At 73.5% G+C, this 57671-nt stretch carries 50 protein-coding genes and 1 rRNA gene (1 of these 51 running past the window's edge); 42 read left to right on the forward strand and 9 right to left on the reverse strand.

Going from position 1 to position 57671, the window contains the following annotated elements; all coding sequences use genetic code 11:
* Positions 1 to 117: 117 nt before the first annotated feature.
* The 5 genes from rrf (at position 118) to IEW03_RS04260 (ending at position 4273) form a co-directional block, all read left to right on the forward strand.
* Positions 118 to 234, forward strand: a 5S ribosomal RNA gene (rrf, locus tag IEW03_RS04240).
* A 340-nt stretch (positions 235 to 574) separates the two neighbouring features.
* On the forward strand, positions 575 to 1162 hold the full coding sequence (gene uraD / locus IEW03_RS04245) for a 2-oxo-4-hydroxy-4-carboxy-5-ureidoimidazoline decarboxylase (RefSeq protein WP_229737440.1): 588 nt from the start codon (positions 575 to 577) through the stop codon (positions 1160 to 1162).
* Complete coding sequence (gene uraH, locus IEW03_RS04250) at positions 1159 to 1497, forward strand: hydroxyisourate hydrolase (RefSeq protein ID WP_188522430.1); 339 nt, start codon at positions 1159 to 1161, stop codon at positions 1495 to 1497. The genes uraD and uraH overlap by 4 nt, the downstream gene beginning before the upstream one ends.
* A gap of 120 nt (positions 1498 to 1617) precedes the next feature.
* Positions 1618 to 2562, forward strand: coding sequence for a factor-independent urate hydroxylase (gene pucL, locus IEW03_RS04255; protein WP_188522431.1), 945 nt, complete (start codon positions 1618 to 1620; stop codon positions 2560 to 2562).
* A gap of 34 nt (positions 2563 to 2596) precedes the next feature.
* Positions 2597 to 4273, forward strand: coding sequence for a nucleobase:cation symporter-2 family protein (locus IEW03_RS04260; protein WP_188522432.1), 1677 nt, complete (start codon positions 2597 to 2599; stop codon positions 4271 to 4273).
* 59 nt (positions 4274 to 4332) lie between these two features.
* Here IEW03_RS04260 and IEW03_RS04265 read toward each other — a convergent pair whose 3' ends face one another.
* Complete coding sequence (locus IEW03_RS04265) at positions 4333 to 5091, reverse strand: IclR family transcriptional regulator (protein WP_188522433.1); 759 nt, start codon at positions 5089 to 5091, stop codon at positions 4333 to 4335.
* Between the two features lie 158 nt (positions 5092 to 5249).
* On the opposite strand from IEW03_RS04265, the gene IEW03_RS04270 reads away from it, so the two are divergent.
* The 15 genes from IEW03_RS04270 to IEW03_RS04340 all read left to right on the forward strand — a co-directional run bounded on the left by IEW03_RS04270 (position 5250) and on the right by IEW03_RS04340 (position 23447).
* A complete protein-coding gene (locus tag IEW03_RS04270; protein ID WP_188522434.1) occupies positions 5250 to 6743 on the forward strand; it encodes an NAD-dependent malic enzyme in 1494 nt (497 codons plus the stop codon).
* The gene (locus IEW03_RS04275) at positions 6740 to 8029 is read left to right on the forward strand and encodes a DUF6986 family protein (protein ID WP_188522435.1); all 1290 of its coding nucleotides are present in this window, start codon (positions 6740 to 6742) and stop codon (positions 8027 to 8029) included. Before IEW03_RS04270 ends, IEW03_RS04275 begins: the two co-directional genes overlap by 4 nt.
* Positions 8030 to 8215: 186 nt before the next feature.
* On the forward strand, positions 8216 to 9016 hold the full coding sequence (locus tag IEW03_RS04280; RefSeq protein WP_229737609.1) for a hydroxypyruvate isomerase family protein: 801 nt from the start codon (positions 8216 to 8218) through the stop codon (positions 9014 to 9016).
* 135 nt (positions 9017 to 9151) lie between these two features.
* Positions 9152 to 10030, forward strand: a complete 879-nt coding sequence (locus tag IEW03_RS04285) for a 2-hydroxy-3-oxopropionate reductase (protein ID WP_188522437.1) — start codon at positions 9152 to 9154, stop codon at positions 10028 to 10030.
* 46 nt (positions 10031 to 10076) lie between these two features.
* Positions 10077 to 11864 (forward strand): glyoxylate carboligase, encoded by a 1788-nt coding sequence (gcl, locus tag IEW03_RS04290; RefSeq protein ID WP_188522438.1) that lies wholly within the window; start codon positions 10077 to 10079, stop codon positions 11862 to 11864.
* 127 nt (positions 11865 to 11991) lie between these two features.
* Positions 11992 to 13188, forward strand: coding sequence for a glycerate kinase (locus IEW03_RS04295; RefSeq protein WP_188522439.1), 1197 nt, complete (start codon positions 11992 to 11994; stop codon positions 13186 to 13188).
* Positions 13185 to 14561 carry an allantoinase AllB gene (gene allB / locus IEW03_RS04300; RefSeq protein ID WP_188522440.1) on the forward strand — a complete coding sequence of 459 codons (1377 nt, stop codon included), beginning with the start codon at positions 13185 to 13187 and terminating at the stop codon, positions 14559 to 14561. The genes IEW03_RS04295 and allB overlap by 4 nt, the downstream gene beginning before the upstream one ends.
* Positions 14562 to 14637: 76 nt before the next feature.
* Positions 14638 to 15111 (forward strand): thioredoxin-dependent thiol peroxidase, encoded by a 474-nt coding sequence (gene bcp, locus IEW03_RS04305; RefSeq protein WP_188522441.1) that lies wholly within the window; start codon positions 14638 to 14640, stop codon positions 15109 to 15111.
* Positions 15112 to 15196: 85 nt separating this feature from the next.
* Positions 15197 to 16783, forward strand: a complete 1587-nt coding sequence (gene aceB / locus IEW03_RS04310) for a malate synthase A (protein ID WP_188522442.1) — start codon at positions 15197 to 15199, stop codon at positions 16781 to 16783.
* Between the two features lie 171 nt (positions 16784 to 16954).
* Entirely contained in the window at positions 16955 to 17251 is a 297-nt protein-coding gene (gene gatC / locus IEW03_RS04315; RefSeq protein ID WP_188522443.1) for an Asp-tRNA(Asn)/Glu-tRNA(Gln) amidotransferase subunit GatC, read from the forward strand.
* A gap of 1 nt (position 17252) precedes the next feature.
* On the forward strand, positions 17253 to 18758 hold the full coding sequence (gene gatA / locus IEW03_RS04320) for an Asp-tRNA(Asn)/Glu-tRNA(Gln) amidotransferase subunit GatA (RefSeq protein WP_188522444.1): 1506 nt from the start codon (positions 17253 to 17255) through the stop codon (positions 18756 to 18758).
* Positions 18759 to 18782: 24 nt separating this feature from the next.
* Complete coding sequence (gatB, locus tag IEW03_RS04325; protein ID WP_188522445.1) at positions 18783 to 20291, forward strand: Asp-tRNA(Asn)/Glu-tRNA(Gln) amidotransferase subunit GatB; 1509 nt, start codon at positions 18783 to 18785, stop codon at positions 20289 to 20291.
* Positions 20288 to 20869, forward strand: coding sequence for a GNAT family N-acetyltransferase (locus IEW03_RS04330; protein WP_188522446.1), 582 nt, complete (start codon positions 20288 to 20290; stop codon positions 20867 to 20869). Before gatB ends, IEW03_RS04330 begins: the two co-directional genes overlap by 4 nt.
* 177 nt (positions 20870 to 21046) lie before the next feature.
* A complete protein-coding gene (locus IEW03_RS04335) occupies positions 21047 to 21883 on the forward strand; it encodes a bifunctional allantoicase/(S)-ureidoglycine aminohydrolase (protein ID WP_188522447.1) in 837 nt (278 codons plus the stop codon).
* Positions 21884 to 21926: 43 nt separating this feature from the next.
* Complete coding sequence (locus IEW03_RS04340) at positions 21927 to 23447, forward strand: peptide MFS transporter (RefSeq protein WP_188522448.1); 1521 nt, start codon at positions 21927 to 21929, stop codon at positions 23445 to 23447.
* 58 nt (positions 23448 to 23505) lie between these two features.
* Here IEW03_RS04340 and IEW03_RS04345 read toward each other — a convergent pair whose 3' ends face one another.
* On the reverse strand, positions 23506 to 24084 hold the full coding sequence (locus IEW03_RS04345) for a DoxX family protein (RefSeq protein ID WP_188522449.1): 579 nt from the start codon (positions 24082 to 24084) through the stop codon (positions 23506 to 23508).
* A 252-nt stretch (positions 24085 to 24336) separates the two neighbouring features.
* Here IEW03_RS04345 and ilvD (IEW03_RS04350) point away from each other — a divergent pair, with 252 nt between their 5' ends.
* From ilvD (IEW03_RS04350) to IEW03_RS04390, 9 genes are all read left to right on the forward strand, one after another.
* Positions 24337 to 26199, forward strand: coding sequence for a dihydroxy-acid dehydratase (gene ilvD / locus IEW03_RS04350; RefSeq protein ID WP_188522450.1), 1863 nt, complete (start codon positions 24337 to 24339; stop codon positions 26197 to 26199).
* 64 nt (positions 26200 to 26263) lie between these two features.
* A complete protein-coding gene (ilvD, locus tag IEW03_RS04355; RefSeq protein ID WP_188522451.1) occupies positions 26264 to 27976 on the forward strand; it encodes a dihydroxy-acid dehydratase in 1713 nt (570 codons plus the stop codon).
* Between the two features lie 138 nt (positions 27977 to 28114).
* Positions 28115 to 29452, forward strand: coding sequence for a 4a-hydroxytetrahydrobiopterin dehydratase (locus IEW03_RS04360; protein ID WP_188522452.1), 1338 nt, complete (start codon positions 28115 to 28117; stop codon positions 29450 to 29452).
* Between the two features lie 142 nt (positions 29453 to 29594).
* On the forward strand, positions 29595 to 30635 hold the full coding sequence (locus IEW03_RS04365; protein ID WP_188522453.1) for an ABC transporter ATP-binding protein: 1041 nt from the start codon (positions 29595 to 29597) through the stop codon (positions 30633 to 30635).
* Complete coding sequence (locus IEW03_RS04370; protein WP_188522454.1) at positions 30632 to 31720, forward strand: ABC transporter permease subunit; 1089 nt, start codon at positions 30632 to 30634, stop codon at positions 31718 to 31720. The genes IEW03_RS04365 and IEW03_RS04370 overlap by 4 nt, the downstream gene beginning before the upstream one ends.
* A gap of 281 nt (positions 31721 to 32001) precedes the next feature.
* Entirely contained in the window at positions 32002 to 33828 is a 1827-nt protein-coding gene (locus tag IEW03_RS04375) for an acetolactate synthase large subunit (protein WP_188522455.1), read from the forward strand.
* Between the two features lie 29 nt (positions 33829 to 33857).
* Positions 33858 to 34379 carry an acetolactate synthase small subunit gene (gene ilvN, locus IEW03_RS04380; protein WP_188522456.1) on the forward strand — a complete coding sequence of 174 codons (522 nt, stop codon included), beginning with the start codon at positions 33858 to 33860 and terminating at the stop codon, positions 34377 to 34379.
* A gap of 74 nt (positions 34380 to 34453) precedes the next feature.
* Positions 34454 to 35482: a ketol-acid reductoisomerase gene (gene ilvC / locus IEW03_RS04385; protein WP_188522457.1), complete on the forward strand. Its 1029-nt coding sequence runs from the start codon at positions 34454 to 34456 to the stop codon at positions 35480 to 35482.
* Between the two features lie 94 nt (positions 35483 to 35576).
* Entirely contained in the window at positions 35577 to 36131 is a 555-nt protein-coding gene (locus IEW03_RS04390; RefSeq protein WP_188522458.1) for an ASCH domain-containing protein, read from the forward strand.
* Between the two features lie 33 nt (positions 36132 to 36164).
* Here the strand turns inward: IEW03_RS04390 and IEW03_RS04395 are convergent, their stop codons facing one another.
* On the reverse strand, positions 36165 to 36881 hold the full coding sequence (locus IEW03_RS04395) for an SAM-dependent methyltransferase (protein ID WP_188522459.1): 717 nt from the start codon (positions 36879 to 36881) through the stop codon (positions 36165 to 36167).
* Positions 36882 to 36994: 113 nt separating this feature from the next.
* Between IEW03_RS04395 and IEW03_RS04400 the strand changes: the two genes are divergently transcribed.
* The 3 genes from IEW03_RS04400 to IEW03_RS04410 all read left to right on the forward strand — a co-directional run bounded on the left by IEW03_RS04400 (position 36995) and on the right by IEW03_RS04410 (position 40612).
* Positions 36995 to 38053: a 3-isopropylmalate dehydrogenase gene (locus IEW03_RS04400; RefSeq protein WP_188522460.1), complete on the forward strand. Its 1059-nt coding sequence runs from the start codon at positions 36995 to 36997 to the stop codon at positions 38051 to 38053.
* 184 nt (positions 38054 to 38237) lie between these two features.
* Positions 38238 to 39371, forward strand: a complete 1134-nt coding sequence (locus tag IEW03_RS04405) for a branched-chain amino acid aminotransferase (RefSeq protein ID WP_188522461.1) — start codon at positions 38238 to 38240, stop codon at positions 39369 to 39371.
* Between the two features lie 59 nt (positions 39372 to 39430).
* Positions 39431 to 40612, forward strand: a complete 1182-nt coding sequence (locus tag IEW03_RS04410; RefSeq protein WP_188522462.1) for a winged helix DNA-binding domain-containing protein — start codon at positions 39431 to 39433, stop codon at positions 40610 to 40612.
* Here the strand turns inward: IEW03_RS04410 and IEW03_RS04415 are convergent.
* Positions 40557 to 41150, reverse strand: coding sequence for a hypothetical protein (locus IEW03_RS04415; protein ID WP_188522463.1), 594 nt, complete (start codon positions 41148 to 41150; stop codon positions 40557 to 40559). The genes IEW03_RS04410 and IEW03_RS04415 overlap by 56 nt on opposite strands.
* A gap of 308 nt (positions 41151 to 41458) precedes the next feature.
* On the opposite strand from IEW03_RS04415, the gene cimA reads away from it, so the two are divergent.
* Positions 41459 to 43105, forward strand: coding sequence for a citramalate synthase (gene cimA, locus IEW03_RS04420; RefSeq protein WP_188522464.1), 1647 nt, complete (start codon positions 41459 to 41461; stop codon positions 43103 to 43105).
* Between the two features lie 83 nt (positions 43106 to 43188).
* Here cimA and IEW03_RS04425 read toward each other — a convergent pair whose 3' ends face one another.
* Positions 43189 to 44067, reverse strand: a complete 879-nt coding sequence (locus tag IEW03_RS04425) for a MurR/RpiR family transcriptional regulator (RefSeq protein ID WP_188522465.1) — start codon at positions 44065 to 44067, stop codon at positions 43189 to 43191.
* A gap of 194 nt (positions 44068 to 44261) precedes the next feature.
* On the opposite strand from IEW03_RS04425, the gene lplB reads away from it, so the two are divergent.
* From lplB to IEW03_RS04460, 7 genes are all read left to right on the forward strand, one after another.
* Positions 44262 to 45338: a lipoate-protein ligase small subunit gene (gene lplB, locus IEW03_RS04430; RefSeq protein ID WP_188522466.1), complete on the forward strand. Its 1077-nt coding sequence runs from the start codon at positions 44262 to 44264 to the stop codon at positions 45336 to 45338.
* A gap of 297 nt (positions 45339 to 45635) precedes the next feature.
* Positions 45636 to 46928: a sugar ABC transporter substrate-binding protein gene (locus IEW03_RS04435; protein WP_188522467.1), complete on the forward strand. Its 1293-nt coding sequence runs from the start codon at positions 45636 to 45638 to the stop codon at positions 46926 to 46928.
* Positions 46929 to 46931: 3 nt separating this feature from the next.
* Entirely contained in the window at positions 46932 to 47903 is a 972-nt protein-coding gene (locus IEW03_RS04440) for a carbohydrate ABC transporter permease (RefSeq protein WP_188522468.1), read from the forward strand.
* An 86-nt stretch (positions 47904 to 47989) separates the two neighbouring features.
* Positions 47990 to 48796, forward strand: a complete 807-nt coding sequence (locus tag IEW03_RS04445; protein WP_229737626.1) for a carbohydrate ABC transporter permease — start codon at positions 47990 to 47992, stop codon at positions 48794 to 48796.
* Position 48797: 1 nt separating this feature from the next.
* A complete protein-coding gene (locus IEW03_RS04450) occupies positions 48798 to 50381 on the forward strand; it encodes a glycoside hydrolase family 3 N-terminal domain-containing protein (RefSeq protein ID WP_188522470.1) in 1584 nt (527 codons plus the stop codon).
* Positions 50378 to 51451 carry an anhydro-N-acetylmuramic acid kinase gene (locus tag IEW03_RS04455; protein ID WP_188522471.1) on the forward strand — a complete coding sequence of 358 codons (1074 nt, stop codon included), beginning with the start codon at positions 50378 to 50380 and terminating at the stop codon, positions 51449 to 51451. Before IEW03_RS04450 ends, IEW03_RS04455 begins: the two co-directional genes overlap by 4 nt.
* Positions 51448 to 52488: an N-acetylmuramic acid 6-phosphate etherase gene (locus IEW03_RS04460; RefSeq protein WP_188522472.1), complete on the forward strand. Its 1041-nt coding sequence runs from the start codon at positions 51448 to 51450 to the stop codon at positions 52486 to 52488. The genes IEW03_RS04455 and IEW03_RS04460 overlap by 4 nt, the downstream gene beginning before the upstream one ends.
* Positions 52489 to 52522: 34 nt before the next feature.
* On the opposite strand, the gene IEW03_RS04465 is transcribed toward IEW03_RS04460, so the two are convergent.
* Positions 52523 to 53284: a YggS family pyridoxal phosphate-dependent enzyme gene (locus tag IEW03_RS04465; RefSeq protein ID WP_188522473.1), complete on the reverse strand. Its 762-nt coding sequence runs from the start codon at positions 53282 to 53284 to the stop codon at positions 52523 to 52525.
* A 106-nt stretch (positions 53285 to 53390) separates the two neighbouring features.
* Between IEW03_RS04465 and IEW03_RS04470 the strand changes: the two genes are divergently transcribed.
* Positions 53391 to 53792 (forward strand): YccF domain-containing protein, encoded by a 402-nt coding sequence (locus IEW03_RS04470; protein ID WP_188522474.1) that lies wholly within the window; start codon positions 53391 to 53393, stop codon positions 53790 to 53792.
* A gap of 9 nt (positions 53793 to 53801) precedes the next feature.
* On the opposite strand, the gene ybaK is transcribed toward IEW03_RS04470, so the two are convergent.
* Entirely contained in the window at positions 53802 to 54305 is a 504-nt protein-coding gene (gene ybaK / locus IEW03_RS04475; protein WP_188522475.1) for a Cys-tRNA(Pro) deacylase, read from the reverse strand.
* Between the two features lie 74 nt (positions 54306 to 54379).
* Here ybaK and IEW03_RS04480 point away from each other — a divergent pair, with 74 nt between their 5' ends.
* Positions 54380 to 55135: a sulfite exporter TauE/SafE family protein gene (locus tag IEW03_RS04480; protein WP_188522476.1), complete on the forward strand. Its 756-nt coding sequence runs from the start codon at positions 54380 to 54382 to the stop codon at positions 55133 to 55135.
* Between the two features lie 12 nt (positions 55136 to 55147).
* Here the strand turns inward: IEW03_RS04480 and IEW03_RS04485 are convergent, their stop codons facing one another.
* Complete coding sequence (locus tag IEW03_RS04485) at positions 55148 to 55624, reverse strand: hypothetical protein (RefSeq protein WP_188522477.1); 477 nt, start codon at positions 55622 to 55624, stop codon at positions 55148 to 55150.
* 97 nt (positions 55625 to 55721) lie between these two features.
* Positions 55722 to 57671: the 3' portion of a DEAD/DEAH box helicase gene (locus IEW03_RS04490; RefSeq protein ID WP_188522478.1), read on the reverse strand. Its footprint extends 819 nt past the window's final position; the window shows 1950 of its 2769 coding nt (coding positions 820-2769); its start codon lies beyond the right edge, outside the window; the stop codon is at positions 55722 to 55724.

Consider the following 57671-nt stretch of genomic DNA (forward strand, 5'->3'; position numbering starts at 1 on the left):
CAACGGGTTGTGCGAATAGCATGCACGCGTCCACTGTGCGGTTCCCGAGAAACGGGCACCACCCCTCACCACACCCCCACGGGTGTGCCAAGGGGTGCCTGGATAACTCGATAAAGTTACGGCGGTCATAGCGAAGGGGAAACGCCCGGTCCCATCCCGAACCCGGAAGCTCAGCCCTTCAGCGCCGATGGTACTGCCCTCGAGAGGGGGTGGGAGAGTAGGACGCCGCCGAACACCCATTCACGAAAGGCCCACCCCTGACCCCGGGGGTGGGCCTTTCGCATACCCGCACCCTTTCGCATACCGAGGACCCGCGCAGCTCCTCGCCCGCCACGTCGCCACACGTCCGCACCGTCGAAGAAGCGGTGCCGACACAGGCATGCGATCCCGCCAAGCCACCCCGCAGCACGGCGGCGTCGAGCACGGTGGGAGCACCCGGTCGCGGTTCGCCTCCCGTCGAGGATCACGGGGCATTCTGGTGTCGTCGCGCGACCTGTGAGCCTGGTTCGTGTCCGTGCGGGCGGGAGCGCGTGTGAGGGCCTCGTGAGGGTGCCCGCGAGGCGCCGACCGGCACTTGACAGAGGTCCCGGGACCGGACGAGACTGTCACGGAACGGAAACGCAGTTCCAGTAGGTGGAAGATGTGGGAGGATCGCTCGATGACGAGTGGCGGGCTCGAGGCGTTCAACGCCGCGGATCGGTCGACTGCCCAGGCGACGGTGATGTCGTGCGCCGCCGTCCGGCGGTGGGCGGACGACATCGTGGCCGGGCGCCCCTATGCGGACGTCGGTGCGGCGCTGGCCGCGGCAGAGAGTGCCGCGGACCCCTGGACCGATGCCGAGATCGACGAGGCGCTCGCGCGGCATCCTCGCATCGGCGAGCAGCCGGTGGGCGACGACGCGGACTCCGACCACTCCCGAAAGGAGCAGGCCGGGGTGGACACGTCGGACGCGTCGGTGGCGGGCCGGCTGCAGGTCGGCAACCGTAGGTACGAGGACCGGTTCGGCCACGTGTTCCTGATCAGGGCCGCCGGGCGGAGCGCAGAGGAGATCCTCCGCGTGCTCGAGGAGCGACTCCAGAACGACGCCGCCACCGAACGGCGGATCGCCGCCCAGCAGCTCCGCGAGATCGCGGTCCTCCGACTCGAGGGAGAGCTCTCATGACGTCCCACGTCACCACCCACGTCCTCGATGCCGTCTCGGGGCGCCCGGCGGAGGGCATCGACGTCGCCCTGTGGCGGGTGTCGGAGGAGTCGGCCGAGCGGCTGGCCGCCGCCAGGACGGACACCGACGGCCGGGTGCGCGACCTCGGGCCCGAGGAGCTGGCGCCGGGCACCTACCGCGTCACCTTCGCGACCGGTGCCTACTTCGCAGCTCGCGGCGTCGAGACCTTCTACCCGTCGGTCACCATCGACTTCTTCGTCGAGGCCGGCCGCGACCACTATCACGTGCCGTGCCTGCTCAGTCCGTTCGCGTACTCGACCTACCGGGGAAGCTGACGCCGCACCCGACCTCGCGCGCCGCGGCACCGCTGCCGCGGCCGGCGCCCACCACGTACCGAGGCCGTCGTCGTCGACGACCCCAGGCACGGCGCACGATCTATCAAAGGAGCTAGCAGGATGACCGCCACCGCCACGGACGCACAGGCCACCACGGGCACGATCGTGCTGGGAGACAACCAGTACGGCAAGGCCGAGGTCCGCGTCATGAAGGTCGACCGCGACCAGCCGCGCCACCGGATCACCGAGCTCTCGGTGACGTCGCAGCTGCGGGGGGACTTCTCCGCCGCGCACATCGAGGGTGACCAGGGCAAGGTCGTCGCGACCGACACGCAGAAGAACACGATCTTCGGGCTCGCCAAGGACGGCATCCCCTCGCCCGAGGAGTTCGCGATCCGGCTCTCCGAGCACTTCACGTCGAGCTTCGACTGGGTGGCCGGCGGTCGCTGGGAGGTCAAGGAGTACACCTGGGAGCACATCCCGTCCTCGCGGACCACCCACGTCACGGACGGCGAGCACGACCACTCGTTCGTCAAGGGCGGCACCGAGACGCGTAACACCATCGTGCAGCGCGAGGGGGACGAGGTCTTCGTGGTGTCCGGGCTGGAGGACCTCAAGGTCCTCAAGTCGACGGGGTCGGAGTTCCACGGGTTCCCCCGGGACCGCTTCACCACCCTGCAGGAGACGACGGACCGCATCCTCGCGACGTCGGTGACCGCGCGGTGGCGCTACACGTCCCTGGACATCGACTTCAACGCCGTCTACGACGACGTGCGCCGGATCCTCCTGGAGACCTTCGCGGACGTGCACTCGCTCGCTCTGCAGCAGACGCTGTACCAGATGGGCAAGCGGGTGCTCGAGGAGCACCCCGAGATCGGTGAGATCAAGTTCTCGATGCCGAACCTGCACCACTTCCTCGTGGACTTCGAGCCGTTCGGGATGGAGAACCCCAACGAGGTCTTCTACGTCGCCGACCGGCCGTACGGGAAGATCGAGGGGGAGGTGAAGCGCGAGGGCGCCGCGTCGGAGCCGCGCGCCTGGGCGACCGTGACCGGATTCTGCTGAGCCCCGCCCGCCGTCGGTCCGAAGGAGCATCGACATGACGACCACCACGACGCAGGCGAGCCCGGCGACCGCGACGGCCGAACGTCCCGAGGACGAGCGGTACCCGGTCGGCAAGACCTTCCTCTACGGCCTGCAGCACATCATGACGATGTACGGAGGCGTCATCGCGCCCCCGATCATCGTCGGCCAGGCCGCCGGCCTGAACGGGACGGAGATCGGCATCCTGGTGTCGGCCGCGCTGCTCGTCAGCGGTGTGGCGACGGCGCTGCAGACGCTGGGCCTGCCGTTCTTCGGCTCGCGCTTGCCGCTCGTCCAGGGCATCTCCTTCGCCACGGTCTCGACCATGGTGGCGGTCGCGAGCGGGGACGGCGGCCTGCCCGCGGTCTTCGGCTCCATCCTCGTCGCCGGGGCGATCGGCCTGGCGATCACGCCGTTCTTCGCCCGGATCGTGCGCTACTTCCCGCCGGTGGTGACCGGCACGATCATCACCGTCATCGGGATCTCGCTGCTGCCCACGGCGGCCGGTTGGATGATGGGCGGGGACGAGGAGGCCGCCGACTGGGGCTCGGTGCCCAACGTCATGCTCGCGCTCGGCACGCTCGTGGTGGTGCTGCTGCTCAGCAGGTTCCTGCAGGGCACCATCTCGCGGCTGTCGATCCTGTTCGGACTGGTCATCGGCACCGTCGTCGCGCTGCCGCTGGGGATGGCGGACTTCTCGGAGGTCGGGTCCGGCGCGAGCTTCGCGCTGCCGCAGCTGTTCGCGTTCGGGCCGCCCGTCTTCCAGGTCGGTGCCATCATCTCGATGACCATCGTGATCCTCGTCATCATGACGGAGACCACGGCGGACCTGGTGGCGATCGGCGAGGTGCTCGACACCGAGGTGGACGAGCGCCGGGTCGCGGACGGGCTCCGCGCCGACATGGCGGCGACGGTCCTGGCGCCCCTGGTGAACTCGTTCCCGGCGTCCGCGTTCGCCCAGAACGTGGGCCTGGTCGCGATCACGGGGATCAAGTCGCGGTTCGCCGTCGCGGCGGGCGGCTCGGTCCTCTTCGTGCTGGGGCTGTTCCCGGTGCTCGGCCGGGTCGTCGCCGCGATCCCCGAGCCGGTGCTCGGCGGCGCCGGCATCGTGCTGTTCGGATCGGTCGCGGTCTCGGGCATCCGCACGCTGTCGCGCGTCGAGTACGAGGGCAACCTGAACCTCACCCTCGTCGCCGTCGCGATCGGCTTCGGGATCATCCCGATCGCCGTGCCCGACTTCTACGACCAGTTCCCGGTGTGGGTGGGGATGATCTTCCACTCGGGGATCGCTGCGGCGGCGGTCGTCGCCGTGCTCCTCAACCTGGTGTTCAACGAGCTCCGGTGGGGCCGCAGGCGCGACCCCTCGGTGTTCACGGCGGGCTCGTCGGCCCGGCTCGTCGTCACCGAGGAGCAGGAGCAGCGGCGGCACGAGTACTTCGAGCGCCTGGACCTCGAGCGGCAGGCGGAGCGCCGGGCGCGCCTCAACGCGGACGTCCGCGCCCGGGTGCGCCACGGCCACGGACGGCGTTCGGGCTGCGTGTCGGCGATCGACCTGGACGCCGACGGGGTGCCTGACGTGCTGCAGGTCCGGGACGGTGCGCGTGCTGCCGTCGGTGCGCCGCGCAGGGACGCCACGGCGTCCGAGGAGCACCCGGTGCTCCTTGGTGCGGGTGCCGGAGCGAAGGACGCGTGACCAGGGGGACCTGTGCCGGGGGCCGGGGCGGCGGGAGGACCGCCGCCCCGGCCCGGGCGTCAGCCCGCGGAGAGCAGCTCGGTCGAGATCGCCCGCGCCGCGTCCTGCAGGAGCGGGAGCGCGCGCTCACCGAACTCGTAGGTGACGCGGGCGGCCGGCCCGGAGACGGACAGGGCGGTCGGCGTCGGTGCCCCCTCGACCGGGACGGCGAAGCAGCGCACCCCGATCTCCTGCTCGCCGTCGTCCACCGCGTGGCCCTGCTCGCGGATCTTGGCCATCTCCGCCAGGAGGTCGTCGACGTTCGTGATGGACAGGTCGGTGGCGGGCGGCATCCCGACGCGGCCCACGATCTCGCGGACCGTGGTGTCGGGGAGCTCGGAGAGCACCATCTTGCCGACGCCGGTGCAGTGGCAGTACACGCGGCGCCCGACCTCGGTGAACATCCGCATCGAGTGGGACGACGCCGCCTGCGCGACGTAGACGACCATGTCGCGGTCGATCATCGCGAGGTTGGCGGTCTCGCCGAGCTCGCGCGCCAGCCGCTCGAGGTGCGGGCGGGCGCTCGCGCCGAGCTGGCGCCCGGCGCTCTCGCCGAGACGGATGAGGCGGGGCCCGAGCGTGTACCGGCGGGAGGGCAGCTGGCGCGCGTACCCGCGCACGACCAGCGTCCGCATGAGCCGGTGGATCGTCGGCAGCGGCAGCTCCGCAGCCGCGGCGAGCTCGCTCAGGCCGGCGTCACCGCCGAGGTCCGTCATGATCTCGAGCAGGTCGATCGCCCGGTCCACGGACTGGACGCTCGGGCCGTTCGCCATGGTCATGCCCCCTTCAGCGCGTGCCGGCCGCGACGCCGGCCACCCACAGGTCGATGTCCGTGATCAGCGGTACCGATCAGCGGGGGAGCCGCGACCGGCTCCCAGAAGCATCTTTCCACATCTCGAAACTGACTGTCAGCAGATCCCCGAAAGGACACCCGGACATGGCGATGCCCAGCCCGAGCTACACGATCACCCTGCGCGTCGAGGCGCCGGCGACCCAGCGTGCGACGAGCGAGATCGTCCACGAGGTCGCGACCGCCGGAGCGTCGGTCATGGGCGTCGACATCGCCCAGTCGCACGCCGACGTGATCGTCGTCGACGTCACGTGCGACACCGTCGACGCGGAGCACGGCGAGCGCATCGTCGAGGCGCTCGACGCCCTCGACGGGGTGCGCGTGCTGAAGATGTCGGACTCGACCTTCCTCATGCACCTCGGCGGGAAGATCTCGGTCACGCCCAAGGTGCCGCTCAAGACCCGCCGCGACCTCTCCCGGGCCTACACGCCGGGTGTCGCGCGGGTCTGCACGGCGATCGCGAACCGCAAGGAGGACGCCCGGCGCCTGACGATCAAGCGCAACACGGTCGCGGTCGTCACCGACGGCACGGCCGTGCTCGGACTCGGCGACATCGGCCCCGAAGCCGCCATGCCGGTGATGGAGGGCAAGGCGGCGCTGTTCAAGCAGTTCGCCGACGTCGACGCCTGGCCGCTCGCGCTGGACACCACCGACACCGAGGAGATCATCCGCACGGTCAAGGCGATCGCCCCGGGCTTCGGGGGCGTGAACCTCGAGGACATCTCCGCACCGCGGTGCTTCGAGATCGAGCGACGCCTGCGCGAGGAGCTGGACATCCCCGTCTTCCACGACGACCAGCACGGCACGGCGATCGTCGTGCTGGCCGCGCTGATCAACGCCCTCAAGGTCACGGGCAAGAAGATCGGGGACGTGCGGATCGTCGTGTCGGGCGTCGGCGCGGCCGGCTCGGCGATCATCCGCCTGCTGCTCGCCCAGGGCGCGCGGGACATCATCGGCTGCGACCGCCACGGGGCGCTCACGACGTCGTCGGCGGCCGGCGACGCCAGCCGCACGTGGATCGTCGAGAACACCAACCCGTCCGAGGCCGCCGGCTCGCTCCAGGAGGTGCTCGTGGGCGCCGACGTCTTCGTCGGGGTCTCGGCCGGCAACATCCTCACGGGTGCCGACGTGGCCAGGATGAACGACGGGGCGATCGTCTTCGCGCTGGCGAACCCCACGCCGGAGGTCGACCCGATCGCGGCGGGGGAGACGGCGGCCGTCGTGGCGACGGGCCGCAGCGACTACCCCAACCAGATCAACAACGTGCTGGCGTTCCCGGGCCTGTTCCGCGGGCTGCTCGACGCGGGCGCCACCCAGATCACCGACGAGATGCTGCGTGTCGCGGCCGTGGCGATCGCGTCGGTCGTCGGGGACGAGGAGCTGAACCCCGCGTTCATCATCCCGGGCGTCTTCGACCACCGGGTGGCCGAGGCCGTCGCCGAGGCGGTGCGCGTCGAGGGGATCAAGGAGACGCCCGCGTCCACGGCACGCGCCGAGGACGCCGAGCACCTGGCCGAGCACCTCGGGCGCGCCCTGCAGACCGGGTCCGCCTCGGGCGCCGCGACGGGGACCGCGCGATGAGCGACTCTCTCGACACGTCCCTCGACGCTTCCCTCGACACGTCCCTCGACCAGGCGACCCTCGACGACGTCGAACGACGACTCGCGGCGCACGACCGGCACCTGGAGGAGGCGTACCCCGGCGACGACGGCACGCGCCAGCCGGTGCACACCGTCTACGTCCCCGCGCACCGCTACACGGCCGGCCTCGCCGAGGAGTGGGGCGCCCAGGCGCGCAAGGCGCTCGCGGCACAGGGCGTCGGCGCGCTGCTGGACGCTGCAGCGGTCCGGGCCGACCTGCGCGACGACGTCGCGGCGCGGGTGGAGGCGAAGCTGGCTGCGGAGCCGATCGAGGACCTGCGCATCGACCTGGAGGACGGGTACGGCGACCATCCGGACGCCGACGAGGACGCCGTCACCGTCGCGGCGGCGCGGGCCCTGCGCACCGAGCTCGACGACGGTCGCGCGACCCCGTTCGTCGGGATCCGGTTCAAGTGCTTCGAGAAGCCCACCCGGGCCCGCGGGCTGCGCACGCTCGACCTGTTCCTGAGCACGCTGGCGCGATCGGGCGACCTCCCGGAGGGTCTCGTCGTCACGCTGCCCAAGGTCACTGCCGTGGCCCAGGTCGAGGCGATGGTCGCGGTCTGCGAGCGGATCGAGCGGGCGACGGGCCTGCCCGGCCGGCGGCTGCGCTTCGAGGTCCAGGTCGAGACGCCGCAGTCGATCCTGGACGCCGCGGGGACGGCGACGGTGGCACGGATGATCCATGCCGGCGACGGCCGGGTGAGCGGCCTCCACTACGGCACCTACGACTACTCGGCGTCGCTCGGCATCGCGGCCGCCTACCAGTCGATGGAGCACCCCGCGGCCGACCTCGCCAAGGAGGTCATGCAGCTCGCGGCCGCCGGGACGGGCGTGCGCCTGTCCGACGGCTCGACGAACGTGCTTCCGGTGGGTGACGACGCGCAGGTGCGCGCGGCGTGGCGCAACCACGGCCGGCTGGTGCGCCGGTCGCTCGAGCGCGGTTTCTACCAGGGATGGGACCTGCACCCCGCGCAGCTGCCGAGCCGCTTCGCGGCGACGTACGCGTTCTACCGGGACGGGTTCGAGCCGGCCGCGCGGCGCCTGCACGACTACGTGAACCAGGTCTCGGGCGCCGTCCTCGACGAGCCGGCCACCGCCCGGGCCCTCGCGTGGTACCTCAAGCGCGGGCTCGACTGCGGCGCCCTGGGGGCCGACGAGCTCACCGGTGCGACGGGGCTGACGCCCGCCGAGCTCACCGCGATGGTGGTGCCGTCCGCGGACTGAGCTCCGCGGCGGGGACATCCGTGCTGATGGCAGGCCCACGACGGCCCGGCAGGAGGACACCTCCTGCCGGGCCGTCGTCGTGTCGGCGCCCGGAGGGGTTGACCGTGCGGACCGAGCCGCGTAGCGTTTCCACCACAAGGAACAGAACTTCCAGATTGCGAAAGCGAGTCAGCGATGGCGGACCAGATCCCCTACACCGTGAACTGCTCGATCCTGCTGACCGACCTGCCGCTCCTCGAGCGCCCGGCGGCGGCCAAGGCCGCCGGTTTCGACGGCGTCGAGTTCTGGTGGCCGTTCGCGTCGTCGACGCCGGCCGCCGACGAGATCGACGCGTTCGTCGGCGCGATCGCGGACGCCGGCGTCCAGCTCACCGGGCTCAACTTCAACGCCGGCGACATGCCCGGCGGCGACCGCGGCCTGATCTCCTGGCCCGCCCGGTCCGCCGAGCTGCGGGACAACCTCGACGTCGTCGCGCGCATCGGCGAGCGCACCGGCTGCCGCGCGTTCAACGCGCTGTACGGCAACCGGCAGCCCGGCGAGGACGCCGCCGCGCAGGACGCGCTCGGGGCCGAGAGCCTGGCCCTCGCGGCGAAGGCCGTCGAGCGCATCGGCGGCACCGTCCTGCTCGAGCCCGTCTCGGGTGCCGACGCCTACCCGCTCAAGACCTCGGACGACGCCGTCGCCGTCCTCGACCGGGTGCGCGACGAGCACGACGCGACCAACCTCGGCCTGCTGTTCGACGTCTACCACCTCGCGGTGAACGGGGCAGACGTCGACGTCGACCTGAAGAACCACGCCGAGCGCATCGCGCACGTGCAGGTCGCCGACGCCCCCGGGCGCGGTGCCCCGGGCAGCGGCGACCTGCCGATCCAGCGCTGGATCGGTGACCTGCGCGACGCCGGCTACGCCGGACCGGTCGGGCTCGAGTACAAGACCGCCGACGTCCACCCGTTCGCCTGGCTGCCGCGCGAGGAGCGCTCCGCCTGAGGCGGAGACGCAGTGCAGGGTGAGGGCCGAGGAACGAGGCACTCGCCCGTAACGAAGTCGCAGACTCGGGCGGCAGAAGACACCGCTCGCTGACGAGAGCGACACCCCAACACCTCACCGGAAGGACACGACAGCATGAGCACCATCGCCTTCATCGGCCTCGGCATCATGGGCAGCCCGATGGCCGTCCACCTGCAGGACGCCGGTCACGCCGTCGTCGGCTACAACCGCACGGCCGCCAAGGCCCAGCCCCTCGTGGAGGCGGGTGGCACCGCCGCGTCGTCGGTCGCCGAGGCGGTCAAGGCCGCCGACGTGGTGGCCGTCATGGTCCCCGACTCGGCGGACGTCGAGGCCGTCCTCACGGGCGACGACGGCGTCCTCGTGAACGCGCAGCCGGGCACCCTGATCGTCGACTTCTCCTCGATCCGCCCGGACGTCACCATCGCGCTCGCCGAGCAGGCGCGTGCCGGCGGGTTCCGCTACCTCGACGCGCCGGTCTCCGGCGGCGAGGCGGGCGCCAAGAACGCCGCCCTGTCGATCATGGTCGGCGGCGAGGCCGAGGACTTCGCCGCGGCGCAGGACGTCTTCGACGCCGTGGGCAAGACGATCGTGCACGTCGGCCCGTCCGGCTCCGGCCAGACCGTCAAGGCCGCCAACCAGCTCATCGTCGCGGGCAACATCGCGCTGCTCGCCGAGGCCGTCGTCTTCCTCGAGGCCTACGGCGTCGACACCGAGGCGGCCGTGAAGGTCCTCGGCGGCGGGCTGGCCGGCTCCGCGGTGCTGAACCAGAAGGCCGAGAAGATCCTCGGCCGCGAGTTCGCCCCGGGCTTCCGGATCGACCTGCACCACAAGGACCTGGGGATCTTCACCTCGGCCGCCCGCGAGGAGGGCGTGGTGGCGCCGGTCGGCGCCGTCGTCGCCCAGCTCATGGCCGCGGCCCGCGCCGCGGGCGACGGCGACCTGGACCACTCCGGCCTGTTCCGCGCCGTCGCGCGCCTGTCCGGCCGCGACTGACGGTCGCGACAGACCCGACACCCCAGCAGACTCGAAGGAGAGCACCATGCCCCGCATGCGCGCGGTAGACGCCGCGGTCGCCATCCTGGCGAAGGAGGGCGCCACGGAGGCTTTCGGCCTCCCCGGCGCCGCCATCAACCCGTTCTACGACGCCATGCGCCAGCACGGCGGCATCCACCACGTGCTCGCGCGGCACGTCGAGGGCGCGTCGCACATGGCCGACGGCTACTCGCGTGCCGCGCGGGGCAACATCGGCGTCTGCATCGGTACGTCCGGCCCGGCGGGCACGGACATGATCACCGGCCTGTACGCCGCGTGGGCCGACTCGGTCCCGATGCTGTGCCTCACGGGCCAGGCCCCGGTGGCCAAGCTCGACAAGGAGGACTTCCAGGCCGTCGACATCGCGTCGATCGCCGCGCCCGTCACCAAGATGGCCAGGACGGTGCTCGAGGCCTCGCAGGTGCCGGGGGTGTTCGCCAAGGCGTTCCAGCTGATGCGCTCGGGCCGGCCGGGCCCGGTGCTGATCGACCTGCCGATCGACGTCCAGCAGACGGAGATCGACTTCGACCCCGAGACGTATGCGCCGCTGCCCGTCGAGCGCCCGGATGCCACGCGCGAGCAGGTCGCCACGGCCCTGGACATGCTGCTGGCGGCGGAGCGCCCGCTGATCGTCGCGGGCGGCGGCATCATCAACGCCGGCGCCGAGGCCGAGCTGGTGGAGCTGGCCGAGACCCTCGGGGTGCCCGTGGTGCCCACGCTCATGGGCTGGGGCGCCATCGGCGACGATCACCCGCTGGCCGCGGGCATGGTCGGCATCCAGACGTCGCACCGCTACGGCAACGCGACGTTCCTGGAGTCCGACTTCGTGCTCGGCGTCGGCAACCGGTGGGCCAACCGCCACACCGGCGGCCTGAAGACCTACACCGAGGGCCGCACCTTCGTGCACGTCGACATCGAGCCCACGCAGATCGGCCGCGTGTTCGCGCCGGACTACGGCGTGGTGTCCGACGCGGGCGCGTTCCTGCGCGCCGCGCTCGAGGTCGCCGCCGAGCGCAGGGCCGCCGGCCGGGTGCCGGACTACACGGCCTGGGCCGCCTCCGCGCAGGAGCGCAAGGGCACGCTGCAGCGCAAGACGCACTTCACCGAGGTGCCGATCAAGCCGCAGCGGGTGTACGAGGAGATGAACAAGGCCTTCGGCCGCGACACCGTCTACGTCACGACCATCGGGCTGTCGCAGATCGCCGGCGCCCAGCTGCTGCACACGTACCACCCGCGGCACTGGATCAACGCCGGCCAGGCGGGCCCCCTGGGCTGGACCGGACCCGCTGCCCTGGGCGTGTCCCGCGCGCTCCCGGGCGGGAACGTCGTCGCGCTCTCCGGGGACTACGACTTCCAGTTCATGCTGGAGGAGCTGGCCGTGGGCGCCCAGCACCACCTGCCGTACGTGCACGTCGTGGTGAACAACGCCTACCTGGGCCTCATCCGCCAGTCGCAGCGCGCGTTCGACATGGACTTCCACGTGTCCCTCGCGTTCGACAACATCAACATGGGCCGCAGCGAGGGCGAGCCCGAGGGCTACGGCGTCGACCACGTCAAGGTCGCCGAGGCGCTCGGCTGCAAGGCGATCCGGGTCTCCGACCCGGAGGACCTGGGCGCCGCGTTCGCGAAGGCTCAGGCCATGACGGCCGAGCTGCAGGTGCCGGTCGTGGTCGAGGTCATCCTCGAGCGCGTCACGAACATCGCGATGGGCGCCGAGCTCAACGGGGTCAACGAGTTCGAGGACCTGGCGATCTCCGCCGCGGACTCGCCGACCGCGATCGCGCTCCTCGACTGAGGCGGAGGTGCAGCGAAGGGTGGGGGCGAGGGACGAGGCACCCCGCCCGGAGCGGAACCGCAGACTCGGTCGACGACGGAATGGACTGAGGCGACGGCATGAGGCGACCGAGGAAAGGGGAGGGACGATGACGACGACGGACCGCGCGCCGCGCGTGCTGCTGGCCCCTGACAAGTTCAAGGGCTCGCTGTCCGCGGGCGAGGTGGCCGCCCACCTGGCGGCGGGCCTGCGCCGCGCGGTGCCGGACGTCGTCACGGACGAGCTCCCCGTCGCCGACGGCGGCGAGGGCACCCTCGAGGCCGCCCTCGCCGCCGGCTGCACGCCGGTCGACCTGGTGGCGACGGGTCCCCTCGGGGAGCCGGTCGCGACCCGGTACGCCCGGCGCGGGACGACGGCCGTCGTCGAGATGGCGGCCGTCAGCGGGCTCGCGATGGTCCGGCCCGGCCGGGCGACGGCGCTCGCGGCCACGTCGCGTGGCCTGGGGGAGCTCGTGGCCCACGCGCTCGACGCGGGGGCGCGGGAGATCGTCGTCGGTGTCGGCGGCTCGGCCAGCACCGACGGGGGCGCGGGGATGCTCGCCGCGCTGGGCGCCCGGCTCACCTCCGGGGCGGGCGACGTCGCCGACGGCGGCGGCCACCTGCACGAGATCACGGACGTCGACCTCGCCGGGCTGCACCCGGCCCTCGCGGAGACGGAGATCGTCCTCGCGAGCGACGTGGACAACCCGCTGCTCGGCGAGCACGGGGCGGCCGCGGTGTACGGACCTCAGAAGGGTGCCGACCCGGCGACGCTGGCCGAGCTCGAGCTGGGCCTCGCGACCTGGGTCGACGTCCTGGCGACCGTGGGCGTCACGGGCGCGCGCGACCACGCGGCCGCGGCCGGCGCGGGGGCCGCCGGCGGGGTGGGTTTCGCCTGCCTGCTGCTGGGCGCGGTGCGGCGGCCGGGCGTCGAGGAGGTGCTCGCGCTCACGGGCTTCGCGGACCGCCTCGTGGGCGTGGACCTCGTCGTGACCGGCGAGGGCAGCCTCGACGCCCAGTCCCTGCACGGCAAGACGCCGGTCGGGGTCGCGGCCGCCGCGGCCGCGGCCGGCGTCCCCGCCGTCGCGGTGTGCGGGCGCAGCGGCCTCACCGCCGCGCAGGCCGCCGCCGCCGGGCTCGGTGCGGTGCACGCGCTCACGGACGTCGAACCCGACGTCGGCCGCTGCATCGCCGAGGCCGGGCCCCTCCTGGAGTCGCTCGCCCCGCGGCTCGCCGACCATCTGCCGACGCCGGTCGCGCTCCACGCCGCCGGCGCCGAGACCTCTACCTCCTGGGAGCACGCATGACCACTGCCGCCACGACCGGCCCCGGCGACGACGCCACGCCGGACGGCCTCTTCGACCTCGTCCTCCGCGCCGCGCGCGCCGTGCTCCCCGAGGGGGAGCGGGCCGTCGAGGTCGGTGTCTCGGGCGGCCGCGTCGCCGCCGTCGCGCCGCTCGGCACGGGCCTGAGATGCGCCGAGGTGGTCGAGCTGGCCGACGACGAGGTGCTGCTGCCGGGCCTCGTCGACTCGCACGTGCACGTCAACGAGCCGGGCCGCACCGAGTGGGAGGGGTTCGCCTCCGCGACGCGCGCCGCCGCGGCGGGCGGCGTCACGACCATCGTCGACATGCCGCTCAACTCGCTGCCGCCCACCACGACCGTCGAGCACCTCGACGTCAAGCGCGAGCGCGCCGCCGGGCAGGCTTTCGTCGACGTCGGGTTCTGGGGCGGTGCGGTGCCGGGCAACACGGCCGACCTGCGGCCGCTGCACGACGAGGGCGTCTTCGGCTTCAAGTGCTTCCTGGCCGACTCCGGGGTGCCGGAGTTCCGCCACCTGGAGGCCGACGAGCTGCGCGCGGACCTCGCCGAGCTGAAGACCTTCGACGGCCTGATGATCGTGCACGCGGAGGACCCGGGCGCGCTCTCGGGGGCCCCGCAGGCGCCGGGGCGCCGGTACAGCGACTTCCTCGCCTCGCGGCCGGCGACGGCGGAGTCCACCGCGATCGCCGCGGTCGTCGACGCCGCCCGTGCGACGGGCGCCCGCGCGCACGTGCTGCACCTGTCCGACGCGGACTCGCTGCCGCTGATCGCCGCGGCCCGGGCCGACGGCGTGCGGCTCACGGTGGAGACCTGCCCGCACTACCTGTCGCTGGACGCGGACCACGTGCCGGACGGCGCGACGGCGTACAAGTGCTGCCCGCCGATCCGCGAGTCCGCCAACCAGGACCGCCTGTGGCAGGGGCTGCTCGACGGGGTGATCGACGTCGTCGTGACCGACCACTCCCCGGCGACCGCCGACCTCAAGGAGCCCGTGGACGGCGACTTCGCCGCCGCCTGGGGCGGGGTGGCCTCGCTGCAGCTCGGGCTCGCGGTGGTGTGGACCGAGGCGCGGCGCCGGGGCGTCCCGCTCGAGCGTGTGGTGCGGTGGATGTCGGCCGGGCCCGCGGGGCTCGTCGGGCTCGAGCGCAAGGGCGCGATCGCGGTGGGCAAGGACGCGGACCTCGTGGTGTTCGCGCCGGAGGCGACGTTCGTCGTCGAGCCTGCCCGCCTGCACCACAAGAACCCGGTGACCCCGTACGCGGGCCGCGACCTGACCGGCGTCGTGCGGCGCACGCTGCTGCGCGGTGCCGAGGTGACCGACGAGCCCGCGGGCACGCTGCTGCGCCGCGAGGGCTGACGGCTCGGCCGCCCGAGCCCGCGACGACCCCCGACCGAGAACGCACGAGGAAGAACGCACGAGGAAGAACGACGACATGACGCGACTGCAGACCGGCGACACCGCCCCCGACTTCACCCTGCCCGACACCGGCGGCGCGGCCGTCTCCCTCGCCGCGGTACGTGCCGCGGCCGACAAGGGCGTCGTCGTGTACTTCTACCCGAGGGCCGGGACGCCGGGGTGCACCACGGAGGCCTGCGACTTCCGCGACAACCTCGCGTCGCTCGCCGGGGCCGGCTACGCCGTCGTCGGCGTCTCGGCCGACCCGGTGGAGGCGATCCGCGCGTTCGCGGAGGCCGAGCACCTGACGTTCCCGCTGCTGTCCGACGCCGACCACGCGGTGGCCGACGTGTACGGCGCGTGGGGGCCGAAGACGTTCGACGGCCGGACCTTCGACGGCGTGCACCGGTGCACGTTCGTCGTCGAGCGGGACGGCACCCTGCGGTCCGCGGAGTACGACGTCGAGGCCACCGGGCACGTGGCGGCGCTGCGCGCGGCGCTGGGTGCCTGAGCGACGCCGGACGCGCTATGGTGGCCGTGATTTCCATCAGGCGTAATTTCCATTCCACTGAGCAACGAAGCAAGGAGGCACTGTCGTGGAGCTCCCCGACGGGCTGACCATCACCGGCGAGATCGGTGAGCGTGATCGTGAGGTCCTGACCCCGGCCGCGCTGGACCTGATCGTGACCCTGCACCGTGAGCTGGGCGCCCGGCGTCTGGAGCTGCTGGAGGCGCGGCAGCGTCGCCGCGACGACCTGGCAAACGGCGGCACGCTCGACTTCCTGCCCCAGACGGCGCACGTGCGCGCGGACGACTCGTGGAAGGTCGCCCCGCCGGCACCCGGGCTGGTGGACCGGCGGGTGGAGATCACCGGGCCGACGGACCGCAAGATGACGGTCAACGCGCTGAACTCGGGCGCCAAGGCGTGGCTGGCGGACCAGGAGGACGCGAACACGCCGCGCTGGGACGCGGTGGTGGGCGGCCAGCTGAACCTGCTGGACGCGATCGAGCGGCGGATCGACTTCACGAACGAGGCGGGCAAGTCGTACGCCCTGAAGCCGGACGACGAGCTCGCGACGATCATCGTGCGCCCGCGCGGGTGGCACCTGAACGAGAAGCACGTGCTCGTCGACGGCCAGGAGACCTCCGGGTCGCTGGTGGACTTCGCGCTGTACGTCGCGACGGCGGGCCTGCGGCAGATCGCCAAGGGCCTCGGGCCGTACTTCTACCTGCCCAAGATGGAGTCGCACCTGGAGGCGCGGCTGTGGAACGACGCGTTCGTCATCGCGCAGGACGCCCTCGGCATCCCGCGCGGCACGATCCGTGCCACGGTGCTCATCGAGACGATCCCGGCGGCGTTCGAGATGGAGGAGATCCTCTACGAGCTGCGCGAGCACTCGTCCGGCCTCAACGCCGGGCGCTGGGACTACCTCTTCTCCGTGGTGAAGAACTTCCGCACCCGCGGGCACGAGTTCCTGCTGCCGGACCGCAACCAGATCACGATGACGGTGCCGTTCATGCGCGCGTACACGGAGCTGCTGGTGGCGACGTGCCACAAGCGCGGCGCGCACGCGATCGGCGGTATGGCGGCGTTCATCCCGTCCAAGGACGAGGAGGCCAACGCGAACGCGTACGCCAAGGTGCGCGCCGACAAGGCGCGCGAGGCCGGCGACGGGTTCGACGGGTCCTGGGTGGCGCACCCGGGCATGGTCGCCACGTGCAAGGAGGTCTTCACCGAGGTGCTCGGCGAGCGGCCGAACCAGATCGAGCGCACCCGTGAGGACGTGCAGGTGACCGCCGCGGACCTGCTCGCGGTCGACAAGACCCCGGGCACCGTCACCGAGGCCGGGCTGCGCAACAACATCTCGGTCGGGATCCAGTACCTGCACGCCTGGCTGGGCGGCCTGGGCGCGGTCGCGATCTTCGGGCTCATGGAGGACGCCGCGACCGCGGAGATCTCCCGCTCGCAGGTGTGGCAGTGGCTGCACAACGAGGTCACGCTCGCCGACACCGGCGCGACGGTGACCCGCGAGCTGGTCGACCGGATCGTGGCCGAGGAGGTCGCGAAGCTGCCGGGCGACGCGGGCGACTACGACGTCGCGCGCAGCACCTTCATGGAGGTGGCTGTGGCCGACGAGTACGTCGACTTCCTCACGACCGCCGCCTACGAGCGGATGGCCTGACCCGGAGCCCGAGCTCCCGCAGGACCATCGACAGGGCGGGCGCAGCGCGACGGGGGCGCCGCGCCCGGCCCGCGGAGCGGCCGGCACCACGTCCCAGGGACGGGTGCCGGCCGCTTCGTCGTCCCCCCGGGCGGGGCCCTGCGAGGGGCGCGGACCACTAGACTGGCGGCCATGTCCACCATCTCCCGAGACGAGGTCGCGCGCGTCGCCGCCCTGGCCCGCATCGACCTGCGACCGGAGGAGGTCGACCGGCTCGCCGGCGAGCTCGACGTCATCGTCGAGTCGATCGCCCGCGTGAGCGAGGTCGCCACCCCGGACGTGCCCGCGACGAGCCACCCGCTGCCCATGACGAACGTGTTCCGCGAGGACGTCCCCGTCCCCGCGCTCCCGGTCGCCGACGTGCTCGCCTCCGCGCCGGACGCGCAGGACGGTCGCTTCGCCGTGCCGCAGATCCTCGGGGAGGAGTGAGATGACCGACCTGACGCGACTCAGCGCCTGCCAGCTCTCGGAGACCCTCGCCTCGGGCGAGGCGTCCAGCGTCGAGGCCACCCGCGCGCACCTGGACCGCATCGCCGCCGTCGACGGCGACGTGCACGCCTTCCTGCACGTGAGCGCCGACGACGCGCTCGCCACGGCCGCCGACGTCGACGCCCGCCGCGCCAACGGCGAGGTGCTGCACCCGCTCGCCGGCGTGCCGATCGCCGTCAAGGACGTCGTCGTCACGAAGGGCATGCCGTCGACCGCCGGGTCGAAGATCCTCGAGGGCTGGATCCCGCCGTACGACGCGACGCTCGTCGAGCGCCTGCGCGCCGCGGGCCTGCCGATCCTCGGCAAGACCAACATGGACGAGTTCGCGATGGGCTCCTCCACGGAGCACTCCGCGTACGGCAACTCGCACAACCCGTGGGACCTCGAGCGCATCCCGGGCGGCTCCGGGGGCGGCTCCGCGGCCGCCGTCGCCGCCTTCGAGGCGCCGCTGGCGATCGGCACGGACACCGGCGGCTCGATCCGCCAGCCCGGCGCCGTCACCGGCACGGTCGGCGTCAAGCCGACCTACGGCGGCGTCTCGCGCTACGGCCTCATCGCGCTCGCCTCGTCGCTGGACCAGGCCGGCCCGGTCACGCGCACGGTGCTCGACTCCGCGCTGCTGCACGAGCTCATCGGCGGGCACGACCCGCGCGACTCGACGTCGATCCCCGAGCCGCTGCCGCCGCTGGTGGAGGCGGCGCGCCAGGGCGCGCTCGGCGACCTGTCCGGGCTGCGTGTGGGTGTCGTGACGCAGCTGCAGGGCGAGGGCTACCAGCCCGGCGTGCTGGCGCGGTTCCACGAGTCCCTCGAGCTGCTCACCAAGGCGGGCGCCGAGGTCGTCGAGGTCTCGTGCCCGCACTTCGAGTACGCCCTCGCCGCGTACTACCTGATCCTCCCGGCCGAGGCGTCCAGCAACCTGGCGAAGTTCGACGGCATGCGCTTCGGGCTGCGCGTCGAGCCCGAGGACGGCCCGGTCACGGCCGAGCGCGTCATGGCGGCCACGCGCGGCGCCGGCTTCGGCGACGAGGTCAAGCGCCGCATCATCCTCGGCACCTATGCCCTGAGCGCCGGCTACTACGACGCCTACTACGGCAGCGCCCAGAAGGTGCGCACGCTCATCCAGCGCGACTTCGCCGACGCCTTCGCCCAGGCCGACGTGCTGGTCTCGCCCACGGCTCCGACCACGGCGTTCAAGCTGGGCGAGAAGCTCGACGACCCGCTGGCGATGTACCTCAACGACGTCGCGACCATCCCGGCCAACCTGGCGGGCGTGCCGGGCATCTCGGTGCCCAGCGGCCTGTCCGACGACGGCCTGCCCGCCGGGTTCCAGATCCTCGCGCCGGCCAAGGCGGACGACCGCCTGTACCGGGTGGGCGCCGCGCTCGAGGCCGCCCTCGAGTCGACCTGGGGCGGCCCGCTGCTGGACCGCGCCCCCACGCTCGGCTGAGCACGAGAACAGGAGAACACCACTGTGACCACCACGACCCCTGCTCTCGTCGCCTACGGCGACGCGGTGCGCCGCTACGACCCGGTGATCGGCATCGAGGTGCACGTCGAGCTCGGCACCCGCACCAAGATGTTCTGCCCCGCGGAGCAGTCGTTCGGCGCGGAGCCGAACACGCAGACCACGCCGGTCTCGCTGGGCCTGCCCGGCGCGCTGCCCGTCGTCAACGGCACCGCCGTCGAGTACGCGATCCGCATCGGCCTGGCGCTCAACTGCCAGATCGCGGAGAGCTGCCGCTTCGCCCGGAAGAACTACTTCTACCCGGACGTGCCGAAGAACTTCCAGACGTCGCAGTACGACGAGCCGATCGCCTTCGACGGCTGGCTCGACGTCGAGCTCGAGGACGGAACGGTGCACCGCGTCGAGATCGAGCGCGCGCACATGGAGGAGGACGCCGGCAAGAACACCCACGTCGGCGGCTCCGCCGGGCGCATCCACGGGGCGGAGTACTCGCTCGTCGACTACAACCGCGCCGGCGTCCCGCTGGTGGAGATCGTCACCCGGCCCATCACGGGCGCGGGGGAGCGGGCGCCCGAGGTGGCCCGCGCGTACGTGCAGGCGCTGCGCGACATCTTCCGCGTGCTCGACGTCTCCGAGGCGCGCATGGAGCGCGGCAACGTCCGCGCGGACGTCAACCTGTCGCTGCGCGCGACGCCCGAGGCCCCGCTGGGCACGCGCACGGAGACCAAGAACGTCAACTCGTTCCGCTCCGTCGAGCGCGCGGTCCGGTACGAGGTCTCGCGGCAGGCCGCGATCCTCGACGCCGGCCGGTCCGTCGTCCAGGAGACGCGGCACTTCCACGAGGAGGACGGCAGCACGTCGCCGGGCCGCGTGAAGTCGGACGCCGAGGACTACCGCTACTTCCCGGAGCCGGACCTCGTGCCCGTCGCGCCGTCGCGCGCGTGGGTGGAGGAGATCCGCGCGACCCTGCCCGAGCTGCCGCAGGCGCGCCGCCGCCGCCTGCACGACGAGTGGGGCTTCGCCGACGCCGAGATGCGCGACGTCGTCAACGCGGGCGCGCTCGACCTCATCGAGGCGACCGTCGCCGCGGGGGCGACGGCGGCCGCGGCCCGCAAGTGGTGGATGGGCGAGCTGGCCCGCCGCGCCAAGCAGGAGGAGGCGGAGCTCGCGGACCTCGCGATCACGCCGGCGCAGATCGGTGAGCTCCAGCAGCTCGTCGACGCCGGGCGGATCAACGACAAGATCGCGCGCCAGGTGCTCGACGGCGTGCTCGCCGGCGAGGGCGACCCGGAGCAGGTCGTGGTCTCGCGCGGCCTCGAGATCGTCTCGGACGACGGTCCGCTCCTCGTGGCGATCGACGAGGCGCTGGCGGCGCAGCCCGACGTGGTCGAGAAGGTCCGGGGCGGGAACCAGGGGCCGGTCGGCGCGATCATCGGCGCCGTCATGAAGGCGACGCGCGGCCAGGCCGACGCCAAGCGGGTGCGCGAGCTCGTGCTCGAGAGGATCGCCGGGTGAGGACGCCGGTCCTGCACGGCGAGATGGTGCGCCTGCGCACCATCGAGGCGCGGGACGCCGACCGGCTGTGGATGTCGCTGCGCGACCCGGACAGCGGGCGGCTGCGCGGCATGGGGACGGACGCGTCGTCCAGCCGCGCGGACGTGGACGCGTGGGCGGCGGCCGCGGCGGACCTGCCGGGCCGGTACGACTGGGCCATCACGCCGGCCGCCGTCCGGGACGGCGAGCTCGTGAGCGACGACCTGATCGGCGAGATCTCGCTCGACCAGGTCGACCTGCACGTGCGCTCCGCCAACCTGCGGCTGCGCATGATGCCCGACTACCGGGGTCGCGGGTACGGGCGGGAGGCGATCGGCGAGGTGCTGCGCTTCGCGTTCGACGCCGACGGGCTCGGCCTGCACCGGGTGACCCTGTCCGTGATCAGCCTCCACCCGCGGGCTCGGGCCCTCTACGACTCCCTCGGGTTCCGCGAGGAGGGTCGCCTGCGCGACGCGTACCGCGACGGCGACGGCTGGGCCGACGCCGTGGTGATGAGCATCCTGGAGGACGAGTACCGCGCCGGGGTCGGCGCCGACTGAGGCGGGTGCTCCGTCGATCAGCGCCGGTCGTGCCGCCGGGACCGTCGTGTCCCGGCCGGTGCGGCCGGCGTTCGTCGTCGGGGCTGCTTGACACCTCCCTCGACCCGCCTTAAGTTCATATCGCAGAAGACAGATTCCGAAGCACGGAAGTATGTCCCGCCCGACGAGGAGTGTGACGTGACCCAGCCGACCCAGACCACGCGCTACTACACCCCGCAGGGCGGGCTGCCCGGTCAGGAGGAGCTGCTGACCGACCGCGCGATCGTCACGGAGGCGTACACGGTCATCCCGCGCGGGGTGCTGCGCGACATCGTCACCTCGAACCTGCCGGGCTGGGAGAAGACCCGCCTGTGGGTGCTCGCGCGGCCGATCGAGGGGTTCGCCACCACCTTCGCGCAGTACGTGGTCGAGGTCTCCCCGGGCGGCGGCGCCGACCGGGGCGAGATCGAGGAGACCGTGCAGTCGGTCGTGTTCGTCACCGAGGGCACGCTCACGCTGACCGTCGAGGGCGCCGAGCACGTGCTCGAGCCGGGCGGCTACGCCTACCTCGCCGCGGGCGACCGGTGGTCGCTGCACAACCGCTCGGACGCCAAGGCCGCGTTCCAGTGGGTCCGCAAGGTCTACGAGCCGATCGAGGGGCACCAGGCCAAGACCTTCGTCACCCGCGAGCAGGACATCGAGCCGACGCCGATGCCGGACACCGACGGCGCGTGGGCGACCACGCGGTTCGTCGACCCGGGCGACCTCGCGCACGACATGCACGTGAACATCGTGACGTTCGCCCCCGGCGGCTCCATCCCGTTCGCCGAGACGCACATCATGGAGCACGGCCTCTACGTGCTCGAGGGCAAGGCCGTCTACCGGCTCAACGGGGACTGGGTCGAGGTCCAGGAGGGCGACTTCATGTGGCTCCGCGCCTTCTGCCCGCAGGCCTGCTACGCCGGCGGGCCGAAGCCGTTCCGGTACCTGCTCTACAAGGACGTCAACCGCCAGGTGCGCCTCGACCGACGCTGACCAGCGCTCGCCGTCGACCGCAGGCGGTGTCAGAGTTTCCCGTATGACCGACCAGGCCGCGACGCCGGCGCCGCACCCCGAGCACGAGGGCGACCGGGCGTTCTTCGGGCACCCCCGCGGGCTGATGACGCTCGCCGGCACCGAGCTGTGGGAACGCTTCAGCTACTACGGGATGCGCGCCATCCTGCTGTACTACCTGACCGACACGGTCGCCAACGGCGGCCTCGGGATGGACCCGACCACGGGCGCCGCGTTCGTCTCGATCTACGGCACGTCGGTCTACCTGCTGTCGGTCGTCGGGGGCTGGCTCGCCGACAGGATGATCGGTGCGCGGCGGTCCGTGCTCTACGGCGGGATCATCATCGCCGCCGGGCACGTCTCGCTCACGATGCCCGCCTACGGGTTCTCGATGCTGGGTATCGGGCTGGTCGCGTTCGGGACGGGCCTGCTGAAGCCGAACGTGTCGTCGATGGTGGGCGAGCTGTACTCCCGCGACGACGAGCGTCGCGACCCGGCGTTCTCGATCTTCTACATGGGGATCAACCTCGGGTCGTTCTTCTCCCCGCTGGTCGTGGGCGTGGTCGAGCAGGCCTGGGGCTACCACGCCGGGTTCCTCGTCGCCGCGATCGGCATGGCGTTCGCCCTCGTGTTCTTCGTGGGCGGCTATCGGTACCTCGGCGCGGCGGGTACCGACGTGCCCAACCCCATCACCCCGGAGGACCGGCCGGCCGTGGTGCGGCTCGGCCTGTACGTCGTCGGTGCGATCGTGGCGGCGTCCCTGCTCGCCGTCGTCGTGGCCGGGGGCTGGGCCGTCGAGACGTTCATCGACGCGGTCTCCTACCTCGCGCTGGTCACGCCGATCGTGCTGCTGACCGTGATGTACCGGTCGAAGCGGGTGACCGCCGCCGAGCGGCCGCGCGTCGTCGCCTACGTGCCGCTGTTCATCGCCGCGATGCTGTTCTGGATGATCTTCGAGCAGGCGGCCACGACGCTGGCGGCGTTCGCGGCCGACCGCACGCAGCTCCAGCTGTTCGGCATCGACCTGTCGCCCGCCTTCTTCCAGTCGGTCAACCCGGCGTCGATCATCATCCTGGCGCCCGTGTTCGCCTGGATCTGGACGAAGACGGGGGACCGGCCGCCGACGGCCTACAAGTTCGTCATGGGGCTGACGCTCGCGGCGCTGTCGTTCCTCTTCCTCGCGGGCATGTCGGAGGTCTTCGCCGGCGAGCTCGCGCCGCCGTGGGTGCTGATGGGCGTCTACGTCATCCAGACGCTCGGCGAGCTGTGCCTGTCGCCGGTCGGCATCGCGGCCACGACGCTGCTGGCGCCGCGCGCCTTCCGGGGTCAGGCGATGGCGCTGTGGTTCCTGTCGTCCGCAGCGGGCCAGGCGATCACCGCCCAGACGATCGAGGCGACCGAGGGCGTCTCGGACACCCTGTACTTCGGCGGCATCGGCGTCGTGGCGCTCGTCTTCGCCGGCCTCCTGCTCCTCCTCGCGCCGTGGGTCACCCGGCACATCCGGCACGCCGACGAGCTGGAGGGCACCCGCACCGCCGGCGAGTGACCTCCCCGGGCACGGGCCCGGGGAGGCCGGCGCCGGGCGGCGTCCGGGCGGCGTCCGGTCAGCGCAGGACGGTGGAGGTGCCCGGCACCCGGGAGCCGGCCCAGGCGCGCCCGAGGCCCCACGTGTCGCCGGAGCGGGTGAGGGCGAGCACGGCGAGGACCGCCACGTACACGAGGTGCTGGTCGACGACCGGGTTGGCCGAGCCCGGGGCGAACGGCCACGACGCCACCCAGAGCGAGAGCATGAGCAGCCCGCCGGCCACGGCCGCGACCCGCAGGCCGATGCCGAGCAGCAGGGCGAGCCCGGTGCCCAGCATCCCCAGCATGAAGAGCCAGTCCACGACCGGCCCTGCCAGGGCGCCGAACAGCCCGGCCGGGGGACCGGTGAGCGAGCCGAGGAAGCCCGCCGTCGGCGAGGCGCCGGCGACCCACGCGGCCTCCGGCGGGGTCGCGTACCCGAGGCCGAAGGTCTTGTCGGCCACGGGCCACAGGAACACGCAGGCCAGGAGCAGCCGGGCGGTCGCGAGCGCGCGCCGGGCGGCGGCGCTCGTGACGACGTGGTCGGTGGCCGGGCCGGGGGCCGGGGACGGTGCGGTGCTCGGGGAGGTGGTCGTCGCTGCGGTCGGCACGGAGGTCATCGGGTGCTCCTGTCGGTCGTGAGCTGGCGTCAAGGTGGTGAGCTCGGCACGACGGCGTGCCCCGGGCATCGACATCCGAACGGAAATCTGTTGAACGTGCAACCTTTCGTCTCGAATGCCGGGATCGTGACCGCGCCGGATCGTCTCGGCCCCGGCCGCGACCGCTGGGCGGACGCCCGGTCCGTGCCCGCACGGGCCAGGCGTAGGGTGCGGCGCGAACGTTGTCGCGAAGGTCATGTCGAAGGAGCTGAGATGAGCCGCCCCCTGCGCTCTCGGACGTCCACCCACGGTCGCAACATGGCCGGTGCCCGTGCCCTCTGGCGCGCGACCGGCATGGGCTCGGGCGACTTCGGCAAGCCGATCGTCGCGATCGCGAACTCGTACACGCAGTTCGTCCCCGGCCACGTGCACCTCAAGGACATGGGCGACCTCGTGGCGTCGGCGATCCAGGAGGCCGGCGGCGTCGCCAAGGAGTTCAACACGATCGCCGTCGACGACGGCATCGCGATGGGCCACGCGGGCATGCTCTACTCGCTGCCCAGCCGCGACCTCATCGCCGACTCGGTCGAGTACATGGTCAACGCGCACTGCGCCGACGCGCTGGTGTGCATCTCCAACTGCGACAAGATCACGCCGGGCATGCTCAACGCCGCGCTGCGGCTCAACATCCCGGTGATCTTCGTGTCCGGCGGGCCGATGGAGGCCGGCAAGGCGATCGTGGCCGACGGCGTCGCGAAGACGCCGCTCAACCTCATCAACGCGATCAACTACTCGGCCGACGACAACGTGTCCGACGACGCGCTGGCGGCGGTCGAGGAGAACGCGTGCCCCACCTGCGGCTCGTGCTCCGGCATGTTCACCGCGAACTCGATGAACTGCCTCACCGAGGCGCTCGGCCTCTCGCTGCCGGGCAACGGCTCGACGCTGGCCACCCACTCCGCGCGCAAGGAGCTGTTCCTGGAGGCCGGTCGCACGATCGTCGACCTGGCGAAGCGCTACTACGACGACGAGGACGACTCGGCCGCGCCCCGCAGCATCGCCACCAAGGCGGCGTTCTCGAACGCGATGGCCCTCGACGTCGCGATGGGCGGGTCGACCAACACGGTGCTGCACATCCTCGCCGCGGCCCAGGAGGGTGAGGTTGACTTCGACCTCACGGACATCGAGGCCATCAGCCGCAACGTGCCCTGCCTGAGCAAGGTCGCGCCGAACCACCCGAACTTCCACATGGAGGACGTGCACCGCGCCGGCGGCATCCCCGCCCTGCTGGGAGAGCTGGACCGTGCCGGCCTGCTGGACCACGGCGTCACCTCCGTGCACTCGCCCACGCTCCGCGGGTGGCTCGACGACTGGGACGTCCGGGGCGGCAAGGCCACGGAGCGCGCGACCGAGCTCTTCCACGCCGCTCCCGGCGGCGTGCGCACCACGCAGGCGTTCTCGACCTCGAACGTGTGGGAGAGCCTCGACACCGACGCCGCGAACGGCTGCATCCGCGACCTCGAGCACGCGTACACGGTCGAGGGCGGCCTGGCCGTGCTGCGCGGCAACCTGGCCACCGACGGCGCCGTCTTCAAGACGGCGGGCGTCGACCCCGACGTCTTCCACTTCGTCGGCCGGGCGCTCGTGTGCGAGTCGCAGGACGAGGCCGTCGAGAAGATCCTCACCAAGCAGGTCGAGCCCGGGCACGTCGTGGTCGTGCGCTACGAGGGCCCGGCGGGCGGCCCGGGCATGCAGGAGATGCTCTACCCGACGTCGTTCATCAAGGGCCGTGGGCTCGGCAAGGTCTGCGCGCTCATCACCGACGGGCGGTTCTCCGGCGGGTCGAGCGGCATCTCGGTGGGCCACGTCTCGCCCGAGGCGGCCGCGGGCGGCACGATCGGCCTGGTCGAGGACGGCGACGAGATCGAGATCGACGTCGAGGACCGCCTGATCCGCGTCAACGTGCCCGACGAGGTGCTCGCCGAGCGGCGCGCGAAGATGGAGGCGCGCGAGAACCCGTGGCAGCCGGTGGGTCGCGACCGCTACGTGTCCCCGGCCCTCCAGGCGTACGCCGCGATGGCGACGTCGGCCGACCGTGGCGCGGTGCGCGACGTCTCGCTGATCACGCGGCGCTGACGACGGACGGGCCGCGCCCGCGTTTCGGCGGGCCCGCCGCCGCGAGGGTTCGTAGTCTCGGCTCATGAGCACCGACGCCTCCACCCCGCCCGACCTCAAGCCGCGCTCCCGCCAGGTGACCGACGGGCTGGAGGCGACGGCGGCGCGCGGGATGCTGCGCGCCGTCGGCATGGGTGACGACGACTGGGTCAAGCCGCAGGTGGGCGTCGCGAGCTCGTGGAACGAGATCACGCCGTGCAACCTGTCGCTCGACCGGCTCGCGCAGGCGGTGAAGAACGGCGTGCACGCCGGCGGCGGGTACCCGCTGGAGTTCGGCACCATCTCCGTCTCCGACGGCATCTCGATGGGCCACGAGGGGATGCACTTCTCCCTGGTGTCCCGCGACGTCATCGCCGACTCCGTCGAGACGGTGATGCAGGCCGAGCGGCTCGACGGCTCGGTGCTGCTCGCGGGCTGCGACAAGTCGCTGCCGGGCATGCTCATGGCCGCCGCGCGCCTCGACCTGGCGAGCGTGTTCCTGTACGCGGGCTCGATCATGCCGGGCTGGGTGAAGCTCTCCGACGGCACCGAGAAGGACGTCACGATCATCGACGCGTTCGAGGCGGTGGGCGCGTGCGCGCGCGGCCTCATGAGCCGCGACGACGTGGACCGGATCGAGCGGGCGATCTGCCCCGGCGAGGGCGCGTGCGGCGGGATGTACACGGCGAACACCATGGCGTCGGCCGCCGAGGCGCTGGGCATGTCACTGCCCGGGTCCGCCGCGCCGCCGTCGGCGGACCGGCGCCGCGACACGTTCGCGCAGGCGTCCGGCGAGGCCGTGGTCGAGCTGCTGCGCCGCGGCATCACCGCCCGGCAGATTCTCACCAAGGAGGCGTTCGAGAACGCCATCGCCGTGGTGATGGCGTTCGGCGGCTCCACGAACGCGGTGCTGCACCTGCTCGCCATCGCGCACGAGGCCGAGGTCGACCTCACGCTCGACGACTTCTCCCGCGTGGCCGACCGGGTGCCGCACCTGGGCGACCTCAAGCCGTTCGGCCGGTACGTCATGAACGACGTCGACCGGATCGGCGGCGTGCCCGTGGTGATGAAGGCGCTGCTGGACGCCGGGCTGCTGCACGGCGACCAGCTCACGGTCACCGGCCGCACCGTCGCGCAGAACCTCGCGGACATCGCGCCGCCCGACCCGGACGGCAAGATCCTGCGCGCCCTCGACCGGCCCATCCACCCCACCGGCGGCATCACGATCCTGCACGGCTCGCTCGCCCCGGAGGGCGCCGTGGTGAAGTCCGCCGGGTTCGACTCCGACGTCTTCGAGGGCAAGGCCCGCGTGTTCGAGCGGGAGCGGGCCGCGCTCGACGCGCTGGAGGACGGCACCATCACCGCCGGCGACGTCGTCGTCATCCGGTACGAGGGGCCGAAGGGCGGGCCGGGCATGCGCGAGATGCTCGCCATCACGGGCGCCATCAAGGGCGCCGGGCTGGGCAAGGACGTGCTGCTCATCACCGACGGGCGGTTCTCCGGCGGGACCACGGGGCTGTGCGTGGGGCACATCGCCCCCGAGGCCGTGGACGCCGGGCCGGTCGCGTTCGTGCGCGACGGCGACCGCATCCGGCTCGACGTCGCGCGCAAGACGCTCGACCTCCTGGTGGACGACGCCGAGCTCGCCGCGCGCCGGACGGCGGACTGGGCGCCCGTGCCGCACGGCTACACCCGCGGCGTGCTCGCCAAGTACACGAAGCTCGTGGGCTCCGCGTCGCGCGGCGCCGTGCTGGGCTGACCGGACCCCGCCGACCACCCGGTGGGGGGACGGTTCCCCGGCGCCGTGGTTTCCCCGGCGCCGCGCGCTGAGGTCTCGCGAGCGTCGGTGGCCCGCGGGATGGTGGAGGGGCACGCACATCACCGACGTGGAGGGGCCATGGGCGAGGCGACCAGCGAGCGCGACACCGACGCGATCACCGCACGGCAGTTCGAGGAGGCGCCGGGCACCGGCGACTGGCGTGCGCTCGCGCGGGGAGCGGCCGCGCTGTTCCGTACCCGCTCGCTGGGCGAGGGCGCGGTCCTCGTCGAGCGGGTCCGGGTGCTGGCCGACGGGGCGAACCACCACCCCGACGTCGACCTGCGCCCGGACGGTGTCGTCGTGCGCGTCGTCTCGCACGACGTGGGCGGGCTCAGCGAGCGCGACGTCGCCCTGGCGCGTGACCTTTCCGCCACCGCGGCCGAGCTCGGTCTGACGCCCGACCCGGCCGCCGTGCAGGACGTCGAGCTCACCGTCGACGCGACGGACCGCGAGCAGGTCATGCCGTTCTGGGGCGCGGTGCTCGGACACCGCAGGGACGACGAGAACCTCCTCGACCCGCACGGCAGGTGGCCCGGCGTCCGGTTCCAGCAGATGGACTCCCCGCGTCCGCTGCGCAACCGGCTGCACCTCGACGTCTTCGTCCCGCACGACCAGCGGGCCGCCCGCGTCGATGCGGCGCTCGCGGCCGGCGGCCGGGTCACGACCGAGGAGTTCGTGCCACGGTGGTGGACCCTCGCCGACGCCGAGGACAACGAGGTGGACGTCGAGGCGTGGGAGGGCTTCGACGAGGACCTGCCCGACCACCTGGTCGCCCCCGACACGTTCCGGGCGGCCGACGGGGTCGACGACTGGCGGGTGCTGCAGGGGGCGAGCGCGTACTACGCCACCGGAGGCTTCGACGAGGGGGTCGAGCTCGTCGCGCGCGCCGCCCGCATCGCGGAGGAGGTCGGCGCCCCGCTGTTCGCCGACCTGCGGTACGCCGGCGTCACGCTGCGGGTGGGGCCGCCGGAGGACGGCTGGATCGACGCCGACCGGCTGGTCGTGGCCCAGCGCGCCCAGGCCGCGGCCCGCGAGCTCGGCCTGCGGGCCGACCCCTCCGTGCTGCGCGACGTGCAGCTCACGTTCGACGCCCTCGACATCCCCGCGGTGCAGAGGTTCTGGGCGGCGGCGCTCGGGTATGCCACCCGCGAGGGCACGGACCTGTACGACCCGCTGCTGCGCGGCCCGTCCGTCTTCATCCAGCAGATGGACTCCCCGCGCGAGCAGCGCAACCGCATCCACGTCGACGTGTTCGTCCCGGCCGACGTCGCGGACGCGCGGGTCGCGGCGGCGGTGGCGGCGGGCGGCCGGGTGGTGCGCGACGAGGCGCCGTACCGGCGCACCGTCGCCGACCCGGAGGGCAACGAGGTGGACATCACCGTGAGGCCCGGCCGCTCGGAGGCGCAGGGCGACTGAGCCGTCCGGCCGGGTGCCCGCGGAGGGCCCGCCATTGCCGCTCCGACCTGCGGCGTCGTACCGCTATGCTCCGGTGCGTGCCCGGCGTGCGCCGGGCGTAGCGACCAGGGCCGGGCGTCGCCGTGGCCACGAGGAGGTGGCGGTGACCGCACCAGTCGGCGGTGACCTCGCGATCGAGACGCGGGGTCTGCGCAAGACCTACCGGAGCGTGCGGGGGCGCGCTGTCGGGGTGGAGGGGCTCGACCTGCAGGTGCCGGTCGGGGGAGTGCACGGCTTCCTCGGGCCGAACGGGTCGGGCAAGACGACGACCATCCGGATGCTGCTCGGCCTGGTGCGACCGGACCGGGGGACCGCGACGATCTTCGGCCACCCGGTGCCCCGGAGGCTGCCCGAGGTCGTGGGGCGGGTGGGCGCCATCGTCGAGAGCCCGAAGTTCTTCCCGGCGTTCAGCGCCCGCCGCAACCTGAGCCTGCTCGCGGACGCGATCGGCACGCCCCGCTCCCGCGTCGACGTGGTGCTCGACGAGGTCGGGCTCACCGGCCGGGCGCGCGACCGGTACCGCACCTACTCGCTGGGCATGAAGCAGCGGCTGGCGATCGCGGCCACGCTGCTCAAGGACCCGGACCTGCTGATCTTCGACGAGCCGACGAACGGGCTCGACCCGGCCGGCATCCGGGAGATCCGCCGGACCATGCGCTCCCTCGGGGACCAGGGCAAGACCGTGCTGGTCTCGAGCCACGTCCTCGCGGAGGTGGAGCAGATCGCGGACACGGTGTCGATCGTCGCCCGCGGCCGGCTCGTCGCCTCGGGCCGGGTCGCCGACCTGCTGGGCTCGGGCGCCGGGTCGCGCGCGGTGCGCGTCCGGGTCGCGCCCGACGACGTGACGATCGCGACGAGCGTGCTCGAGACGGGCGGGCTGCTGGTCCGTCGCGAGCACGGCGCGCTGCTGGTCGAGGGGCTCGACGACGCCGGGGCGGTGAACCGGGCGCTCGGCGAGCGCGGGGTCTGGGCCCACGAGCTCACGCCGCTGCAGCCGGACCTGGAGTCGGTCTTCCTCGGGCTGACGCAGCACGAGACGCCGGGCGCCCCGACCCGCGGCCGCCGCCGGCGCCGCGGCGGGCCGCCCGACCCGCCGGCGGCACGGGAGCAGCCGTCGGACTTGGCGACGGAGGTAGGGGCATGATGCGGTTGCTGCGGGTCGAGCTGCGCCGGCTGTGGGCGCGCCGCGTCACCCGGTGGGCGTGCGTCGGCATCCTCGTGCTGGCCGCGCTGAGCACGGTCGTCGCGTACGGGACGGCGCGGCCGCCGAGCCCGCAGGAGGTCGCCGCGGCCGAGGGCGCCTACGCGGCCGAGCTGGAGGTGTGGGAGGCCGAGGGCGCCGAGCAGGTCGCCGACTGCGAGGCCTCCGCGGAGGCGGAGGGCGCGACTCCCCAGGAGTGGGGCTGCACCGACATGGAGCCGCGGCTGGACTGGTACCTGCCGCCGTCGCAGACGTTCGTCGCCGACGCGGGGCAGGACCCGGCGGTGTTCGGCAGCGAGAGCGTCAACACCGACGACCCGGCCACCGCGGCCGCCGTGCAGGAGGTCCGGGGTTCGGTGTGGAACGGCTGGGCCGGGCTCTCGTCCCTCGACGACCTCGCGATGCTGCTGCTCATGGGCGCCCTGGTGGTCGGGGTCAGCTTCGTCACCGCCGAGGTCAACAGCGGCTCGCTGGGTATGTGGCTCACGTTCGAGCCGCGCCGCCAGCGCGTGTACTGGTCGAAGGCGACGGCCGCCGCGATCGGGACGGCGCCGCTGGTCGTGGCGGGCTTCGCGCTGCTGGTCGCGTCGTCGTACGCGGCGTTCGCGTCCTTCGGGACGCTGGGCGACGTGACGGGCGCGGTCTGGGCCGAGGTCGCGGCGTTCACGGGCCGGCTCGTGCTGGCCGGCGCCGCGCTGGCCGCGATCGGGGTCGCGCTGGGCGTGCTGTTCAAGCACGCGGCGGCCGCCGTCGGCGTCGTCGCCGTGGTCGCGTGGGCGAGCCTCGCGTTCGGCTACGCGTTCGGGGAGCTGCAGCGCTGGCTGCCGACGACGGCCCTGACCGCGTGGCTGCAGGGCGGGTCGGTGTTCACGGTCGAGAACTGCACGCCCGCGGCGGACGGCGTCTTCGAGTGCGTCCCGGTCGACCACGTCGTCACGACCGCCCAGGGCGGGCTCCTCCTGCTCGCCGCGACCGTCGTCCTGACCGGGGCCGCGATGCTCGTGTTCCGGTGGCGCGACGTGAGCTGACCGTCCTCGGCCAGCGTGCCCAGCCCGTCGTCCCGAGCCCGGCGTCCCGGCGATGCGTCCCGCATCGTGGGATGTCGGGCTCACGACGTGACATCCCCGTGTGGCGGGCGTAACGTTCGATCCGTGCAGACGATTCTCGTAGTACTTCTTCTCGGGCGCGCCGGCTGAGGCCTCGCACCGCTTCGTCAGCGCGCTCACCCCTCGTCCGTCCCGCATAGCCGGGACCGGGGGGTTTTTCATTGCAGCGACACCCCACCCCCCCCGGCAGGCAGGAGAGACCGATGGTCCAGCCGAACCCGACCCCCGCCCAGGTGGCCGCGCGCACCGCGCCCCGTGCCACCGACCGCAACGTCGCAGGCGAGGAGGTGACCGGCGCCGAGTCGATCGTCCGCTCGCTCGAGTCGGTCGGCGTCGAGGACGTCTTCGGCATCCCGGGCGGGGCGATCCTTCCGCTCTACGACCCGCTCATGGACTCCCAGCAGATCCGCCACATCCTGGTGCGCCACGAGCAGGGCGGCGGGCACGCGGCCGAGGGATACGCCCACGCGACGGGCAAGGTGGGCGTCACGATGGCGACCTCCGGCCCCGGGGCGACCAACCTGGTCACGCCGCTCGCCGACGCGCACATGGACTCGGTGCCGATGGTCGCGATCACCGGCCAGGTGGCGGAGTCGCTCATCGGCACGGACGGCTTCCAGGAGGCCGACATCGTCGGCATCACGATGCCGATCACCAAGCACTCCTACCTGGTCACCGACCCGGCGGAGATCCCGCGCACCATCGCCGAGGCGTTCCACATCGCCTCGACGGGCCGCCCGGGCCCCGTGCTGGTCGACATCGCGAAGTCCGCGATGGCCGCGTCCACCACCTTCAGCTGGCCGCAGGACCTCGCGCTGCCCGGCTACCACCCGGTGACCAAGCCGCACGCCAAGCAGATCCGGGAGGCCGCGAAGCTGCTGGCCTCCGCCCGGCGCCCCGTGCTGTACGTGGGTGGCGGCGTCGTGCGCGGCGGCGCGTCCGAGGCCCTGTGCCGCCTCGTCGACGTCTCCGGGGCGGCGGTCGTCACGACGCTCACGGCGCGCGGCTCGGTGCCCGACAGCCACCCGCAGCACCTCGGCATGCCGGGCATGCACGGCACCGTGCCGGCGGTCGCCGCGCTGCAGAAGGCCGACCTCGTCGTCGCCCTCGGCGCGCGCTTCGACGACCGCGTCACCGGCCGGCTGTCCAGCTTCGCGCCGCACGCCGCGATCGTGCACGCCGACATCGACCCGGCCGAGATCGGCAAGAACCGCGCCGTCGACGTGCCGATCGTCGGCGACCTGCGCGAGGTCATCGCCGACCTGGTCCCCGCCCTGGAGGCCGAGCACGCCAAGGTGGGGCGTCCCGACGTCGCGGCGTGGTGGCACCAGATCGACACCTGGCGCGAGACCTACCCGCTCGGGTACTCGGCCACCGCCGACGGTCACCTGGCGCCGCAGCACGTCATCTCCCGGCTCGGCGAGCTGGTCGGCCCCGAGGCGGTCTACGCCGCCGGCGTGGGCCAGCACCAGATGTGGGCCGCGCAGTTCATCCGCTACGAGCGGCCCCGGTCGTGGCTCAACTCCGCCGGGCTGGGCACGATGGGCTTCGCCGTCCCGGCGGCCATGGGCGCCAAGGTCGGCCAGCCGGACCGTGACGTGTGGGCGATCGACGGCGACGGCTGCTTCCAGATGACCAACCAGGAGCTCGCGACCTGCGCGATCAACGACATCCCCATCAAGGTGGCGCTGATCAACAACAGCTCGCTCGGCATGGTGCGGCAGTGGCAGACGCTCTTCTACGACGAGCGGTACTCCAACACCGACCTGCACACCGGCCACGGCACCCGCCGCATCCCGGACTTCGTCAAGCTCGCCGACGCCTACGGCTGCGAGGGCATCCGGGTGGAGCACGAGCGGGACGTCGACGCGGCGATCAAGCGCGCGCAGGAGATCGACGACCGCCCGGTCGTCGTGGACTTCACGGTCTCGCGCGACGCCATGGTGTGGCCGATGGTCGCCGCCGGCGTGCCCAACGACGACATCCAGTACGCGCGGGGCATCTCGCCGGCCTGGGACCGCGAAGACTGACCGGCCGACGAGCAGAGACGGAGCCACCCATGTCGCGTCACACCCTGTCCGTGCTGGTCGAGAACAAGCCCGGCGTCCTCACCCGCGTCTCCGCGCTGTTCGCGCGGCGCGCGTTCAACATCCATTCGCTCGCCGTCGGTCCCACGGAGCACGAGGAGATCTCGCGCATCACCGTGGTGGTCGACGTCGAGGACCGCCCGCTCGAGCACGTGACGAAGCAGCTCAACAAGCTGGTCAACGTCATCAAGATCGTCGAGCTCGACCCCGAGACGTCCGTGCAGCGCGAGCTGCTGCTCGTCAAGGTGCGGGCCGACGCGACCACCCGGGCCGGCGTGCTCGAGGTCGTCGAGCTCTTCCGCGCGCACGTCGTGGACGTCGTGCCGGACACGGTCGTCATCGAGGCGACGGGCACCGCGGCCAAGCTGTCGGCCCTCCTCGGTGCCCTCGAGCCCTTCGGCGTCCGTGAGATCGTCAAGTCCGGAACGCTCGCCGTCGGGCGCGGCACCCGCTCGATCACCGACCGTGCGCTCGAGCGTGTCCGCAGCGCCTGAGGCCCGCACCCACCGAGACCCGTCACACCATCCGACCCCGCACCCGCAACACCCCGAGATCAAGGAGCATCACCGTGGCTGAGCTGTTCTACGACGACGACGCCGACCTGTCCAACATCGCCCAGCGCAAGGTCGCCGTCATCGGCTACGGCAGCCAGGGGCACGCGCACGCGCTGAACCTGCGCGACTCGGGCGTCGACGTCCGCGTCGGCCTGCGCGCCGGCTCGTCGTCCCAGGCGAAGGCCGAGGACGAGGGCCTGCGCGTCCTGCCCGTCGCCGACGCGGTCAAGGAGGCCGACGTCGTCGTCATCCTCGCGCCGGACCAGGTGCAGCGGCACGTGTACCGCGACGAGATCGCCCCGAACCTCAACGAGGGCGCGGCGCTCGTCTTCGGGCACGGCTTCAACATCCGCTTCGGCTACATCAAGCCGGAGGCCGGCCACGACGTCCTCATGGTCGCGCCCAAGGGCCCGGGCCACCTCGTGCGCCGCGAGTACGTCGACGGGCGCGGCGTGCCGGTCATCGTCGCGGTCGAGCAGGACGCGTCGGGCTCCGCCTGGGACCTCGCCCTCGCCTACGCCAAGGGCATCGGCGGCCTGCGTGCCGGCGGCATCAAGACCACCTTCACCGAGGAGACCGAGACCGACCTCTTCGGCGAGCAGGCCGTGCTGTGCGGCGGTGCCTCGCAGCTGGTCCAGTACGGCTTCGAGACCCTGACCGAGGCCGGCTACCAGCCCGAGGTCGCCTACTTCGAGGTGCTGCACGAGCTGAAGCTCATCGTCGACCTGATGGTCGAGGGCGGGCTCGCCAAGCAGCGCTGGTCCATCTCCGACACGGCCGAGTACGGCGACTACGTCTCCGGCCCGCGCGTCATCGACCCGCACGTGAAGGAGAACATGAAGGCGGTGCTCGCCGACATCCAGAACGGCGCCTTCGCCGAGCGCTTCATCGCCGACCAGGACGCCGGCGCGCCCGAGTTCACCGCCCTGCGCGAGAAGGGCGAGGCGCACCCGATCGAGACCACCGGGCGCGAGCTGCGCAAGATGTTCTCGTGGATCAAGCCCGCTGACTCCGACTACACGGAGGGCAGCGCCGCTCGCTGACCCATCACCGTCAGCAGCGACGCGCGCGGCCGCCGCCCGGGAGACCCCCGGCCGGCGGCCGCACGTGCGTCCGCCACCTGGCAGGATGGCGAGCATGAGCGACGACGCGACCCCGGGCGCCCCCGGGGGACAGGCCCCGCACCTCGACGACACCGGGCAGGCGGACCGCATCACGCAGTTCTGGGACTCGGCGCGCCCGAGCGCGGGGCGGACCAGCCACGGCGGGGCGGTCGGCGAGCGGTCCGAGAACGTCGTGCCGCCGCCCGCGTGGGCGTTCGGCGACTCGCCCGGGCTCGCGGACGAGCTGCTCGGCCTGGTGCTCGACGGCGTGAAGACGGCGACCGCCGGCGCGCTGTGGGAGTACGAGGCGGCCGGCGAGCCCGTGCCGTCCAAGGGTGACCTGTCGATCGTGCTCGACGGGGCGGGGGAGCCGCGGCTGCTCATCCGCACCACGCGGGCGGAGACCGTGCCCTTCGAGGAGGTCACCGCCGAGCACGCGTACCTCGAGGGCGAGGGCGACCGCTCGCTCGAGTCCTGGCGGCAGGACCACGAGCGCTACTGGCGCCGCACCCTCGCGAGCCTCGGCCGCGAGTTCGACCCGTCCATGCCGGTGGTGTGCGAGCGGTTCAAGATCCTGTTCCGCGCCTGAGCCGCACGCGGCCGGTCCGTACGCGGGCGACCCTCACGCGGGGGTGAGGACGAGCCACGCGAAGCCGACCACCCCGCGGTAGACGCCCAGGTACTCCTCGCGACGCCGGTCGGCGAGCTCGCGCGCGCCCGGCGTGGCCACCCGCTCGATGCCGGCGCGCCAGTCCGACTCGAAGTCGTCCCACTCGCCGGTCGTCGACGTGGCGGCGTGCAGGACGCGGAACCCGGCGGCGGTGGCCGCCCGGGCCGTGCCGGCGAGGTCGGGCATGTCGCCGAAGATCTCGCGGCACGCCGCGTCGGGCTCGCGCTCGTAGATCCCGTCGCCGAACAGGAGCGTCCCGCCCGGGCGGGTGACGCGGTGCAGCGCGGCGAGCGCGGCGTCGGCGCCGTCCCAGATGTGGGCGGCCCCGACGTTCAGCACCAGGTCCGCGGGGCGGTCCCAGGTCGTGGCGTCCGCGGCGTGGAACGAGACGCGGTCGGCCACGCCGAGGTCCGCGGCACGGAGCCTCGCGCGGTCGAGGTCCTTCTCCTGCTGGTCGACGCCGTCGCCCGCGAGGCCGTGGCGGTCGCAGACGCGCAGCAGCAGCTCGCCGCTGCCGCACCCCAGGTCGAGCGCGCGGGCGTCGGCGGCCGACGGCGCGAGCCGGTCGAGAAGGTCCGCGGCCCGGGGTTCGCCGAGGGGCGCGTTGAAGGTGAGCGCGGAGGCCGCGGCGTCGAAGGAGGTGCGGAGGTCGTCGTCGTCCTGAGGCATCCCGCGATGCTGCCCCGGGCGTGACCCCGGTGCCAGCCCTTTTCGTCGCCCGCCGTGTCCGCACCGTGAGACCGGAGTCTCATGTTCGGACGGTCGGACCTAGGCTCGGCCCCATGACGCGGAGCATCGACCTGGCAGTGGTGGCTGGCGACGGCATCGGCACCGAGGTGGTCGAGCAGGGGCTCGCCGTGCTCGAGGCCGCGGTGGCCGGCTCGGACGTCAAGGTGACCACCACCGAGTTCGACCTCGGCGCCCGCCGCTGGCACGCGACCGGCGAGACGCTCACCGACGCCGACCTCGAGTCAGTCCGCCGTCACGACGCGATCCTGCTCGGCGCCATCGGCGACCCGAGCGTGCCCTCCGGCGTGCTGGAGCGGGGCCTGCTGCTCAAGCTGCGCTTCTCGCTGGACCACTACGTCAACCTGCGCCCCGCCAAGCTGTACGACGGCGTGACCAGCCCGCTCGCCGCCCCCGGCGACGTCGACTTCGTCGTCGTGCGCGAGGGCACGGAGGGCCCGTACGTGGGCAACGGCGGCGCGCTGCGCATCGGCACCCCGCACGAGATCGCGACGGAGGTGTCGGTCAACACCGCGTTCGGCGTCGAGCGGGTCGTGCGCGACGCCTTCGCCCGCGCCCAGGCGCGCCCGCGCAAGCACCTCACGCTGGTGCACAAGCACAACGTGCTCGTGCACGCCGGCCACCTGTGGCGCCGCACGGTCGAGGCCGTGAACGCGGAGTTCCCCGACGTCACCACCGACTACCTGCACGTCGACGCCGCCACCATCTTCCTGACGACGAACCCGTCGCGCTTCGACGTCATCGTCACGGACAACCTCTTCGGTGACATCCTCACCGACCAGGCCGCCGCCATCACCGGCGGCATCGGCCTCGCGGCCTCCGCGAACATCAACCCGGACCGCACCGCCCCGTCGATGTTCGAGCCGGTGCACGGCTCCGCGCCGGACATCGCGGGCCAGGGCAAGGCCGACCCGACCGCCACCGTGCTGTCGGTCTCGCTCCTGCTGGAGCACCTCGGCCTCACCGACGAGAGCAAGCGCGTCGAGGCGGCCGTCGCGGCCGACCTCGCGGAGCGTTCGAGCCTGCCGCCCGGCGGCCGAGTACGCACGACGGCCGAGGTCGGACGCGAGCTCGCCGCCCGCGTCGCCGGCTGACGTCACCGTCGCCACCGCCCCGCGCGGTGGCCGGCGGCGCGCCGCGTCCCGCCCCGGTCGTCCTCCCACGCACCCTGAGTCCCCATCGATCCCAGGGTGACCGCTGCGGTCGGACCGGTGCGCTGCCCACGGGGCGGCCAGTCGTGGAAAACTACAGGGGTCTCCCGGTGAAAGGCCTCCGATCATGACCACGACCCCGTCGTCCAGCATCCTCCCGTCCGAGCTCGAGGACCTCGTCGTCCTGTTCGACGTCCGCGGCACGGACACCCCCACGCCCGACGCCGAGCGCGAGGCCGCGCTGCAGGCACCGAAGTTCGGCACGGTGTTCTCCGACCACATGGCGCGCATCAGCTGGCGCCAGGAGGACGGCTGGCTCGACCGGCGCATCGAGAAGTACGCGCCGCTGCAGCTCGACCCCGCGACCGCCGTCCTGCACTACGCGCAGGAGATCTTCGAGGGGATGAAGGCCTACCGCCACGAGGACGGTTCGGTCTGGACGTTCCGCCCCGACGCGAACGCGGCCCGGTTCGCGCGCTCCGCGCACCGGCTGGCGCTGCCCGCCCTGAGCGTCGAGGACTTCATCGGCTCCATCGCCGCGCTGGTGCGCACCGACATCGACTGGGTGCCCTCCGGCGAGGACTTCAGCCTGTACCTGCGCCCGTTCACGTTCGCGTCCGAGCCGTTCCTCGGGGTGCGTCCCACGGCCGAGGCGGAGTACCTCGTCATCGCCTCGCCCGTCGGCCCCTACTTCGCCGGCGGCGTCAAGCCGGTGTCGATCTGGATCGACGAGCACTACCACCGCTCCGGCCCCGGAGGCACGGGCGACGCCAAGTACGGCGGCAACTACGCAGCCAGCCTGCTCCCGCAGCAGCTCGCGGCGGAGAAGGGTTTCGACCAGGTCTGCTACCTCGACGCGACGACCAGCTCGTACCTCGAGGAGCTCGGCGGCATGAACGTCTTCGTCGTCATGGCGGACGGGTCGGTGCACACGCCGGAGCTCACGGGCTCGTTCCTCGAGGGGGTCACGCGCTCCTCGATCCTGCAGCTCGCCCGGGACCGCGGGCACGAGGCCGTGGAGCGGCGCATCCCGCTCGCCGAGGTGGTCGCCGGGCTGACCGACGGCAGCGTCCGGGAGATCTTCGCGTGCGGCACCGCGGCGGTCATCACGCCGGTCGGCCGGCTCGCCGGCGACTCGTTCGACCACGAGGTCACGGGCGGCGAGCCCGGCGAGCTCACCATGGCGATCCGGGCAGAGCTCACCGACATCCAGTACGGTCGGGCCGCAGACCGGCACGGGTGGATGCGCCGGCTCGCCTGACCTGCGCAGCCGCAGGTCCGGGCGGCACTGAGCACAGGCTGAGCGGAGGAACCGACCGGATGCCCACACCGATCACCGCCGACGAGCTCGCCCGCACGACGCTGTCGCGGCAGTGCCTGCTGCGCAGGTCCGACGCCGACGTCGCGACCGTCGTCGGGCGGGTGGGCGGTCTGCAGGCCCAGCACGCCGACATGCCGTACGTCGCGCTGTGGTCGCGGCGGGCCGGGCAGACGATCGCCTCCCTGGAGGACGCGATCACCGACCGGTCCGTGGTCAAGGCGACGGTGATGCGTTCGACGCTGCACCTCGTGCCCGCCGACGCGTGGCCCCTGCTGGACGCGGTGTCGGCCGAGCAGCGGCTCGCGGCCTGGCGGGCCAGCGCGCGCCGGGCGGGCGTCGACCTCGTCGGCCTCAACGCCGAGGTGCGCGCCTTCTGCGCGCAGCCGCGCACGCTCGACGAGGTGGAGGCGTTCGCGGCCGCGCAGTACCCCGGCGTCGACGCCGTCGCCGCGATCCCCGGCGGGGTGAGCCGCGCGTGGTGGCGGCTCGCGGGCGCCGGCGGCGGGCTGGTGCACGTCCCGCCGAGCGGCCTGTGGGGGTCGCACGTCGCCCCGCAGTACCTCGACGGCGCCGTGTGGCTCGCCGACCGGCTGCCGCTGCCGCTGCCCGTCCTCGCCCCCGACGAGGCCCGGTCCCGCGCGGTCGCGCGCTACCTCGCCGCGTTCGGGCCGGCGTCGGTCGCCGACATCGCGCGCGGGCTGGGCGTGCGCGGCGCCATGGCCATGAAGACCGCCCTGGCGGGGCTGGAGCTGCGGACCTACGAGGCCCCCGACGGCCGCACCCTCGTCGACCTGGCCGACGCCGAGGTCGTGCCCGGTGACGTGCCGGCGCCCGTGCGGTTCCTCGCGCGCTGGGACCAGCTGCTGGTCGCGTTCGACGTCCGCGACCGGCTGGTGGCGCCCGAGCACGTCGCCGGGGTCTACCGGCGCAACGGCGACGTCCTGCCGACGTTCCTCGTCGACGGCCGGGTCGCGGGCACGTGGGCCGTCGACAGGGACACGCAGCGCGCCACAGCCCGGCTCTCGCACTTCGAGGACGAGCTCGCGCCGCGGGACCGCGAGGCGGTCGAGCACGAGGCCGAGGCCCTCCTCGACCTCGTCGCCGCGGACGTCGAGGAGCACGTGGTCATCTGGTCGCAGGACGTCCCGGACGTACGAGGGTCCGGCCCAGGACGGCGCTGAGCATCGACGACGCGGCGACCCCCAGGAGGACCCACACCAGGGCGGTCACGAGCGCGGGCACCGGCTCGGGGTCGCCGGTGAACGGGGCGACCGCGAGGATCACCGTCACGACGCCCACGAGCCAGCCGAAGAACATCTGCGGCCGCGGGGCGACCACGACCAGCAGCTGGAGCACCGCGGCCGCGAACAGGGCGAACAGGGCGCCGGCCAGAGTCCAGGCCGCGGCGGAACCGCCGAAGGGTCCGAGCAGGCCGAGGTCGAACGCCTGGTCGAAGATCACCGAGGCGGCCAGCCCGACGAGGCCGCACACGACCACGGTCGTCGTGGCGCCGACCCAGTAGCGCCGCAGGTCCAGGCTCAGCCGGCCGCCCGACGCCGGGGCCGGCGCGTCCCACGCCCCGGCGGGCTCGCTGGTGGGGACGGTGCCCGGCTGCTGCGCGGGGTCGGCGGGTGGGTCGGCGGGTGGGACGGAGGGTGGGACGGAGGCGGGATCGGCGGTGGGCTCGTGCCGACCGTCGCCGTGCCGGGGATCACTCATCGGGCGGGCTCCTCACGTCGGACCTGCCACATGCGACCACATCTGGCCGGGTCCCGCACGGGCCGCGGGCGTCGTCGCCCGCGGGGGCCCCGGCGCGCGGTGGACGGCGGGTGACTCCGCCGCCTCCCTGTGGCACCATGTGGCCCATGACACGCTTCGCGCACCTGCGTCGCCCGCTCATCATTGCGTAGCGCGTCCGGCACACACCGCCGGACGCGCAGACCTTCCGTACCCCGGGGGGTCTTTTTTCATGACCGCAGTTCCAGACGTGGCGCGCCGCCCGGGGTGCCACGGAGGGGAGACCCCGCATGGCCACCGTCCCGTTCCACGTGTACGACACCACCCTGCGCGACGGCGCGCAGCAGGAGGGGATGAACCTCTCGGTCGCCGACAAGCTGGCGATCGCCCCGCTGCTCGACGAGCTGGGCGTCGGCTTCATCGAGGGCGGCTGGCCGGGCGCGGTCCCCAAGGACACCGAGTTCTTCCGCCGGGCGGCCAAGGAGCTGGAGCTGCGGCACGCCGTCCTGGCGGCCTTCGGCGCGACCCGCAAGGCCGGGGCGCGCGCGTGGGACGACCCGCAGGTGCGTGCCCTCGTCGACGCGGAGGCGCCCGTCGTCACGGTGGTGGCCAAGTCGGACGTGCGGCACGTGGAGCGGGCGCTGCGCACGACGTCCGCGGAGGGCGTCGAGATGATCGCCGACACGGTGCGGTTCCTCGTCGGCGAGGGGCGCCGCGTCGTGGTGGACGCCGAGCACTTCTTCGACGGCTTCGTGTTCGACCCCGCCTTCACCCGGGCCGCCGTGGCGGCGGCCTTCGACGCCGGCGCCGAGGTCGTCGCCCTGTGCGACACGAACGGCGGCATGCTGCCGGACCGCGTGACGGACGTGGTGGGCGAGCTGCGCGAGGCGCTCGGCGTGCCGCACGGTCGCGACGCATCGGCGGGCGACCCGCTGCTGGGCATGCACGCCCACAACGACTCCGGCTGCGCGGTGGCGAACACGCTCGCCGCGGTGGCCGCGGGCTGCGCGCACGTGCAGGGCACGGTGAACGGCTACGGCGAGCGCACCGGCAACGTCGACCTGGTGACCGTCGTCGCCAACCTGGAGCTCAAGCACGGGCTGCGCACGCTCGCGGGCGACGGCCTCGCCGAGTCGACCCGCATCGCGCACGCGGTCGCGGAGATCACCAACATCTCCCCGTACGCGCGCCAGCCGTACGTGGGGGCCAGCGCGTTCGCGCACAAGGCCGGCCTGCACGCCAGCGCCATCAAGGTCGACCCCGACCTCTACCAGCACGTGGACCCCACCGCCGTCGGCAACGACATGCGAATGCTCGTGTCGGACATGGCGGGGCGGGCCTCCATCGAGCTCAAGGGGCGCGAGCTGGGCTTCGACCTGTCCGGGCAGGGCGAGCTGCTCTCGCGGGTGACCGCGCGGGTCAAGGACGCGGAGGCCCAGGGGTACACGTACGACGCGGCGGACGCGTCCTTCGAGCTCGTGCTGCGCGAAGAGCTGGCCGGCGCCCGCCCCGGGTTCTTCCGGGTCGAGAGCTGGCGCACGATCGTCGAGACGGTCGCCGGGGGCGGGGCGGACGCGGACCGGCACGACGCGGACGCGGTCGCCGAGGCCACGGTGAAGCTGCACGCGGGCGGCGAGCGCCTCGTCGCGACGGGGGAGGGGAACGGGCCGGTCAACGCGCTCGACCACGCCCTGCGGAACGCGCTCACGCGGGTCTACCCGCAGATCGAGAAGTTCGAGCTCATCGACTTCAAGGTGCGCATCCTCGACGCCGAGCACGGCACCGACGCCACCACCCGCGTCCTCGTCGAGACGTCCGACGGCCAGCGCTCCTGGTCGACCGTGGGCGTCGGGCCGAACATCATCGAGGCCGCCTGGGAGGCGATGATCGACGCGTACGTCTTCGGCCTGCTGCACGCGGGGGTCGAGCCGAGCTGACCGGCCCTGCTGACCGGCCCTGCTGACCGGCCCTGCTGACCGGCCCTGCTGACCGGCCCGCCGAGCGCCGACGCGCGGGGGCGTCAGCGGGTGCGGGGGTGCAGCCGGTGCGCCTGCACGGCGTCGTAGGTCGCCTTGAGCGCGGCGCCGGTCGCGTCGTAACGCTGCTGCGCGACGCGCACGAAGAGGAAGTCGACCACGGCGAGCTGCGCGATGCGGCTGGACATCGCGCCGGAGCGGAACTGCGTCTCCCGGGCGGTCGTGGTGAGCACGACGTCGGCCGCCTCCGCCAGCGGTGACGCGGGGAAGTTGGTCACGGCGACGGTGGTGGCGCCTGCGTCGCGCGCGAGCGTCAGCGACTGGTACGCCTCGACGGTGCGCCCGGTGTGCGACACGGCCACGGCGACGCAGCCGGGGGACAGGAGCGCGGCGGAGGTGAGCTGCCCGTGGGGGTCCGTCGGGGCCGAGCACACGATGCCGATCCGCGACAGCTTCTGCTGCAGGTCCTGCGCGGTGAGCCCGCTGGAGCCGACGCCGTAGACGTCGACGCGCGGCGCGGCGGCGACCGCGGCCACCGCCCGCTCGAGGGCGTCGAGGTCGAGCATGCGGGCCGTCTCCTCGATCGTGCGCGCCTCGTGGAACGCGATCTTGGACACGACGTCGGTCGTGGTGTCGGTCTGGTTGATCTCGCCCTCGGCGATGCCGGAGCGCTCGAGCTCGACGGCCTGGCGGCTCGTGGCCTGGGCGAGGTCGATGCGGAACTCGGGGTAGCCCGCGTAGCCGACGGCCCGGCAGAAGCGCACGACCGTCGCCTGGGACGTGCCCGCCCGTGCGGCGAGCTCGGTGATGGTGGCGCCGACGACGCCGCTCGGGTCGTCGAGCACGACCTGGGCGATGCGGGCCTCCGCCGGGCGCAGCGTGGGCAGGGACTGGCGGAGGCGGACGAGCACGTCGCCGTTCATCCGGGGCTCCTCTCGGGAGGGGTCGAGTCGGCGCGACGGTGGTCGCCGGCACCAGCGCCACGCTCACCGCCCAGTGTGGCACTGAGTTTCCTGCCTGGGGCGAGCTGTCGAAGATCTCTCCCGAGGTGCTGCCCGGAGCCGGATTGTGACCGAGAGTACCGCGCGCCCCGCCGCCGCGCGGCTACGGTGGTCGGGTGCACGGTGAGTACAAGGTCCCTGGTGGCAAGCTCGTGGTGGTCGACGTCGAGACGAGCGACGACGTCCTGGCGCAGGTCCGCCTCAGCGGCGACTTCTTCCTGGAGCCCGACGACGCGCTCGAGGTGATCGACGAGGCCCTCGCCGGCACGCCGGTCGGCACGTCCACCGGCGAGCTCGCGCGCACGGTCGACGAGGCGCTCCGCGAGGCGGAGAGCAGCGGCCGCGTGACCGGGCCCGTCGCGATGGTCGGGTTCGACGCGTGGGCGGTGGCCGTGGCCGTGCGCCGGGCGCTCGGGCTGGCCACGACGTGGACCGACCACACGTTCGAGGTGCTGCGTCCCGGGCCGCTGCCCCCGGCCACGCTCGCCGCGCTCGACCAGGTTCTCACCGAGGAGCTCGCGGCGGGCCGCCGCGGGCCGACGCTGCGCTTCTGGGACTGGGACGAGCGGGCCGTGTTCATCGGGTCGTTCCAGTCGCTGTCGAACGAGGTGGACCCGGCCGGCGTCCGCAAGCACGACGTCACCGTGGTGCGGCGCATCTCCGGCGGGGGCGCGATGTTCATGGAGGCGGGCAACTGCGTGACGTTCTCGCTCGTGGTGCCGTCCTCCCTGGTGGACGGGATGTCGTTCGAACAGTCCTACGCCTTCCTCGACCAGTGGGTGCTCGGCGCCCTGGCGGACGTCGGCGTCGAGGCGTACTTCTCCGGCATGAACGACGTCGCGTCCCCGGCGGGCAAGCTCGCGGGCTCGGCGCAGAAGCGCCTCGCGGGCGGCGCGGTCCTGCACCACATGACCATGGCGTACGACATCGACAACGCCAAGATGCTCGAGGTGCTGCGGATCGGCCGGGAGAAGCTCTCGGACAAGGGCACCCGGAGCGCCAACAAGCGGGTCGACCCGCTGCGCTCGCAGACCGGCCTGTCGCGCGAGGCGATCCTCGACGCGTTCGAGGCGCACTTCAAGAGCATCTACGCGACGACCGACTCCGCCCTGCGCCCCGAGGAGCTCGCCCGCGCGGACGAGCTGGTGCGGACCAAGTTCGCGAGCCCCGCCTGGATCAACCGGGTGCCCTGAGCGCGTCCCTGCCCGCCCGGCGCCGCGGCACGACACGTCACCATCGGGTCACGACCTGGTGGGCGCGCTTCCGTTACCCTCCTCACGTCAGTATTCTTCGTCGAACAGCAAGCGGCCGGAACTTCCTTTCAGCCGCCCGCTGACCGGCGGTGCTGCCGGTGGTGCGGAACGACCCGCACCGTCGACGACGACGGGGTCAGGCCGACGACGAGGTCACGGCACGGCTGCGAGGGGACGACGGCGCCTGCGGCGCCGGGACGAGCACGGCGGCCGAGAGCTGCCCAAGGAGGGACAAGGATGCGGGCACGGACCTGGAGCCGGACGACCACGGCGGTGGCCACGACGGCGCTGGTGGCGCTCGGCGTGACCGCGTGCGGCGGGTCGGGCGACGACGGAGGCGGCGACGCCGACTCGCTCGACGTCTGGATCATGCAGGGCACCAACCCGAGCGCGGACGCGTTCTTCGACGAGGTGGGCGCCGCGTTCAAGGAGCAGACGGGCGCCGACCTCAACGTCGAGTTCATCGAGTGGGCCGACGCGCACGACCGGTTCGTCACGGCGATCGCGGGCGGCACCACGCCGGACGTCGCCGAGACCGGCACGACCTGGACGGCCGAGTTCGCCGACGCGGGCGCGCTCGCGCCCCTCGACGAGTACGTGGCGGCTGCCGGCCTGGACGACGACCTGGTCGAGGGCCTCGTCGAGGCGGGGACGTTCGAGGACGAGCTGTACGGCATGCCCTGGTACGCCGGGGTCCGCTCGCTGGTCTACAACACGGAGATCTTCGAGAAGGCCGGCGTCGAGCCGCCCACCACGTGGGCCGAGATCGAGCAGGCCGCGAAGAAGATCAAGGCGACGTCTCCCGACGTGATCCCCGTGGCGGTCCCCGGCGACGCCGAGTTCACGGTGTACCCGTGGGTCTGGGGCGCCGGGGGAGAGGTCGCGACGCAGGACGGCGGCACCTGGACCTCCGGCCTGCACAGCCCCGAGGCACAGGAGGGCATCTCCTTCTGGACGGGCCTCGCGGAGCAGGGCTACTCGTCCGCGGGCGCCACGACCTGGCGCGAGACGGACGTGCTCGACGCCTTCGCCAAGGGCGACGTCGGGATGGCGGTCATGGGGTCCTGGACCCCGGGCGCCATCGTCGAGGCGAACGCGGACATGGAGGGCAAGTTCGCCGCCGTGCCCATCCCGGGCAAGGAGGGCGGGATGTCCCCGTCGGTGCTGGGCGGCTCGCACCTGAGCATGTTCTCCACCGCCGACGACCAGGACCTCGCCTTCGAGTTCGTCGAGCTCATGACGACCGGCGAGTTCGCGACGACGTGGGGCGAGCAGGCCGGGTACTTCCCGGGCCAGACGTCGCTGCTGGACGAGACGCTGGCCAGCACCGACCCGCTGGTCGCGCCGTTCGCCAAGCAGTTCGTCGAGGCCGGCGCGTCCCCGCCCGTGTCGCCGAACTACGGCGACGTCCAGGCCAAGCTCACGACGAGCACGATGATGCAGTCGATCCTGTCCGGCTCCGAGGACGTGGCCACCGCGAGCTCGAAGGCCGCCCAGGAGATGACCTCGCTCCTCAACAGCGACAACTGACGCATGACGAGCACGCTCCCCGTCGCGGCACCCGCCGGCCCCGATCGCGTTCCCGGGGCCGGCGGGCGCCGCCCGCCCGGCAGGTCCCTCATGGCGCGCGTGCGCCCGTGGATGCTGCTCACCCCCGCCCTCGCGGTGCTCGCGGTGCTGCTGCTGTGGCCCCTGGTCCAGGTCGCGCTGTTCTCCGTGCAGGACTACGGGCTGCGCGAGATCGTCTCGGGCGAGCCGAACTGGATCGGCCTCGGCAACTTCGTGGAGATCTTCACCTCGGAGCAGCTGTGGGCCGTCGTCCTGCCGAACACGGTCGTCTTCGCGGTCCTGTCGGTCGGCTGCACCGTCGTCTTCGGCACGGCCGTCGCCGTGCTCCTCGCGTCGCTCGGGCGCCTCTGGCGCACCGTCGTCTCGAGCGCGATCATGGCGGCCTGGGCGATGCCCGCCGTCACCGGCACCTACGTGTGGGTGTGGATCTTCGACGCCGACCGCGGCGTCTTCAACCACGTCATGCAGGCGCTGGGCCTCCAGGACGCGCCGGTGAACTGGTTCACCGACCGCTGGTCGTTCTACGCGATCGTGCTGCTCAACGTGGTGCACCACGGCTTCCCGTTCGTGGCCGTCACCGTGCTCGCGGGGCTGCTGGGCGTGCCGAAGGAGCTGCTCGAGGCCGCCGAGATCGACGGCGCCGGGCCCTGGCGGCGGTTCTTCTCCGTGATCGTGCCCCAGCTGCGGCAGATCTTCGCCGTCGTGATCATCCTGTCGACGATCTGGGACTTCAAGGTCTTCGCGCAGATCTACCTCATGCCCGGCGGCGCCGGCAGCAACCGCGAGGTGCTCAACCTCGGCGTGTGGTCGTACACCGAGTCGTTCGGGCAGAACCGCTACGGCTTCGGGTCCGCCATCGCCGTGCTGCTGACGGTGCTGCTGCTCGTCATCACGGTCATGTACGTGCGGACCATCCTGAAGGAGGAGGAGCTGTGAGCACCGCGACCACCACCGCTCCCGCGCCCGTCACGCGCCGCCCGGCCCCGCCGCCGCGGCGCGGGTCCCGCCGGCCGTCCCCGGCGGTGCGCGCCGGCAAGGCCGTCGCCGTCGTCGCGCTGCTGGTCTTCACGCTCTTCCCCGTGTACTGGATGCTGGTCAGCGCCTTCGACGCCAAGGCCGGGCTGGGCACGTCCTTCGTGCCGGCCAGCCCGACGCTCGAGCACTTCAGGTTCGTGCTGTCGGACGGCGGCTTCGACGTCTTCCTGCGCAACTCGTTGCTCGTCGCGCTCGCCACCGTCCTCGCCTCCTCGCTGCTGGCGCTGCTCGCGTCGGTCGCGGTGGCGCGGTTCCGGTTCTGGGGGCGCGCGCAGGTGCTGATGCTGGTGCTCGTGGTGCAGATGGTGCCCCTCGAGGCCCTCGTCATCCCGCTGTTCGTGCAGGTGCGCGACCTGCAGCTGCTCGGCACCCTCACCGGTCTGGTCGTCGTCTACGTGGCCCTGGCGCTGCCGTTCGGCATCTGGATGCTGCGCGGCTTCGTGGCGGCCGTCCCGGTCGAGCTGGAGGAGGCCGCCTACCTCGACGGGGCCACCTGGGGGCGCATGTTCCGGTCCGTCCTGCTGCCGCTCGTGGCCCCGGGCCTGGTGGCGACGAGCATCTTCAGCTTCATCACCGCCTGGAACGAGTTCGTCTTCGCGATGACGCTGCTCGGCGGGGAGACGCAGAACTACACCGTCGCGATCGGTCTGCGCTCCTTCTTCGGCCAGCACTCCAACGACTGGGGGGCGATCATGGCGGCGTCCACGATCATCACGCTGCCCGTGATGATCTTCTTCATCCTCGTGCAGCGACGGCTCGCCGGCGGTCTGACCGCGGGCGCGGTGAAGGGCTGACGTGGCCGCCGACGACGCGGTGACCCGCGCGGTCCTCGGGGTGCTGCTGCCCGGGTTCACCGGCACGAGCGTCCCGGGCTGGCTGCGGGACGCCGCCCGCCAGGGGCTCGCCGGCGTGGTCCTGTTCGGGCAGAACACCCCCGACCTGGCCACGACGACGGACCTCACCACGGCCCTGCACGAGCTGGCGCCGGGCCTCCTCGTCGCGGTCGACGAGGAGGGCGGCGACGTCTCCCGCCTCGAGGCCCGGCGCGGGTCGTCGCTCCCGGGGTCGGCAGCGCTCGGGCTGCTCGACGACGAGCGGGCCACCCACGAGGCCGGCGAGGCGCTCGGGCGGCTGCTCGCGGCCGTCGGTGTCGACCTGGACCTCGCGCCCGTCCTCGACGTCAACCGGCCCGAGAACCCGGTGATCGGGGTGCGCGCGTTCGGGAGCTCGCCGTGGCTCGTCGCCCGGCACGGGGTCGCGTTCGCCCGTGGCCTGCACCGCGGCGGCGTCGCGGCCTGCGCCAAGCACTTCCCCGGGCACGGTTCGACCACCACGGACTCCCACCTGGAGCTGCCCGTCGTGGACGCGAGCCTCGACGAGCTGCGCCGCCGCGACCTCGCGCCGTTCGTCGCCGCCCTCGCGCCGGACGCGGACGGCGGCCCGGGGCTGGACGCCCTCATGACGGCGCACGTCCTGGTCCCGGCGCTCGGGCCGGCGCCCGCGTCGCTCGAGCCCGCCGTCGTCGCGCTGGCTCGCGAGCTCGGGTTCGCCGGGCCCGTGATCACCGACGCGCTCGACATGCGCGCGGTCTCCGACGGCGCGGACGTCGGCGAGGCCGCCGTGCGGGCCGTCGAGGCCGGGGCCGACCTGCTGTGCCTCGGCACGACCCAGGGGCGCGACGACGGCGCGCTGCTCCGCGGCGCGGCGCAGGCGCTGGAGGCCGCGGTGCACGGCGGGCGGGTGCCGCTCGAGCGGCTCACGCGGTCGGCGGCCCGCACCGCGGCCCTGGTCGAGCGCGTGCGGACGCGTCGCGCGCGGGCGGGGGTCGAGACGGGGCCGGCCGCCGCGCAGCGCGCGCAGCACGAGCTCGCCGACCTGGGCGCGGCGCTGGCCCGGTCCGCCGTCCGCCCGGCCGGAGCCGCGCTCCCGGCTCTGGACGGCGGCCCCGACGTCGTGGACCTGCGCCTGCGCCTCGACCACGCCGCCGGCCGCACCGCGCAGCACGTGCAGCGCGCCCTGACCGAGAGGTGGCCGTCCGCCGTCGTGCACCCCGCGCTCGACGACGACGCGTTCGCCGGGCTGCTCGCGACCCTGGCGCCCCAGGACGTCCCCGCGCCCCGGCCGCTGGTCGTGGTGACGCGGGAGCCGGCACCCGGGACCGCCGAGCGCGACCGGCTGGAACGGCTGTGCGCCGCCCGCCCCGGCCTCGCCGTCGTGCACACCGGCGTCCCGGCGGGCGAGCGGTGGTTCGCCGACCTGCCCGGAGGCCCGCCCGCCGTCGTGCTGGCCTGCGGCACCGGGCGGGCGAACGCCGAGGCCGCCGTCCGGCTCCTCGCCGCCGGCTGGGACGACCCCCCGACCGACCGGAGCGCGCCGTGATCGTCATCGGGCTCTCGTCGTCCGCCGCCGTCGACGTCATCGACGCCGCCGCGGCGGACCTCGACCTGCGCGCCGACGGCACGCTGCACCTGCGCCCGCTGGGCCACGCGGCGTACGCATGGCCCGACATGCTGCGGCGCCGCGTCCTCGCGGCGCTGCCGCCCGCCTCGGTCGACATGGGCGAGGTCTGCGCCCTGGACACGCTCGTCGGCCAGGAGCTCGGGGCGGCCGCACGTCGCGCCGTCGACGACCTGGCGGGCGGCGACGCCGACCTCGTCGCCTCGCACGGGCAGACCCTGCACCACTGGGTGGTCGGCGGCCGGGCCCGCGGGACGCTGCAGCTGGGCAGCGCCGCCTGGATCGCCGAGCGGGCCCGGCGGCCCGTCGTCAGCGACCTGCGGGCGGCCGACGTGGCCGCCGGCGGTCAGGGGGCACCGCTGGTGAGCCTGCTGGACGTGCTCTGGCTGGGCGCGGAGCCCGGCTCCGGCGCGCGGCCCACCGTCGCGCTGACGCTCGACGCCGACGCGAGCGCCACGCTCGTGGGAGCGGTCGGGGACCCGGTGCTGACCTGGGACGCCGGCCCCGGGACCCGGCTCGTCGACGATGCCGTGCAGCAGCCCGGCGCCGGGCCGGAGGACGTCGAGGCGGCTGCCGAGCTCACCGCCGTCACCATCGCGCGCTCCCTCGCGGCGCACGCGCCCGCCGGCGGGGTCGAGCGGGTGGTGATCTCGGGCGCCGGCGCCCGCAGCCTGGTGCTGCGCGACCGGCTGGCCGCGCACCTGCCGCCCGGCACGTCGCTGGTGGCGGCCGACGAGCTGGGGCTGCCGTCGGACGCCAAGGAGGCCTACCTCTTCGCCCTGCTGGGCTTCCTGGGCGTGCACGGGGTGCCCGGCACGGCGCCCGGTCCGCAGCGCCGGCAGGCGACGGGCGCACGTCGCCCCGTCGTCCTCGGCTCCCTCACGCCCCCGACCCCGTTGCCGGTCCCGGCCGTGCGCACCCCCGTGCGCCGGCTCGTGCTCTCGACAGCGCCCCAGGCCCTGCTCACGTCCCCGAGAGGAAGTCAACGATGACGACCGTGTCCGCAGTGCCCTCCGAGCCGCCGGAGCCGCCGGAGTCCGCCGAGCCGGAGGGCACCCGCTCGCCCGGGGCCCCACCGGACGGGACCGACGACGGCCGGGCCGATCGAGAGAGCCTGCTCTCCGTCGCGCGGCTCGTGTCGCCGACCGAGGAGCGCAACCCCCGCACCACCGACCTCGACCTGCTCCCGTCCGCCGACGTCGTGCGGCTGATCATGGAGGAGGACGCCGGGGTGGCGAGCGTCGTGCGGGCCGAGCGCTTCCGCGTGACGCAGGCGGTCGAGCTCGCGGTGGCCGCGATCCGGGCGGGCGGCCGGGTGCACTACGTCGGGGCCGGCACGTCCGGGCGGCTGGGCGTCCTGGACGCCGTCGAGCTGGCCCCGACCTACGGCGTCGGCAGCGAGTGGTTCGACGCCCACCTCGCGGGCGGCCCGGACGCGATGACGGTCTCGGTCGAGGGTGCGGAGGACGACGCCGCGACCGGCCGCCGGGACCTCGACCACGTCGGCCCGCACGACCTCGTCGTCGGGCTGGCCGCGAGCGGCCGCACCCCCTACGTGGGTGGTGCGCTCGAGCTGGCGCGCGAGCGCGGGGCGCGCACGGCGCTGGTGAGCGCCAACCCGTCGGCGCCGCTGGCGGTCGGCGTGGACGTGGCGATCCTCCTGGACACCGGCCCGGAGGCGATCACCGGCTCCACCCGGATGAAGGCCGCCACCGCGCAGAAGATCGTGCTCAACACGTTCTCCACCGCGACGATGGTGCGGCTCGGCAAGACCTACTCCAACCTCATGGTCGACGTGCGGGCCACCAACGCGAAGCTGCGTGCCCGCCTCGTGCGGCTGCTCAGCCAGGCGACGGGGCTCGAGCCGGAGGTCTGCGCGCCCGTCCTGGCCGAGGCCGGGGGAGAGGTGCAGGTCGCGCTCGTCATGCTCCTCGCGGGCGTGGACGTCGCGGCCGCGCGCCGGTCCATGGCGGGGGACGGGGGCGTGCGCGGTGCGCTCGCCCGGCTCGGCGCGGCCCCCGCGAGGTAGCCCGGCCGCGGCGGGGTCGTGCGCGGGAGGCGCCCTACCCCGCGGGAGTGGGGCGGGCGCCGAAGACGGCGGTGCCGACGCGGACGATCGTCGCGCCTTCGGCGACCGCGAGCTCCAGGTCGCCCGTCATCCCCATCGACAGCTCGCGCGCGTCGGCGGTGCCGGGGGAACCGCTCGCCAGCACCTCGTCGCGCACGCCCCGCAGGCGCGCGAAGCCGGCCCGGACCACGGCGTCGTCGTCCGAGCGGGCGCCGATGGTCATGAACCCCGTCAGGCGCAGGCCCGCCAGGCCCGCCACCCGGGTGGCGAAGACCGCGGCGTCCTCGGGGGGCACGCCCGACTTGCTCTCCTCGCCCGAGACGTTGACCTGCACCATCACGTCGAGCGTGCGGCCGTCGCGCTCGGCCCGGGCGGCCAGGGCCGTGGCGAGCGCGAGCGAGTCGACCGACTCGACGCACGTCGCGGTGGCGAGCACCTGGTTGGCCTTGTTGCGCTGCAGGTGCCCGATCATGTGGACGCCGAGCCGGCCCGCGGCCACCAGGTCGGCCAGGGCGGGTGCCTTGGCGACCAGCTCCTGCACCCGGTTCTCGCCGACGAGCACCGGGCGCCCGTCGCCGGCCCGGTCCGCCGCCGCCAGCGCGGCCTCGACGCCCGCGAGCACCGCGGGGGCGTCCTGCGTCTTGGTCGCGAGCAGGACGCGGACGTCGTGCGGGTCGCGACCGGCGGCCTCGGCGGCGGCGGCGGCGCGCTCGTGGACGGCGGCCAGGCGTGCGGGGATCCCGGGACTGCTGGGCATGCGTGCAGTCTACGGACCCGCGGCCCGGCGCAGGGGCCGGGTCTCGGGGTCCGCACCCGGGGCATCCCCGATGCCCCGGACGTGGCGCCGATGGGAGGATCGGGGCGTGAAGGCGCTGCTCAACATCATCTGGCTCATCTTCGGCGGCCTGTGGCTCGCGCTCGGCTACGCCGCGGCGGGGATCCTGTGCTGCATCACGATCGTCGCGATCCCGTGGGGCATCGCGTCGTTCCGCATCGCGGGCTACGCGCTGTGGCCGTTCGGGCGCACGGTCGTCGACAAGCCGGGCGCCGGCGGCTGGTCCGTGCTCGGCAACGTCATCTGGATCGTCTTCGCCGGCATCTGGCTCACCATCGGGCACATCACCACGGCGATCGCGCAGGCGATCACCATCATCGGCATCCCGCTCGCGATCGCGAACGTCAAGATGATCCCGATCTCGCTGCTCCCGCTCGGCAAGGACATCGTGCCGAGCGACGCCCGGTTCCCCACCTACCAGCGCGCCTGACGGTCGGCGTCAGCGGGCGATCGGCGCCGTGCGGCCGTCGGTGAGGCGCAACAGGTCGGCCGGGGCGAGCGCGACGTCGAGGCCGCGCCGTCCGCCCGAGACGTACACCCGGTCCAGGGCGTCGGCCGTGGCGTCCAGCACCGTCGGGTGCCGGTGCTTCTGCCCCAGCGGCGAGATCCCGCCCACCACGTAGCCGGTCGCGCGCTGCGCGGCGCCCGGGTCGGCCATCGTCGCCCGCTTGCCGCCGACGGCGCGTGCCAGGGCCTTGAGGTCGAGCGACCGGTCCACGGGCACGACGGCGACCACCAGGGCGCCGTCGACCTCGGCCATCAGCGTCTTGAACACGTGCGCGGGGTCGGCGCCGATCGCGGCCGCGGCCCCGAGACCGTAGCTCAGCCCCGACGCCGCGTCGTGGGTGTAGGCGTGCAGCTCGTAGGGCACGCCCGCCCGGTCGAGGGCCACCACGGCGGGCGTCCCGTGCGTCGTCCTGCGCGCCGCGTCCTTCTTCGCCACGCCGCGATTGTGCCTGACCCCGGCCCGGCCGTCAGCGGAGTTCCGGCTCGTGGCCGGTCGCGTACCGTAGGCAGGTGCTCGCCCTCCTCGTCGTCGCCATCCTCGTCGGCGGGTCTCTCCAGCGGGTCACGGGCATGGGGTTCGGGCTCGTCGCCGGGCCGTTCATCGTGCTCATCGTGGGGCCGCTCGAAGGCGTCCTCTTCGTCAACCTCTCGGGCGCGATCGCGTCCACGCTCATCCTGGGCCGGGTCGTCCGTGACGTCGACTGGCGGAAGTACGCGTGGCTGGCGTCGACGTCGGTGCTCACCACGATCCCCGCCGCCCTGCTGCTGCGCGACGCGAGCACCGCCGCGCTGGAGATCACCGTGGGTGCCGTCGTCGTCGCCGCGATGACGCTCGCCGTCATCACCTCCCGGCTGCGCGCCGAGGGGAAGCACCCGCTGCGGTCGGGGTCGCGGTGGCCGCTGGTGGTCACCGGCACGACCAGCGGTTTCGGCAGTGTCGCCGCCGGCATCGGCGGGCCGCCGCTCGCGATCTACTCCGTGCTCAGCGGCTGGGACCCGCGCCGGTTCGCCGCGACGGCGCAGCCGTACTTCGCGACCAACGCGCTGGCGGCGCTCGTCGCTAAGCTCACCCTCACCGACGCGGCGTTCCCCGCCTTCGCGTGGTGGCAGTGGGCCGTGGTCATGGCCGCCATCCTCGTCGGCCTGGTCATCGGGGACCTGGTCGCGCCGCGGGTGTCCGCGGCCGCGATGCGCCGCGGGCTCATCGTCCTTGCCTACGTGGGCGGGGTCGCGACGCTGGTCCGGGGGCTCGCCGAGCTGACGTGACCCGCGGCCCCGTCAGACGCGGTCGTCGGGGTCCGCGCGGTGCTCGGGCGTGTGGCCCGGCGTGCGGGGCGTATGACCGGGCGCGCGGCCGGGCGGCTCGTCGGCCGAGGCCGGGCCGGCGGTGCGACCGGGGTCCAGCTCGTCCGCGCGCCGCAGCCGCTCGTCGATCGCGGCGCGGTCCTCGCCGAGGGCCGCGTCCCGTGCCCGCGCCTCCTCCTGGAGGCGCGCCGCCTCGGCGGCCCTCCGGTCGGCCTCGGCCTGAGACATGCGGGCCTCGGCGTCGAGCTTCGCGGCCGACGCCTCGTGCTCCTGGACGGCGATGCGGTCGTGCTCGGCCTCCCGGCGCAGCCGGGCCGCCTCCTCGCGCTCGGCAGCGAGCCGGCGTTCCCGGGCGGCGCGGGAGCGACGCGCGAGGAGCCACCCGAGGAGCACGAGCAGCAGCAGGACGACGATCGCGACGATGATCCAGACGGTGGTCGTGGTCTCCATGTCGGGCTCCTGACGTGACGGGGTGCCGGGACCGGCGCCCTGAACCGATCACACGGCCGTCGCCCGATGCCCGCAACCGCTCGGCCGGCCGGGCGGGTCAGAGGCGGCCGACGTCGACGATCGTGAGCGACACCGCCCCGGCCTCGTCGCTGGCCGCGAGGTCCACCAGCGCGGTGACGGCGCGGTCGTGGTCGCCGTCGGTGTCGTCGAGCACCTGCCGCACCCACCACGTGCCGGGCTGCACGACGCCGTGCTCGCCGTCGTCGGCGCCGCGGGTGGTCGCCCCGGCGGGCAGCTCGGCCCCCGGCTCGAGGACCGTCAGCAGCGCCGCGGACCTGGCCTCCGGGCCGATGCCGATGGCGTCGTCGCCCTGGGCCTCGAACAGCTCCTCCAGGGCGTCCGCCCACGCGTCGCCGTCCCAGCCGGCCGCCCCGTCGAGACGCTCCAGGGCGTCGTAGTCCTCGCGGGCGGCGAGCTCGACCCGGCGGAACATCGCGTTGCGCACCAGGCGGCGGAAGGCGCGCGGGTTGCCGGTGACCGGCCGGGCGGGGGCCTCGGCGCCGGCCTCCGCCAGCTCACCCTCCACGACGGTGTCGGCGTCGTCGTCCACCGGGTTCTGCAGCCGCTCCCACTCGTCGAGCAGGGAGGAGTCGACGCCGCGCACCAGCTCGCCCAGCCACTCGACGACCTCCGCGACCTCCTCGGTGCGGTGCTCCTCGGGCACCACCTGGCGCATGGCCCGGTACGCGTCGGCGAGGTAGCGCAGCACGACACCCTCGGTGCGCTCCAGCCCGTACACGGAGACCAGCTCGGTGAACGTCATCGCCTGCTCGAGCATGTCCCGCACGACGGACTTCGGCGCGAGCTCGGCGCCGGCGACCCACGGGTTGGTGCGCTTGTACGCGTCGAAGGCCGGCTCGAGCAGGTCGGCCAGCGGGCGCGGCCACGTGACCTCCTCCAGCGCCTCCATGCGCTCCTCGTACTCCATGCCCTCCGCCTTCATGGCCGCGACGGCCTCGCCCTTCGCCTTGTTCTGCTGGGCGTAGAGGATCTGGCGGGGGTCGTCGAGGGTCGCCTCGATGACGGACACGACGTCCAGGACGTGCGTGGGGGACTCGACGTCGAGCAGGTCCATCGCCGCGAGCGCGAAGGGCGACAGGGGAGCGTTGAGCGCGAAGTCGCGCGGCAGGTCCACCACCAGCCGCACGCTCGGCCGGTAGCCCGCCGGCCGCGACGGGTCGGGCACGCGGACCTTCTCCACGACTCCGGCCAGCCGCAGGGAGCGGTAGATGCGGAACGTCTGGCGCACGTGCGCGGACTTCTGCGCGTCGGTGTCGTGGTTCGCGGTGAGCAGGTGGCGCATCGCCTCGATCGGGTCGGCGGCCTGACCCGTCGAGGCGCTCGAGCTCGCGCGGGCGAGCACGTTGAGCACCATCGCGTGGTTGACCCGGAACTGGCTGGACAGGGGCTCGGGGTCGGCGTCGCGCAGGCGCTCGAACGTGGAGTCCGTCCAGTTCACGGCGCCCGACGGCGCCTTCTTGCGCACGATCTTCTTCAGCTTCTTCGGGTCGTCCCCGGCCTTCGCGACCGCCTTGCGGTTCTCGATGACGTGCTCGGGGGCCATGACCAGGACCTCGCCGACCGTGTCGTAGCCGGCGCGCCCGGCCCGCCCGGAGATCTGGTGGAACTCGCGCGCCGTGAGGTGGCGCATCCGCTCGCCGTCGAACTTCACCAGCGACGTCAGCAGCACGGTGCGGATCGGCACGTTGATGCCGACGCCGAGCGTGTCGGTGCCGCACACGACCTTGAGCAGGCCCTTCTGCGTGAGCCGCTCCACGAGGCGCCGGTACTTGGGCAGCATCCCCGCGTGGTGGACGCCCACGCCGGCGCGCAGGAACTTGCTGAGCGTCTTGCCGAACCCCGTGCCGAACCGGAACGCGCCGATCTCCGCCGCGATGCCGGCCTTCTCGTCCTTCGACGCCAGCGGCGTCGACAGCAGCGCCTGCGCCCGCTCGACGGCGTCCTTCTGCGTGAAGTGCACGACGTA

The organism is Isoptericola cucumis (genome assembly GCF_014635665.1).
Lineage (GTDB): Bacteria > Actinomycetota > Actinomycetes > Actinomycetales > Cellulomonadaceae > Isoptericola > Isoptericola cucumis.

Excerpts from the sequence above, each read along its gene's own strand:
- IEW03_RS04465 (WP_188522473.1), bottom strand. The coding sequence starts at position 53,284 with ATGCCCAGCAGTCCCGGGATCCCCGCACGCCTGGCCGCCGTCCACGAG.
- IEW03_RS04460 (WP_188522472.1), top strand. The coding sequence starts at position 51,448 with ATGACGACCGTGTCCGCAGTGCCCTCCGAGCCGCCGGAGCCGCCGGAG.
- IEW03_RS04400 (WP_188522460.1), top strand. The coding sequence starts at position 36,995 with ATGACGCGGAGCATCGACCTGGCAGTGGTGGCTGGCGACGGCATCGGC.
- IEW03_RS04440 (WP_188522468.1), top strand. The coding sequence starts at position 46,932 with ATGACGAGCACGCTCCCCGTCGCGGCACCCGCCGGCCCCGATCGCGTT.
- IEW03_RS04260 (WP_188522432.1), top strand. The coding sequence starts at position 2,597 with ATGACGACCACCACGACGCAGGCGAGCCCGGCGACCGCGACGGCCGAA.
- allB (WP_188522440.1), top strand. The coding sequence starts at position 13,185 with ATGACCACTGCCGCCACGACCGGCCCCGGCGACGACGCCACGCCGGAC.
- IEW03_RS04435 (WP_188522467.1), top strand. The coding sequence starts at position 45,636 with ATGCGGGCACGGACCTGGAGCCGGACGACCACGGCGGTGGCCACGACG.
- gatA (WP_188522444.1), top strand. The coding sequence starts at position 17,253 with ATGACCGACCTGACGCGACTCAGCGCCTGCCAGCTCTCGGAGACCCTC.
- ilvD (WP_188522451.1), top strand. The coding sequence starts at position 26,264 with ATGAGCACCGACGCCTCCACCCCGCCCGACCTCAAGCCGCGCTCCCGC.
- IEW03_RS04370 (WP_188522454.1), top strand. The coding sequence starts at position 30,632 with ATGATGCGGTTGCTGCGGGTCGAGCTGCGCCGGCTGTGGGCGCGCCGC.
- IEW03_RS04265 (WP_188522433.1), bottom strand. The coding sequence starts at position 5,091 with ATGACCATGGCGAACGGCCCGAGCGTCCAGTCCGTGGACCGGGCGATC.
- IEW03_RS04295 (WP_188522439.1), top strand. The coding sequence starts at position 11,992 with ATGACGACGACGGACCGCGCGCCGCGCGTGCTGCTGGCCCCTGACAAG.
- IEW03_RS04340 (WP_188522448.1), top strand. The coding sequence starts at position 21,927 with ATGACCGACCAGGCCGCGACGCCGGCGCCGCACCCCGAGCACGAGGGC.
- IEW03_RS04285 (WP_188522437.1), top strand. The coding sequence starts at position 9,152 with ATGAGCACCATCGCCTTCATCGGCCTCGGCATCATGGGCAGCCCGATG.
- gcl (WP_188522438.1), top strand. The coding sequence starts at position 10,077 with ATGCCCCGCATGCGCGCGGTAGACGCCGCGGTCGCCATCCTGGCGAAG.
- uraH (WP_188522430.1), top strand. The coding sequence starts at position 1,159 with ATGACGTCCCACGTCACCACCCACGTCCTCGATGCCGTCTCGGGGCGC.
- ilvN (WP_188522456.1), top strand. The coding sequence starts at position 33,858 with ATGTCGCGTCACACCCTGTCCGTGCTGGTCGAGAACAAGCCCGGCGTC.
- bcp (WP_188522441.1), top strand. The coding sequence starts at position 14,638 with ATGACGCGACTGCAGACCGGCGACACCGCCCCCGACTTCACCCTGCCC.
- IEW03_RS04485 (WP_188522477.1), bottom strand. The coding sequence starts at position 55,624 with ATGGAGACCACGACCACCGTCTGGATCATCGTCGCGATCGTCGTCCTG.
- IEW03_RS04415 (WP_188522463.1), bottom strand. The coding sequence starts at position 41,150 with ATGAGTGATCCCCGGCACGGCGACGGTCGGCACGAGCCCACCGCCGAT.
- IEW03_RS04390 (WP_188522458.1), top strand. The coding sequence starts at position 35,577 with ATGAGCGACGACGCGACCCCGGGCGCCCCCGGGGGACAGGCCCCGCAC.
- IEW03_RS04360 (WP_188522452.1), top strand. The coding sequence starts at position 28,115 with ATGGGCGAGGCGACCAGCGAGCGCGACACCGACGCGATCACCGCACGG.
- ilvD (WP_188522450.1), top strand. The coding sequence starts at position 24,337 with ATGAGCCGCCCCCTGCGCTCTCGGACGTCCACCCACGGTCGCAACATG.
- gatC (WP_188522443.1), top strand. The coding sequence starts at position 16,955 with ATGTCCACCATCTCCCGAGACGAGGTCGCGCGCGTCGCCGCCCTGGCC.
- IEW03_RS04425 (WP_188522465.1), bottom strand. The coding sequence starts at position 44,067 with ATGAACGGCGACGTGCTCGTCCGCCTCCGCCAGTCCCTGCCCACGCTG.
- pucL (WP_188522431.1), top strand. The coding sequence starts at position 1,618 with ATGACCGCCACCGCCACGGACGCACAGGCCACCACGGGCACGATCGTG.
- IEW03_RS04375 (WP_188522455.1), top strand. The coding sequence starts at position 32,002 with ATGGTCCAGCCGAACCCGACCCCCGCCCAGGTGGCCGCGCGCACCGCG.
- IEW03_RS04345 (WP_188522449.1), bottom strand. The coding sequence starts at position 24,084 with ATGACCTCCGTGCCGACCGCAGCGACGACCACCTCCCCGAGCACCGCA.
- IEW03_RS04405 (WP_188522461.1), top strand. The coding sequence starts at position 38,238 with ATGACCACGACCCCGTCGTCCAGCATCCTCCCGTCCGAGCTCGAGGAC.
- IEW03_RS04395 (WP_188522459.1), bottom strand. The coding sequence starts at position 36,881 with ATGCCTCAGGACGACGACGACCTCCGCACCTCCTTCGACGCCGCGGCC.
- IEW03_RS04270 (WP_188522434.1), top strand. The coding sequence starts at position 5,250 with ATGGCGATGCCCAGCCCGAGCTACACGATCACCCTGCGCGTCGAGGCG.
- IEW03_RS04275 (WP_188522435.1), top strand. The coding sequence starts at position 6,740 with ATGAGCGACTCTCTCGACACGTCCCTCGACGCTTCCCTCGACACGTCC.
- IEW03_RS04410 (WP_188522462.1), top strand. The coding sequence starts at position 39,431 with ATGCCCACACCGATCACCGCCGACGAGCTCGCCCGCACGACGCTGTCG.
- cimA (WP_188522464.1), top strand. The coding sequence starts at position 41,459 with ATGGCCACCGTCCCGTTCCACGTGTACGACACCACCCTGCGCGACGGC.